The following is a 55,901-nucleotide window of genomic DNA, read 5'->3' as shown; positions in this document are numbered from 1 at the left end:
CTTTCGACTCCTCGCCACGGCCCGACGCCCCCGAGTATGCGATGAAGGTCGGCGGATGCTTGCGGCCATCGACATAGCTGGCGGGCGAAAGTGCCGCCCACTGCGAAGGGTCGGAAAAGACCCGCGCATAGGCCCGCTCCATGCCGCCGTTCTTCTCGAGCGCTGCAAGATCATAGGCCCTGGTATCGTCGAGCAGAAGGCCGGCGACACCGGGCAGCCCGCCGCGCATGCCGGTCAGCGCGATCAGATGGCAACCGGCCGAATGGCCCATGCCGACAATGCGCGTGGGGTCGCCGCCATGCCCGGCGACGTTGGCCATGACATAGGCATAGGCCTTTTCCACGTCATTGGCCTGGGTGGCGACATCGGCCTCGGGCAACATGCGATAGTCGATCGAGACGAAGCAGAAGCCGTTGGCGAGCAGGAAGGCCGGCTTGGCGCCCACCTGGCTGCGCTTGCCGAACTCCCAAGCCCCGCCATGGACGAAGAAGACCACGGGCAACCCGCTTGCGCCATCGGGCGCATAGATGTCGAGCTTGGCCGGTCCGTAGTCGAAGGTTTTGGGAGATGGTGAGGATTGGCGCGCAAACGTCGTGGCCGGCAAAAAAGCCGCCATCGAAGCCAGAAGCAGGGTTCGCCGATCGACCATCATCTTCTCCTGACCGCCCGGCGCAAAATGCACAGGGACGCCGCGAAGTTCCAGTGAAAGATCGGTAACGTGCCGGGACGTTCCCTGGTGTTGAGGTTAAGGTCCAGCCGAGGTGCCGTCATCCTGCATTGATAAATCGATTGTGATACGGGCCGGATTTACAGATCGTTGTGGATATGAATCGATAGGGACTGTAAGTCCGACGACTTGCCTGCCCACAAAGTCCAAGGCGCGCCGGCAAGAAAGCTCCAAAGCTATAAATGACAACGACGATCGTCCATGCTGGCTTTCACAAGACCGGAACCACATCGATCCAGGAGTTCCTGACAGCTCGTCGCGAGTGGCTGGCGGCACAGAACGTTTTCTATGAACCCGATGGCACAGGGAGCCTGACTGGGCATCACCGGCTGGCGTGCTGGCTCAGCACGCATCGTATATCTCCCGGCCCAAACGACCTTTTTACCCCCGAGCGCGAACGTTATTCGAGCATGCTCCAAGCTCGTTCCCTAAAGGCAGAGAATTTCAGTTATCCATTTTCAACCACAAACCCCATCCGTCTGATTTCTTCTGAGATCTTCAATACTTTCGACCTGGCCGAACTTATCAAGATGAAATCCTTTCTTGGCTCGATCGACCGATTCATACTCTACGTCCGCAACGGCATCGGTTTTATATATTCCTGTTGGGCGTCGAAAGTTCGCTGGGGGCATATCGGCTCGTTCGACGCGTTTCTCAAAGAAACTCTGGGCTTCGCACCGAACACACCGCTGAGCGGCGCCCTTCAGTTTGTCGATGTCCTCAGCAATCTGTTCGGGCCAGAGCGCATCTCGATTCGAAATTTCAATACCGCTCTGCAACACAAGCGTGGAATTGTCGGTGACTTTGTTGAAGGTGAATTGGGTCTGGCGGCACCAGCCAAAGTGGACAAAGAGCGCATATCGAACAGGACGATCTCCTGGATTGCAACAGAGGTGCAAAGAGCGCTGAACCTGTGGAACAAGGACAAGGGCTTTGATGCCGCCGCTGCAGCGCGCGGCAGACTCAACGAGGCGCTCCACAGCCCCGACGGAGAAGCCCTCATGGATGAATTCAGGCAAAAGCTCGAAACGAGAACGAAACTGATCACCATAAGGGACATGCATCCGACCAAGATTGGAATGGACGGCATCGCCTTTCGCGGCAGTGCATCGTTTCGCGGCGCTTGCGAATGGCACTTTCCTTTCGACGAGCCCGCATCATTTGTTCCGACGCACCATCTCGTCGAGGTGCTGGCCGCTCTGCCGGGATTCAAACGCCTGGCGCAAACCGACCCGCTCTAATGCATATCGCCCAAAAGCGGCCTCGGTGAGGGGCAACGACATGCCCAAAACAAGGACCTAAAGTCCGTCGCAGGAATGCGTTCAAAACGCGACGCTTTAGGCGTCGCCCGCCGGCCTGATCCTCAACCTGGCAATGCGGTTCTTGTCCCGCTTCATGACGATGAAGCGCTTGCCGTGGAAGGTGAAAGCCTGCTTCTCCTCGGGGATTGACTGCGCCTCGTGGATGACGAGGCCGGCAATCGTCGTCGCTTCCTCGTCCGGCAGGTTCCAGTCGAGCGCTCGGTTCAGGTCGCGGATCGGTACATTGCCGTCGACGACGACGGAGCCGTCGGCCTCCTGCTTGACGCCCTGGATGTCGACATCGTGCTCGTCGGCGATCTCGCCGACGATCTCCTCGATGATGTCCTCCAGCGTCACCAGCCCTTCGACCTCGCCATATTCGTCGACGACGACGGCGAAATGTGACTTACGGCGCAGGAAGGCGTTGAGCTGTTCCTGCAAGGTCGTGGTGTCGGGCACGAACCAGGGTTTTGAGGCGATCTTCATCACGTCGATCTTGGAAAAGTCGTTACCGACTTCGTTCAGTGCGCGCAGCAGATCCTTGGCATGCAGCACGCCGACAATGTTGTCGAGCGAGCCCTTCCACAGCGGCATGCGGGTGTGCGGGCTCTGCAGGATCTCGCGCACCACCGCTTCCGGTGCATTATCGGCATTGACCGAGCGCATATTGGTGCGGTGGACCATGATATCGGAGACTTCGAGCTCTTCGAGATCGAACAGGCCGCCGATGCGGTCGCGGTCCTCGCGCACCACCTGGCCGTCGCGGCGGAAATCGTCGACCGCGCCGCGCAGTTCGTCCTGGCTCGAGCGCTGCGGCTCGATGCGCGACAGCTCATAGCCGAACATGGCAAGCAGGCGCGTGCGCACGGCAACGACCAGCAGGATGAGGATGGCGAGAACGGCGACGACGATCCAGCCATTATCCATTTCAGCCGGCTTTCCGGCTGGCTGGATGGTTTTCCCTCAGGAACGACAGCACTTCGGAAGCCGGAACGTCCTTGGCGATAAAAGCCTGGCCGATCCCGCGCGTCAGGATGAAGGTCAGCGCGCCGCGCGACACCTTCTTGTCCTGGGTGATGAAGGAAAGCAGTGCCTCGGCATCCGGCAATTCACCCGGAATATCGGACATCCGCCACGGCAGGCCGACGGCGCGCAGATGCGTTTCGACGCGTGCCGCGTCGTCGGGACTTGCCAGATTGAGCCGCGAGGAGAAGCGATGCGCCAGCGCCATGCCGATCGCGACCCCCTCCCCATGGACGAGCCGGGCACCGTCATACTGCGTGGCCGCTTCGAGTGCGTGGCCGAATGTGTGGCCGAGATTGAGCAGTGCCCGGTCGCCGGTCTCGAACTCGTCGCGCGCGACGACATCGGCCTTGGCGCGACAGGCTTCCGCAATCGCCTGCGCCCGCTCCGGCCCGCCGGCGAACACCTTCTGCCAGTTCACTTCCAGCCAGGCGAAAAGTTCCGGCCGGTCGATCAGCCCGTATTTGGCGAGTTCGGCGTAGCCGGCGCGGAATTCGCGGATCGGCAGCGTGTCGAGCACTCCGGTGTCGGCCAGCACCAGCCTGGGCTGCAGGAAGACGCCGACAAGGTTCTTGCCGCGCGGGCTGTTGATGCCGGTCTTGCCGCCGACCGAGGAATCGACCTGCGCCAGCAGCGAGGTCGGGACCTGCACAAAATTCATGCCGCGCCGCACGATGCCGGCGGCAAAACCGGTGAGATCGCCGATGACGCCGCCGCCCAGCGCGACGACGACGTCGCCACGCTCCAGCCTTGCGGCCAGAATCCCATCAACCACCTCTTCGAGATGGGCAAAGCTCTTGGTCTTCTCGCCCGGCGGCATCGTGATGACGGTGGGCTGGATGCCACCCTTCTCGAGCCCTGCCTTCAGCGTATCGAGATGCGCGGCGGCGACATTCTCGTCGGTAACGACAGCCGCGCGCGTACCCGGTAGCCGGCGTGAAATCTCCTCGCCGGCGCGCGACAAAAGGCCGGAGCCGATCAATATGTCGTAGGCCCGGTCGCCAAGGCCGACTTCGACGGTGACTGGCTGGTCCACGCTCACGATTCGATCTCGCCCGTCGCTGCAATTTCATCGATGCCGAAATGCCGGCACAGCGCGTCCAGCACCTCGGCGGCGATAACCTCCTTGCGGTCGTCGCGGGTCGGCACGGTGACATCTGATGTCGCGTAGACCGGATAGCGCTCGCCCATCAGCCGCTCCAGCACGGCGCGGGGATCGGCGCTTTTCAACAGCGGCCGGTTCTGCTTCTTCGAAACCCGGTCCATCAGAAGATCGAGTTCCGCCTTTAGCCACACCGAGACGCCATGCGCGGCGATGGCTTCGCGCGTCTGCGCGTTCATGAAGGCGCCGCCGCCGGTCGAAAGCACCTGCGGGCCATTTTCAAGCACGCGCAGGATGACACGCTGCTCCAGGGCCCTGAACTCGGTCTCCCCATAGCGCTCGAACAGCTCCGGCACGGTCATGCGCGAGACGCTTTCGATCTCCTGGTCGCTGTCGATGAAGGGCAGCGAAAGCATCGTCGCCACCTTGCGGCCGATCGCCGTCTTGCCGGCGCCCATCAGGCCGACAAACACGATGGACCGGCTGCCCAGCCGGCCAAGCAGCGCGGCGAGGCTCTCGCCTGGAGGATTTGCCTGGTGCGCGTTCATCAGCTGTTTCTTGGGCCCTCTTTGCCGGCGTATCGACATGAAAAGCCGGTTTGCGTCAAGCGTTGCCGAGCACAGGCAAGCCTATATCGGGCGGAGGATGCCTGCATCAGAAGTTGCTGACAGGCCTCCGCTTCTTCCTTGAATTGGCCGGATAGGCGTCCCATAAGGGCACAGGGTTTGGAAACGCAGAACAGGAAGACGGGCGAAAATTGATGCCGACACTGTTTCGCTTTGTCGTGATCCTCGCGATTCTGGCCGGCATTGCCTATGGTACGATGTTCGCGTTGGTGATGTTCGTCGAGCCCAAAAAAGCCGAGATGAGCGTGCGCATCCCGCCGGAAAAGCTGAATCCCAAGAAAAACTGACCCCGAAGAAAACTGATCCCCGAGGATGAACAGCGCCGCCCGCATCGAGGCCTTCCTGGAAATGATGAGCGCCGAGCGCGGCGCCGCCGAAAACACGCTGTCCTCCTACCGACGTGACCTCGAAGACGCTTCGAGCGGGATCGATGGCGGGCTTGCCGGTGCAGCCGCCGCCGATATCCGTGCCTATCTCGATGACATCGCAGCTCGCGGCTTCGCGCCGACCTCGCAGGCGCGCAAACTGTCGGCGATCCGCCAGTTCTTCAAATTCCTCTACGCCGAGGGCCTGCGCACCGATGACCCGACCGGCACACTGGACAGCCCGAAAAAAGGCCGTCCGCTGCCCAAGACGATGAGCGAGGCCGAAACCGGCCGGCTGATCGACCGCGCCGCGGTGGAAGCCGGCGACGCCGGGCTCGGCTACAGTGACAGGCTGGCCGCGCTACGCCTGCACGCGTTGGTCGAGGTGCTCTACGCCACCGGCCTGCGCGTTTCCGAGCTGGTCGGCCTGCCTGTGACGGTTGCGCAGCGCGACGACCGTTTCTTTATGGTGCGCGGCAAGGGTGACAAGGAACGCATGGTGCCGCTCTCGGCCAAGGCGCGGGTGGCGATGCGCGCCTGGCTTGCCGCCCGGGCCGGAGTGCCCGCTTTCGCCGACAGCCCGTTCCTGTTTCCGGCGGCGTCCGACAGCGGCTATCTCTCGCGCCAGGTCTTTGCCCGCGACCTGAAAGGGCTGGCGGCGCGGGCCGGCATCGCCTCGGCCAAGATATCGCCGCATGTGCTGCGCCATGCTTTCGCCAGCCATCTCCTGCAGAACGGCGCCGATCTCAGGGCGGTGCAGCAGTTGCTCGGCCATGCCGACATATCGACGACACAGATTTACACCCATGTGCTGGAGGAGCGGCTGGTGCGGCTGGTCAACGATCATCATCCGCTTGCCGACTAGGCCTCATATCGCTATGTGAGGACGACATTTCACCGCCGGGAGCCTTGGTTTCAAGGGTTCCGCAGTCCTTGCCTTCCGACGTATCGGTCCGCCCAAGCATGTATAACTATCTCGATTTCGAAAAGCCGGTGCAGGATCTCGAGCTCAAGATACTCGAGCTCAAGAAGCTTGCCGAGAATGGCGAAGCGGTCGATGTCGCCGATGAGATCACCCGGCTGGAGAAGCGTTCGCGCGACGCGCTGCGCGATCTCTACAAGGCGCTGACGCCCTGGCAGAAGGTGCAGGTTGCCCGCCATTCCGACAGGCCGCACTGCGTCGACTACATCAAGGGCCTGTTCAGCGACTTCACGCCGCTCGCCGGCGACCGCAATTTCGGCGAGGACCAGGCGATCGTCGGCGGTTTTGCCCGTTTCCGCGGCGAACCTGTCGCGATCATCGGCCAGGAAAAGGGCTCGGACACGACCAGCCGCCTGAGGCACAATTTTGGTTCGGTGCGTCCGGAAGGATACCGCAAGGCGGTGCGGCTGATGGAACTGGCCGACCGCTTCAAGATCCCGCTGTTGACGCTGGTCGACACAGCAGGCGCCTATCCCGGCGTCGGCGCCGAGGAGCGTGGCCAGGCCGAAGCCATCGCCCGCTCGACCTCGGCCTGCCTTGCACTAAAAGTGCCGTCGATCTCGGTGGTCATCGGCGAAGGCGGTTCGGGCGGCGCCATCGCGATCGCCACCGCCAACCGCGTCTACATGCTCGAACACGCCATTTATTCGGTGATTTCGCCGGAAGGGGCGGCCTCGATCCTGTGGCGCGACACCACGCGCTCCAAGGACGCGGCGACCAACATGAAGATCACCGCGCAGGATCTTCTGGAACTGAAGATCATCGACGCCATCATCCCCGAGCCGATAGGCGGCGCCCAGCGCGCGCCCGAAACGGTGATTGCCGCGACCGGCGACCTCATTGCCAGGACGATGAAGGAATTTGCCGGCGCCAACACCGATTTCCGCGAACAGCGCCGCGAGAAATATCTGGCGATGGGCCGCAGTCTCTGACGGCATCTGCCGGCGGACAAGGCCATCGGAAGCCCCGCGCGCGCGGCAATGTGGCGGCAATGTGCAATTTCGCCACAAAAATGCCGCCGGATTCGGGTCAATGAAATTGCCGTGAGAGGTTGGTCGAAGCTTGCGGTAAGGAATTTTCAAGGTTAACGGGCTTACGGTCCGTCGGTGTTCAGCATACGGGCTCGGCAGTTCGCAGCCATTGGCCCGAGGGAAAAGACATAGCCGTATCCATGTTTGCCAAGCTCGCCCGCACCGGAGTCCTCGCCGCCTCGATAGCCATCGCCGGCTGCAATGATTCGTCGATGAAGGACTTTGCCCCGGAAGCCAACAAGCCGCTGCCGGACAAGATCCTTGCCGACATGAGGGCCAAGGGCATGGTGCGCACCTCCTCGGTGATGGCGCGCATCTTCAAGGAAGAGGGCAAGCTCGAGATCTGGAAAGCCAAGACCAACGGCCGCTACGACATGGTGGCGAGCTACGACATCTGCAAATGGTCGGGCAAGCTCGGCCCCAAATACACCGAAGGCGACCGCCAGGCGCCTGAAGGGTTCTACACGGTCCGCCCGTCGCAGATGAATCCGCGCTCCAACTACCATCTGTCCTTCAACATCGGCTTTCCCAACGCCTATGACCGCGCCAATGGGCGCACCGGCCAAAACCTGATGGTGCATGGCGCCTGTTCGTCCTCGGGCTGCTATTCGATGACCGACGCGCAGATCGAGCAGATCTATGCCTTCGGCCGCGACGCTTTCCAGGGCGGCCAGACCGAGTTCCAGGTCCAGGCCTTCCCATTCCGTATGACCGCCGCCAACATGGCGCGCTACCGCAACGACCCGAACTACGAGTTCTGGAAGATGCTGAAGGTCGGCTACGACAATTTCGAGGTCACCAAGGTGCCGCCGAAGGTCGATGTCTGCGAGAAGCGCTACGTCTTCAACCAGGTCGCCGCCGATGGCCAGACATTCGATCCGACCGGACCATGCCCGGCAACCACGCAGCCGGATTCGCTGAAGAGCGCCTACAACGCTTATCAGAGCACCTATGACGCGGCCTTCAACAGCGCGCTCAAGGCAAGCGTGCCTCCGCCGAAGCCGACCATCGCCGGCATCAAGGAAGCTAGCATCGTCTCCGACTGGTCGAAGCGCCGGGCGCGCGGCGAGCGCGTGCCGATCGATCCGCCTTCGCTCAACAATGACGGCACGGTGAGCGAAACGGCGCGCATGGGCCGCATCGATTCGCCCGCCGGCCGCAAGATGGCGGCACTGGACGCCGAGAAAGCCGCCAAGCAGAAGGCCGAGGAGCAGAGGCTGGCCGCGATAGAGGCCGCCAAGCAGGCCAAGGAGGCCGCAAAGGCGCAGGCGCTGGCCGAAAAGGAAGCGGCCAAGGCGCAAGCCGTGGCGGCAAAGGAAGCGGCAAAGGCCGCCAAGGAAGCCCCGGTCGCCACCGCCACCATAGCCGCCCCGACGGAGGCCGCGCCGGAAGCCGAAACGCAGGCAGCGAGCGCCGATGAAAGCCGGGTGACCAAGCTGAAGAACAAGCTGCTCGGCATGTTCGGCGGCTGAGCCTGGTCTTGGCCGAGGATACCGCTGTCTACGACCTGAAAGGGCTGAACTGCCCGCTTCCCGTGCTCAAGGCGAAGAAACGCCTCGCGGGAATGCAGCCGGGCAGCCGGCTCTGGCTCGAGACCACCGATCCGCTCGCCGTCATCGATATTCCCGCCTTTTGCTCGGATGCCGGCCACCAGGTGATTGAAACAGCGGCGGTATCAGGCGGCCATCGGTTCCTGGTCGAGCGCGGCGAGACCGTCTGAATTTCGATGCAAAACGCTATCTTCCGGCGATCGCCAGCGGATTGTTTTCCAGTGCCGCGCGGTCGGGTGTGTCGATCGACGGCCGGTTGGTGAAGGCGGCGAACAGCCTGCGCACATAGTCTTCCGGCATGTCGAGCGTGATCAGCACCAGCCGCGTGCCGCGCTGGCCGTCCGGCCACGCCGGCAGCCTCGCCGGCGGATGCAGGATCTTCTGCACGCCGTGGATGACCAGCGGACGTGACGGATCTTCGCTGAGTTCGATCACGCCCTTCATGCGCAGCAGCTTCTCGCCATGCGTCGAACGCAACAGGTCGAGGAACATTTCTATCGCTGAAAACGGCACCGGACCGTCATGGACGAGCGAATAGGAGCGCACGCGCCAATCGTGGCTATGGCCATGATCATGACTGTGATCGTGGTCATGCCCGTGGGCATGATCGTCATGGTGATGGTCGTGAGCCGCTTCCTCGCCCAGCCAGCGGCGTACATCGGCGGATTTGGTGGCGGGATTGTAGAGGCCGCAATCAAACAGCGGCGCCACGCCGGTTGTTGAATTGCCGGCATCAAGCAGTTCGGCGCCCGGATTGATCTGCCGCAGGCGCGCCCGCAGCGTGTCGAGATCGCCGGCATCGGTCACCAGGTCGACCTTGCTCAGCACGATGCGATCGGCGACGGCGACCTGCTTGACCGCCTCGACATGGGCGTCGAGCGTGGCATTGCCATTGACCGCGTCGACCAGCGTGATGACGCCGTCGAGCCGGAAAGCCTGGACGAGCGCCGGATGCGCCATGATCGACTGCAGCACCGGCGCCGGGTCGGCCAGCCCCGTGGTCTCGACGATGACGCGGGCAAGACGGGCGATACGGCCGGTCTGCAGCCGGTCGACCAAATCGGCCAGCGTGTCGACCAGTTCGCCGCGCACGGTGCAGCACAGGCAGCCGTCGGAAAGCTGGATGATGCCGTCGGAGGCCTGCTCGACCAGCAAATGGTCGATCGCCACCTCGCCATACTCGTTGATGATGACCGCCGTGTCGGCCAGCGCCGGATCCTTCAGCAGCCGGTTGAGCAGCGTCGTCTTGCCGGCGCCGAGGAAGCCGGTCAGCACCGAGACGGGGATCGGAAACCCATTCATCGGGATCTGTCTCTTTGTTTGAGCATGATCTTTTCCGAAAACCGGATTCCAAGTTTCGCTGACGCGGACCTTCGGTTCGGGATCATGCTCTAGTTCGCGACCTTGACCGGCTGGTCGCCCTGTGCGGCGGAACCAGCAACGGCCGGACCGCCGCCGGTCGGCACCGGCCGATCGGGCCGCCAGCTCGGGATCGGCACGTCGGCATATTCCTGGCCGCCCTGGTCGAGCATCGCCTTCGGCGCCGGACCGGTGGCGCCGCCGAGGCCGACGGCAACCAGCGTCGGCACATGGTCGAGCTTTTCCTGATAGGGCGATTTCGGCGCGTCCTTGGCGGCAACCGCGGGCGGCGCCTCGGACTGCTCCTCCGACGTCTTCTTCTTCTTGCAGACCTCGTCTTGCATGTCGTTGGGCGATACCGTGTCGCCATAGGGCGCCAGCGTCGCGACGGTGGCCGAACCGGCCGTGGGCGTGTCAAACCCCTGGTCGAGCAGTTTTGCCGCGGTCTCGGCACGACTGACCGCCGACTTCTCGCCAAGCACGACCGCGACAAGCGTGCGGCCGTTGCGCGTCGCCGAACCGATCATGTTGAAGCCGGAAGGGCAGACGAAGCCCGTCTTCATGCCATCGGCGCCGGGGTAACGGCCGATCAGGAGATTGTAGTTCGGAATGGCCTTCTTGCCAACCGCAAGGCCTTCGATCGAGAACCACGGCGCATATTGCGGGAACTCGCGGCGGATCGCCATCACCAGGACCGAAAGGTCGCGCGCCGTCGTGTACTGGTCTGGCGAGTAGAGGCCGTTCGGATTGACGAAATGGGTGCCGTTCATGCCGAGCCGAGCCGCTTCGGCATTCATCCTTTCGGCGAAGGCGGCCTGCGAGCCGCCGACATTCTCGCCGACAGCCATGGCGATGTCATTGGCCGATTTGACCAGCATCATCTTCAGCGCATTGTCGAGCCGCATCACCGAGCCCGGCTTGAAACCCATCTTGCTTGGCGGCTCACCGGCGGAGTGCTTGGTCACCTTGATCGGTGAATCGAGCTGGACCTCGCCGGCCGCGATCGCCCGGAAGGTCACATAGGCGGTCATCAGCTTGCTGAGCGAGGCCGGATACCAGCGTTTGAAGGCATCCTGGTGCTGCAGGATCTGGCCGTTCTTCAAATCGAAGACAACCACCGGATTGGCCAGCGCCGGCCCGGCCAGGACCGACAGCATGATTGCGCCAGCCGAGAATAGTTTGAGGAAATGCCTGTGCCGCATGATCTAATCCGAAATCGCCTCTTGCCCTGATTGCCCCTGGCTCCGTAAGATTTCGTTACGCGACCGCCAGCACAATGAGTCCGACCCTCAAAAACGGACCGCATCGGTGCGGTGCTATTTACCCTATGTGACGCCAACATGGCAAAGTGCCTGACAATCACAATTCCAAAACCCCGCGCACAATTGCAAAACCCCGGGTACAATTGCAAAACACAGGCTGAAGCCGGCTGCACCAACAACGAATGGAACCATCATGCCAATCCTGAACCGCGCCGCTGAAATGCAGGACGAAGTCGCCGGCTGGCGCAGGCATCTGCACCAGACGCCGGAGCTGAACTTCGATGTCTTCAAGACGGCGGCTTTCGTCACCGAGAAGCTAAAGGAGTTCGGTTGCGATGATGTGGTCACCGGCCTCGGCAAGACCGGCGTCGTCGGCGTCATCCGCGGCCGCCAGGGCGAAGGCGCCACCATCGGCCTGCGCGCCGACATGGATGCGCTGCCGCTCAATGAAATCACTGGCAAGCCCTACGCCTCGACCGTTCCCGGCAAGATGCATGCCTGCGGCCACGACGGTCACACCGCGATGCTTTTGGGTGCCGCCAAATACCTTGCCGAGACGCGCAATTTCGCCGGCTCCGTGGCGGTGATCTTCCAGCCGGCGGAGGAAGGCGGCGGCGGCGGCAACGAGATGGTCAAGGACGGCATGATGGAGCGCTTCGACATCTCCAAAGTGTTCGGCATGCACAACATGCCGGGCTTGCCCGTCGGCCAGTTCGCCATCCGTCCGGGCCCGATCATGGCGGCGACGGCCGAATTCACCATCACCGTGAAAGGCAGGGGCGGTCACGCCGCGATGCCGCACGGCACGATTGATCCGATCGTCATCACCAGCCAGCTGGTCGGCGCGCTGCAGACGATCGCCTCGCGCAGCACCGATCCGGTCGAGGCCGTGGTGGTGTCGGTGACCAAGTTCCATGCCGGCGACGCCTACAACATCATCCCGGAATCGGCCGAGATCGCCGGCACCGTTCGCACCTTGCGCAAGGAGATCGCCAAGAAATCCGAAGAGCGCATCCGCACCATCTGCGACGGCCTGGCGACCGCCTTCGGCGCCAGGATCGAGGTCGACTACCAGGCAAATTACCCCGTGACCTTCAATCACGCCGAAGAGACGATGTTTGCTAGCGATATCGCCGCCAATGTCGCCGGAGACGCCCAGGTCCACCGCGGCATCCAGCCGGTGATGGGCGGCGAGGATTTCTCCTACATGCTGGAAGCCCGCCCCGGCGCCTTCATCTTCATCGGCAATGGCGACACTGCCGGTCTTCACAACCCGGCCTATGATTTCAACGACGAGGCCATCCCGCACGGCATGAGCTACTGGGTGAAGCTGGCGGAAACCGCCCTGGCCGCCTGAAGCTCATTGCCAGAAGGTCGGCCGATTGCATGCGGCCGGCCTCTTGGCGAAACGGTCCGAAGCGGCTATGTGTCGGGCCGCGTGGTCCCGTAGCTCAGTAGGATAGAGCGGCAGATTCCTAATCTGTAGGTCACAGGTTCGATTCCTGTCGGGATCACCATGCATTTTCAAGCGCTTGGCGAAGAAGCATTGTACCTCTTTGCGCAATCAGGTCCGTTGAAGAGGACGAAGACATCACGCCCTCATGCGCACCCTTGAAAAACGTCGGGCCGCGAAGGTGAGCGGGAAACCTCGCTTGCATTGGCATTTCGGCATTCGTCTGCTGCATTGGCTGACCGTGGCGGCGCTCGCGGCGCAAATCGCCATTGCCTTCGGGCCGATGCGGGGGCCGGGCATGACGATGATGAACTGGCTGCCGCTTCACATGTCGATCGGCGTGACGATCCTGACCATCGTCGTCCTCAGGCTTTGCTGGCGCAGCTTCACGCAGGCCCCCGTCAGGCCAACCTCACGATTCCTGGGCTTTGCGACGGCTTTCTTCCACGTGCTTCTCTATGTCACGATCCTCGCCGTCCTGATAACGGGATGGCTAGGCTATCGGCCAATGCCTTTCATGCCCCCTGCACGGCTTTTCGGAACCTTGCCCGTGCCGCTGGCGCCCTCCGTAGGGGCGCTGTCGGCAAGGGGTTTCGCCTTCGTGCATCAGAAGCTGGTCTGGATAATGCTTGGACTTATCGGCGTTCACGTCCTGGCTGCCATGGTGCATTTGGGGCTGTTGCGCGATGGCGTCATGCGAAGCATGGTCTTCGGCCGGCCGGAAACGGCCTCACGCGAATAAGCATGCCGCTCGCGGTCGACAATGCGGACGATGACTCACGCCGTCGCCCACAACCCTCCCGCGACGATCACCGCATAGCGTGCAGCCTTGCCGGTCGCGACAAGAGCGACGAACACGCCGAGATTCACGCGTGCAGCGCCCGCGGCAAGGGTGAGAGCATCTCCCACGACCGGCAGCCAGGTAAACAACAGTGTCCATTCGCCAAAGCGCCGGAACGTTCGGCATGCCTGCTCATAGCGATCCGTGGCGACTGGAAACCAGCGCCTGTTGTGCAGCCCGTCGATGCCACGCCCCAGAACCCAGTTCACCACGAGCCGAGCGTGTTGCCGATCGTCGCCACCACAAGGAGCAGCCAAGGGTCACCGCGACCCGAGACGATCAGGCCGGCGAGCACCACCTCCGACGAAACCGGCAGGACGGTTGCGGCGAGGAAGGCGCTGAGGAACATTGCGCCATAGAGCGCCGCCACGCCGGACTATGCCTGCACGTCGACGACGCCCATCATGCCGAGCTGCTCATGCTCGAGGATGTGGCAGTGATACATCCTCGGCCCCGGCCGGTCCTGCCGCAGCAGCAGCCGCACCGTCTCTCCGCGCGCGACATTGACGGTGTCTTTCCAGGCGCGATAGGCCGGCTTTGACATGGTGCCGCCGCGTTCGTGCTCGACCACCTGGAACTGCGTCCCATGCACATGGAATGGATGATCCATGTCCGCCTCGTTGACGATCTCCCAGAGTTCGACCTGACCAGCCTTGGCGACGACGTCGATGCGCTGCATGTCGAAGGCGGCGCCATTGATCAGAAAGCCCATCTCCATGCCGCCGGCGTTCATGGCCATGGTTTCGGTGAAGACAAAGCGGCGGCTGACCGCCGGAGCGCCGAGTTGCGCGATCGGCCGCAGCCTGTCGGGCAGTGGCGGGACAGGCCCGGTCGGCGTCTCCGAGACATTGACCGTCAGCAGCGTCAGCCCGGCATCGGCAGGGCGCCCGGGACCCATCCAGCCGCGGTCATAGTCCAGCGTGGCAAGCGCGGCCGCGCCGGGCTTGTCGAAAGACACGACCAGTTCAAGCCGTTCCGCCGGGCTGAGCAGGATGTCGCCGGCAGCCACCGGGGCCTCCAGCAGACCGCCATCCGTTCCGATGATCGTCATCGCCGCGCCGTCGAAGGAAAGCCGCAGAAAGCGCGCGTTGGTCGCATTGTAGAGCCGGAAGCGCCGTTTCGCGCCAAAGGGCACCGCCAGTGTGGGATTCTTCTGCCCGTTGACCAACACATGGTCGCCGACGCGCCCGTTCATCAGGTCCGTCATCGTGTTGTCGGGCAAGGTGCCATCGGCCGCAAGGCGCAGGTCGGTGAAAACCAGCACGGTATCGCCATAGGCGGCCGGGATCGGATCGGCCTTCGGCTTGACCACGAACACGCCGGCAAGGCCGCGATAGACCTGCTCGGCGGTCTTGCCGTGCGGATGCGGGTGATACCAATAAGAGCCGGCGCTGCCTTCCGGCAGATCGAAACTGTAGGTGCGATCGGTGCCGGTGGCGACCTGGTCCATCGGATTGCCGTCCTGATCGGCCGGCACCGGCATGCCGTGCCAGTGGATGGTGCTTGCCTCGTTCGCGATCCGGTTGGCGAAGGTGATCTCGACGCGGTCGCCCTCCACGGCCTCGATCAGAGGCCCGGGGCTGGTGCCGTTGTAAGCGAGGATCGGCGTGTCCAGTCCTTCGGCAAAACGCGCCGTGGCGGACCCGGCCGTCAGCGTCGCCTTGAACAGACCCGGCCTGCCGGCTTCGTTCGCCAGCAGGGGCAATTCGCGCAACGCCTCGCCCTCGGGCAGAACCACCGTGCCTTGCGGCGCGGTGCCCATGTCATGGCCCGCGTGACCGCCCATATTCATGCCCGGCATGTCGTCCATCTTCATCTGCGCAGCGGCACGCTCGCCCACAAAAATCGTCGCAAGACCTGCTGCCAGAAAACCTCGCCGATGCATCTGTCGTTTCCTCGACCAGTCGTTGAACACCAAGGGCGACCCTAAGAGACTGCCGATGCCTGGCCAGGTCAATGCGGCGTTTGGGCCGCCTGATCGGCTCGGCGCCCTTAGTTCCTTGACATCGGGTATTTATCCGAAATTATGTAGGAAAGAAGGGATCGCAAGCATGACGGGAATCGCGCTTTCGGGCGTATCGAAGCACTTTGGCTCAGTCGAAGTGATCCGCGACGTGAGCCTGGACATCGAGCCGGGAGAACTGGTCGTGTTTCTCGGTCCGTCCGGTTCCGGCAAGACGACGCTGCTGCGCATGATCGCCGGCCTCGAAAGCATAGACCAGGGCACGCTGACGATCGACGGAGTGCGCTCGGAGAACCTTGCGCCGGGCAGGCGCAACGTTGCGATGGTCTTCCAGAACTACGCGCTTTACCCGCATATGACAGTCGCGGAGAACATGGCCTTCGGGCTGAGGAACATCCGGGTCGCGCCGGATGTCATACGCCAACGCATCGCCGAGGCTGCGCGTATCCTGGAGATCGAAGCGCTGCTCCAGCGGCGGCCGTCGCAGCTCTCCGGCGGGCAGCGCCAGCGCGTCGCCATCGGGCGAGCGATCGTCAAGGAGCCCAAGGCATTCCTGTTCGACGAGCCACTCTCCAATCTGGACGCAGCACTTCGAGCCCGTACACGCGTCGAGCTTGCCGAACTGCATCAGCGTTTGAAGTCGACGATGATCTACGTCACCCACGACCAGGTGGAAGCGATGACGCTCGCCGACCGTATTGTGATCCTCAACAATTGCCGGATAGAGCAGATGGGCAGACCCGTCGATGTCTATGCGCGTCCGGCGTCGCGATTCGTCGCGACCTTCGTCGGGTCACCCGCGATGAACATTCTGCCCGTTACGGTTTCGGGCTCGGGTGACAGGCTCAATGCGCGCTTGACCGACGGATCGCTGGTCGAACTTCCCGGCGCGCCGGTCAACAGGGATTGGCGCGAACTCGGCGTGCGGCCGGAATCGCTGACGGTCGTCGCGGAGGGCAATGAAACATCCGCCACGGCCACCGTTGTCGAGCGCCTTGGCGAGCGAACGCTCGTCTACGCACGGCTCGCGGATGGGACGCAGGTTACGGCACAGGATCGCGGGCTTTCGAGCGTCAAACCGGGCGACGCCGTTCGGCTGAAGTTCGACACCACGGCCCTGCATCTCTTCGCCGCGGACGGATCGGCCTGGCACGCGGGCGCTGACGGGGCCTGAACCTGCCCAGCGGCGATCGTGCCCTCCGGCATTGCGGTGCACTTGCCGGCGCTTTAGCCCTTGATACCTGCCGAGAGCGTTATCGCTTCGGTTACCCGGCGCTGGAAGCAGAGGTAGGCCAGTGCCACCGGCAGGCCGGCCAGTACGGCTGCCGACAGCTGGCGCGCGTAGTAGACACCGAAGGCGTCGTTGACCTGCGTGATGCCGACGGTGATCGTCATCATCTCGGTGCGGGTCACCGAGAGGAACGGCCACAAGAACGCGTTCCACGTCCAGATGAAGCAGACGATCGACAGCGCCGTCGTTACCCCCCAGTTCATCGGCATGTAGATCTTGAAGAGGATCCCGAATTCAGACGCATTGTCCATGACCGCGGCCTCGCGGAAATCCTTCGGGACCTGATCGAAGAACTGCTTGTACACGATGATGATGACGGGGTGGATAAGCTGCGGCAACATGATCCCGGCCCAGCTGTTGAGCAGGCCAAGGTTGGCGACCAGCACGAAATGATTGATGATCAATGCCGAAGTCGGAACCATGAAGGAGGCGAGGATCAGCCACCACAGCGCGATGCGCCCCGGGAACCGCAACTGCGAGATCGCGTAGCCGCACAGCATCGAGATGAAGATGGTGATGACCGTTACGCCGACCGCGACCGCCACCGAATTAACGTACCAGGCGCCGATCTGTGTGGTGGTCACGGCGCTAATGTAGTTCTCCAGCGTCGGCGTCTCGGGCCAGAGTTCGATGTAAGGCCGGACGACCTCGTCGTCCGGTTTGAGCGATGAGATCACCCCCCAATAGAGCGGGAATGCCCATAGGATGGCCCAGACGAGCGTCAGCGCCGTGATAATCCCGCCCCAGAAATTCCAGCGTTGCGCAGCCATGGCGTTCATCGGCGCCGCCTTTCGGCGAACCGGAGCAGTTGGAATTGCAGGACCGAGACGACCACCACAAGCACGAAGAGGGTAACGGCGACAGCCGCCGCCCTGCCTCCCTGGTTCTGCTGGAAGGCCTTTTGGAAGATGTAATAGACGAGGACCATATTGTCGTTCGGCCGGCCGCCGAACGAGAACAGATAGACCTGGTCGAAGATCTTGAGCTGCAGGATGAGCTGGATGGTCAACACCAGCGAGGTAACCGGCCATAGCAGTGGCCAGGTGATACGCCGGAACGTGGTCCATCGCGTCGAGTTGTCGAGTGCGGCGGCTTCGTAGATCTCGACTGGTATGGACCTCAGTCCGGCGAGGAAGAGGAGGATCGAGAAGCCCGCGGTCCACCAGATCGTCACCCCGGCAACCGCCGGCAAGAACCAGACGCGCGACTTGAAGACCGGTACGCGCGGGATTCCCAGCCAGTCCAGCACATGCATCGCGATCCCGAACTGGAAATTCAGCGTCCAGTCCCAGATCAGATAGACGACCGACACCGGCAAAATGTAGGGCAGGAAAAACAGCGCCAGCACGATCGACTGGAACCGGCCCTTGAGGCGCGACACGCCAAGCGCGATCAAAAGGGCGATGAGCGTCCCGGGGACGACCGTCATCAGCACGAAGTAAGCGGTGTTCCAGACCGCGCGCCGGAACATCGGGTCGTTGTCGAGCCGCAGATAGTTGTCGAGGCCAACCCACCGACCCGCGCCGATCAGCGGCGCATCGGTGAAGGAGATGCGGAACATCTGGACCGTCGGATAGACGAACGCCAGCAGGTAGATCGCCAGGAAGGGAGCGACCAGCACCAGCGCGACAAGACGTTCAGTGCGGGAGTTGCGAAGCATGGCTCTTCCTCGAACACGGCTGGGGCGGCCCTGGGCGGGCGGTCCCAGCCTTTGAGCCCTACATGCTGTTCAGCTCTTCCTTGATGGATTTCACCGCCTCGCCTGGGTCCATCTCGCCGTTGAGGGTCGGCACGAAATAATTGGACATGATGTCGAAGATCGGCCCGGCGACACCGGCCTTGGTCGACTTCGGATCGAAGATCATGTTGGCCGTCAGCGTCGAGTAGGTCGCATTGGGCTGCATTGCCTTGTATTCGGCCGACTCGGTGACTGGCTTGTATGCCGGGATGTGGCCTGCCGTGGCCCAGAACAGCGAGTGCTTGTCGATCCATGAGATCACCTCGAGAACGGCGGCACGCTTTTCCGGGCTGAGCTCCTTGCCCTTGTTCTTCGGGATTGCGAACGAATGGCTGTCCGCATAGGTGCACGGTTTGTCGAAGATCACCGGGATCTCGACGGCGCCCCAGTCGAACAGCTTGCCTTGCTTGGCGAGGTCGGTCATCGTGGGAACTTCCCAGACGCCGTTGATCATCATAGCGGCCTTGCCCGAGGTGAACAGGGCGACGGTTGCGGGATAGTCCGTATAGGTCGACTGCAGCCCGGTCTTCGTCCACCCTTGCAGAACCGCCAACGCGTTCGCCAGCTTCTTGCCGTTGTCGCCGGCGAGGAATTCGTTGCCCGTCAGAAGCTCGCCGCCTTGCTGGCACACCAGCGAATAGATGGTGCGGTACATGAAGTTGCCGTCGGCGGTGACGCTGCCCAGCGGGAACTCGACGCCGGCATCCTTCAACTTCTGCAGTGTCGCGGTGAATTCCTCCTTGTTTTTCATACCCACGGGACGGCCGTCGTCGCCGAGCACGCCTGCCTTCTTCAGGAGGACGCGATTGTAGTACAGGACGATCGGATGGGTATCGAGCGGCACTGCGTATTGCTTGCCGTCGACCGTCACGGCGCCCATCGTCGTCTGGGCGAAGTCCGAGGCCGAGAGGCCCATCTTGCTCATGTCGTCGGCGGTGATTTCTTCGAGAATGTCCTGGCTCACCGCCAGGGGGATACGGCTGGCATGATAGGTCATGACGTCTGGCGCCTCACCGACCGCGGCGGAGGTCTGCACCTTCGAGTAGAAGGGCGTGCCCCACTCCAGCGTCGTGGCGTCGATCTTGATCTTGCCGGTGTGGGCGGCGTTGAAGTCGGCGATCATCTGCTTCATGCGCACACCGTCGCCGCCGCCGAGGAAATCCCACCACATGACGGTTTCTTCGGCCTGGGCCGCGACGGCCCAGATTCCTCCGGCCGCAACCACCGCTATGGCCATCATCCTGCGAAAGTTCATCTCAGCTTCCTCCCGAGTACGGCGGTTAGATCCGCCTTGAACGTTTCAATGCTACACCAAACCGATCCGCCTGCAACGGATTTTACGATATGTATCCGATATCAGGATATTAACTCAAAGCGTCACACGCACCATCGAGTAGGAGTGCGGCGGCAAGTTCAGCGTCATTCCCTTGCTGTTGAGCGTTGCCCCGTTGCCTTTGACCGGTGCTACGTTGTCCGGCGCGTCCTTGGTGTTGCAGGCCTCAAGATCGTCATGACGGATGATCGTGTGCTCGATGGACTTGGCGGCGAACCGCTCGAGGGCGATTTCGGCCTCTATCGTCTCGGACCCATGCCGATTGATTGCGAAGAAGGTCAGCGTGCCGGCGTTCGAATTGTGCACGCCTGCAATGTCGAGCCACGGCACCTTGTCGGCTACGGCCGCGTCATAGGTAGGCACCTCGACCGCGAGTTGCAGCGCGGTGCCGCGGCCGTACCTGGAGGCCAGCATAAAAGGCCAGTAGATCGTTTGCCGCCAGGCGCTGCCGCCGGGGTCGGTCATGATCGGCGCGATTACGTTCACCAGCTGCGCAATGCAGGCGATGCGAACAACATCCGACCGGCGGATGAAGGTGTTGAGGATGCAGCCGACCTGCAGCACGTCCTCGAAATTGTAGATGTCTTCCAAAAGCCTGGGCGCTTCCGGCCAGTCCCAGCCGCGCATGCGCTCGGCGTCCTGCTTGCGCTGATGGTACCAGACGTTCCACTCGTCGAAGGAGATCTTCACGTCCCGCTTCGAGCGGGTCTTGGCCTTCACGTAGTCGATGATGCCCGCGACGGTGCCGATGTAGCGGTCGAGCTTGGCCGGAAGAGCGAGATATTCGGCCGTATTCTTCTCGTAATTCTCGAAATACATGTGGAGAGAGATGTAGTCGACCTGCTCGTAGGTCGCTTCCAGCACGGTCGCTTCCCACTGGGGATAGGTCGGCATATTGGAATGCGACGAGCCGCAGACGACCAGTTCCACCGTCGGGTCGAGGCCGCGCAACGCCTTGGCGGTCTCGTTGGCGAGATGCCCGTATTCGCTCGCCGACTTGTGGCCGACCTGCCAGGGGCCGTCCATTTCATTGCCGAGACACCAGAGGCGGCAGTTCCAGGGTTGCGCGCGTCCGTTCTTGGCCCTGAGATCTGACCAGTAGCTGCCGCCCGGGTGATTGACGTATTCGACGAAGGCCCGCGCCTCGTCGAGGCCGCGGGAGCCGAGATTGACGGCAAGCATCATCTCGGTGCCGGCTTTTTCGGCCCAGTCGGCGAATTCGTGGATGCCAACCAGGTTCGGCTCCGTGGTGCGCCATGCAAGATCGAGCCGCCGCGGGCGGTTCTCCTTTGGGCCTATGCCATCTTCCCAATTGTAGGCGGACACGAAGTTGCCACCGGGGTAGCGGCAGATCGGCGTGTCGAGCGCACGTACCAGCTCGATCACGTCCTTGCGCATTCCCTGTGCGTCCGCTTGCGGATGTCCGGGCTCGTAGATGCCCGTGTAGACCGCCCGACCAAGATGCTCGAGAAACGAGCCATAGAGACGCTTGTCGATATCTGCGACGGTATAGGCCGCGTTCGCCGTGACTCTGGCCTTCATGATCCCTCCCACTGCGGATTATCAATCCGACTTTCCGATCTATATCCGGATCGTGGGTCAGTTAAGGGCGGAGTTGGTTCGGCCGTCAAGGGCCAAATATGCTCTCAAGCCTTCAGCAGGCGCAGAACGATGTCGTTGCTGTAATTGCCGAAGCCGCTGCCGAAGATGTTTATGCCGCCTGGGTGACGCGCATCTTCCTTCACACCGATACGTATCCGGATCGAGCGGTGCCGTTCGAGCTCCAGATCAGCCAGCGAGCATTTGGAAACCTTGTCGTTGTTGCGATAGGTGCCGTTGTTGGTGACGCGCCAGTGTGCGAGGTCGCCATACTGCGATCCGGCCAGCTTCCACCAGCCGGGCGTATGCTTGCCGCGCTTGTCGCCATAGTCGGCCGGCGCCGTCCAGGTATCGATCTCGTGTCCGTTGATCGCGACCGTGATGTCCGATGGCCAGTCCTTCGATGTGCCCGGCACCTCGGACGAAAGCTCCATCGCCAGCTCCAGCCCGCCGACTTTGGCATTGGCAAGCGTCGCATTGTTGGGAAACTGGTATTCGACGAAGCCGCGCGTGAACCACAGCAGCCCGGCCCGCATACGGTCAGGATCGAGGAAGGTATCGGGCACATCGAGAAGTCCGATGACGCCGTCCGTTGAACACAGGCCGCAGGGAGCGGAAACTTCGCATCTTGTGTAGAGACCAAGCGGCATCGCCACTTCTATGACGCCGAGATCCTGCGCCGGGGTGCGGTCCTTGAAGACGACAACCAGCTCCGAGAAGGTCGAATAACAGACCTTCTGGCTTCCCTTGCGCGCCTTCTGTGATTTCGTCTCGATCAGACCGACATCGACAAGAACCTGGATGTTTGCCGAAATTGTCGATTGCGGAAGACCCAGTTCTTCGGCCACCTGATTGACGTTTTTCGGCCCCTTGCGGTGCAGCAGGTCGAGAATCCGGACCCGAACCTCGCTCGCGAGGCTCTTCAACAGGTCGAGCCGCTCAAGCGGATCGACGACCATGATTTCATTCGACATATGGCCCCGCACTGGTCGCACGGGGTTATGTATCAGCAGATCAGATACAAATAAAGACGGTGGCGTTGCGAATTGAACCGCGTGGTCCGCGCCACTTGCAGGTCGGCGCATTGCCGACCTGCCTGCTCCTGCTGTCGAGACGGCTGGTTCAGGCCACCCGGACGACGAAATGCTTGGTAACCGGCTCGACGATCTTCCAGGTTCCCTTGAAATCGGCTTCCACCACGAAAGCGTCGCCCGGGCCGACTTCGACAGGTGTGCCGCCGTCGGGCGTGATGATGATGCGGCCGGCGATCATGTGCACGAATTCATAGTCGGTGTAGGTCGCATGATAGGTGCCGGGCGACGCCCGCCACGTGCCCGACATCACCTTGCCGTCTTCCGTCGTGTGCTGGACGGCGGTTTGCATGGTCGGGTGGCCCTCGACCACGACCCAGCCAGGCAGGTCGCCGGCTTCCGCGTGTTCGATCGCGCCGAATTTGAGGATCGTCTTATTGGTCATGCCGGGTTTCCTTCTGCTTCATGTATCGCAGCGGTCGGATAGCCGATGCATGGGACGGCGGCAATGCATGCGCGACGACAACGAGCGGCGTTTACGCGCCTGGGCGTCTTGGGAAATCCGCGACCGCCCTACGGCTTGTGACGGGCAGAGACCAGTTCCGCCTTGCGCCGCGCCGTCTCGAGCCCAAGGCCGATGAAGGCGCGCGCGTGCTTGGCGAGCGCCATATTGTCGGCCCACAGATTGCGCCAGATGGCGGTCTTCTTCGACAGGTTCTCGTCGACGATCTCCGAGGAGAAGGATTCGAAGCTGAGATCGTCAGCATAGCCGATGGCCGTCAGCGCATCGAAAATCGCCGCGAAGTCGATATTGCCGGTGCCGAGGAAACCCCGATGGCTCTCGCCGATATGGACATAGCCGATCTTGCCCGCGGCGTGGCGGATGGCCAGCCCGACATCGGCCTCCTCGATGTTCATGTGGAACGTGTCGAGGTGCAGGAAGATGTTGTCCGAGCCGGTATCCTCGATGAAGGCGAGACCTTGCGCGGCGGTGTTGAGCAGATTGCTTTCGAAGCGGTTGACGATTTCGAGATTGAGCGTGACGCCGGCCGCCTTCGCCGTCTCGGCGACTTTCGCCAGCGCAGCAGTGCTGCGGTTCCATTGATCGCGCGTCGGCGCTTCGATCTGCAGGCCATGGCCGGCCGACAGGATGCCGGCGACCTTGCGGCCGCCAAGATCGCGCGTCAGCGCGATGGTCTGGTTGAGGATCTCGACGCCGCGCGCGGCGACCGCCTTGTCGGCGCTCGATATGTCGCCGTCACCAGGCAATCCGATGCTGATCGCCATGCCGAGGCCGAGATCGGCGATGCGTTTGGCAAGCCCGCCAATGTCGACATCGGCCGGGTCGAGATAGGAGAATTCGATCAGGTCGAAGCCGGCCTCCCTGGTGTTGGCCAGCGTGCGTTCAAGCTCGCTCTGTGCCGAGCTTGCCGACCAGACGAAAGAATGGATTCCGATGCGCGCCATGGTCGTCTCCGGTTTGCGGCGATGAAGAGAGGCGCGGCCGGACAAATCCGGCCGCGCCTGTTGGAGTGATCAGCGGGCCGCGGTCCAGCCCTTGTAGTCCTTCAGGTTTTCGGCGGTGATCAGCTTGGGATCGAGCAGCACGGTGGCCTCGGCCGGCTTCTTGCCGGCAAGCAGCTCGGCCGCCATCGTCAGCGACTGGCCGGCCATCACATAGGGATCCTGCGAGGCCGAGGCCTTGATCATCGAGGTGCCGGAAGAGAGCTCCTTTTCGATATCGGGCGCGCCGTCGACCGCGGTGAAGATGAACTCGGAGCGGTTGAGCTGCTTGGCGGCAAGCTGGGCGCCGATCGCCGTCGGGTCGTTGATGGCGAACACCGCGTCGATCTTGTCGAAGCGGGTGAGCAGCGACTGGAACACTTTCAGGCCGCCGTCGCGCGAACCTTCGGCGTTCTGGTCGTCGGACAGGATCTTGATATCGGCATGCTGCGAAAGCACGTTCTTGCAGCCCTTGACCCGCTCCAGGATCGACGAGGATGCCGGGCCGTTGAGGATGACGTAGTCGCCCTTGCCGCCGGTATGATCGACCAGATACTGGCAGGCCTCCTCGCCGGCCTTGACGTTGTTGGTCATCACGGTGACGTCGGCGCCCGGCGCCGAGACGTCGAAGGCGGCGACGATGATGCCGGCGGCCTGTGCCTTCTTCACCGCCGGCGCGATCGCCTTGGCGTCGACCGCGTTGAGCATGATCACGTCGACGCCCGCGGCGATGAAGGAATCGACCTGCGAGACCTGCTTGTTGAGGTCATAGTCGGCCGATACCGACGTCACCTCGACCTTCGGATTGATCTTCTTGGCCGCGTCCTCGATGCCTTTGATGGTGGCGACGAAGAAGGGGTTGCCGAGCAGGCCGACCGAGATGCCGACCTTGTTGAGGTCCTTGGCCGATGCCGGCGCGATGGCGACGGCCGCGAACGCGGCGCCGCAGAGCAGTTTGGCGATGGTCTTCATTACGCTTACTTCCTCCTGATGCCCCGCGCCTCTCACGGTGCGTTACACAAGCCGGTCTTTGATGCCGGCGACTCGGTCACTCACGTTCTCGCCCCTGCCTGGAGCCGGTAGCGGTCGAGGGCGACCGCCACGATGATGACCAATCCCTTGATGATGTACTGCCAGATGTCCGAGACACCGGCCAAGATGAGCCCGTTGGAGAGCACCGCGATGATCAGGCCGCCGATCAGCGTGCCCCAGATCGAGCCGACGCCGCCGACGAAGCTGGTGCCGCCGAGGATGACGGCGGCGATGGCGTCGAGCTCGTAGGACTGGCCGAGCTGCAGGCCGTTGGCGGCATAAAGCCTTGCCGCCGACATGGCGCCGCCGAGGCCGGCGAGCAGGCCCGACACGCCATAGACGAACAGCAGCACCAGCGGCACCTTGATGCCGGTCAGCCGCGCTGCCTCGGCATTGCCGCCGACGGCATAGATCCAGGTGCCGAGCACGGTGCGCTTGAGCACCAGCCAGGACAGCACCACGACCGACAGCGCGATGACGACCAGCCAGGGGATGCCGAACAGCGAGCCATTGCCGATGAAGTCGAACGGCAGGTCCGAATTGAACACCGTCGTGTCCTGCCCGAGCAGGCGGGCGATGCCGCGCACGGCCGTCAGCGAACCCAGCGTGACGATGAAGGGCGGCAGCCTGATATAGGCGACGAGCAGCCCGTTCACGAGCCCAAAGCCGAGGCCGACGAGGATGGCCGCCGGCACGCCGAGCAGGCCCCAGTCCGGCACCAAGGACACCAGCACCGCCACCATTGCCGACGCGGCAAGGATGGAGCCGACCGACAGGTCGATGCCGCCGGTCAGGATGACGAAGGTCATGCCGGCCGCGAGCACGATGTTGATCGACGATTGCTGCGTGACGATGAGCAGATTGGTCTCGGTGAGGAAACGCGGATTGATGAACTGGAAGCCCGCCGCCAGCAGCACCAGCACCGGCAGCATGCCGAGCGCCGCGAAGGCCGTGCGCAGCCGCCGGCTCCTGACCGCCGCCTGATCCACGCTCGTCGTCGTTCTGTCGGTCATTCCTGGGCCGCTCCCGTCGCAAGTTCCATGATTGCCTCCTGACGCAGCGGCTCGCCTCCGGATGTCGTCACCTCGCCTGCTATGGCGCCGTCGCGCATCACCAGCACGCGGTCGGCGACGCCGATCACCTCGGGCAATTCGCTGGAGATCATCAGGATGGCGATGCCCCGGTTGGCGAGGTTGTCGATCAGCCGGTAGATTTCCGACTTGGCGCCGACATCGACGCCGCGCGTCGGCTCGTCGAGGATGACGACTTTCGGCTCGGTCTCCAGCAGCCGGGCGAGCAGCACCTTCTGCTGGTTGCCGCCCGACAGCGAGCCGGCATTGGCCTGCGCCGAGCGGGTGCGGATCGACAGGTCCGCAATGGCTTTCGCCGCGCGCCTTTCGGCGGCGCTGAAGTCGCGCAATCCGCCGGTCAGCGCGTCCCTGGCCAGCACGCCCATGCTGATGTTGTCGGAAATCGACATGTCGAGGAACAGGCCGAGTTCCTTGCGGTCCTCGGTGAGGTAGGCGATGCCGGCGTCGAGCGCTTCGCGCGGCGAGCCAATGGAGATCGGTTTGCCGTCGAGTTCCAGCGTGCCGGCGCTGCGCTTGTCGGCGCCGAAGATCAGCCGGGCGAGTTCGGTGCGGCCGGAGCCGACAAGACCTGCCAGAGCCAGAACCTCGCCTTTGTGCAGGTCGAACGAGCAGTTCTTCAACAGGCGCCCGTCGGACATGCCGCGCACCGAGAGTGCGATGGCGCGCTTCGCGTCCGGAGGGCGATGATCCTTCTTGTAGAAGGCGGAGAGATCGCGGCCGACCATCATCGAGACCAGCCGCGAAGCGTTGAGGTCGGCGCGCTCCAGCGTGCCGACATAGCCGCTGTCGCGCAGCACGCTGACGCGGTCGGCGAGCTGGTAGACCTCTTCCATGCGATGGCTGATGTAGATGATGGCGATGCCTTGCGCCTTCAGCGTCGCGATCACTTCGAAGAGGCTGTCGGTCTCGCGCGACGTCAGCGACGTGGTCGGCTCGTCCATGACGATGATGCGCGCATTGGTCGACAGGGCACGGGCGATCTCGACCAGCTGGCGCTCGCCGAGCGACAGGCTGGAGACCAGCGCACGCGCCGAGAAGGAGACGCCAAGCCGGGCGATGATTTCGTTCGCCCGCCGGTTGCATTGATCGCGGTCGACAATGCCGAAGCGCCGCGGCTCGTTGCCGAGGAAGATGTTCTGCGCCACCGTCAGATTGGGCGCCAGCGACAGTTCCTGATAGATCACCGCGATACCGGCGGCGCGCGCCTTGATCGGATCGCCGGTCGCGGCGGGCACACCGTCGATCAGGATCTCGCCGCCGGCATCCGGCCGATAGGCGCCCGACAGCACCTTCATCAGCGTCGACTTGCCGGCGCCGTTTTCGCCCATCAGCGCATGCAGCTCGCCGGCATGGACGGTGAGCGAAACATCCTGCAAGGCGCGGATCGCACCGAATGTCTTGGAGATGTGACGCATCTCCAGCACAGGATGGCTGCTTGCCTGTTCCTGCGCCGTCGCGCTCATCGTGCACCACCCGCGGCCTTGATGGCGGCGGCCTGCCCGCCGACGTGATCGCGCCAGGCGTCGCGATAGCCGGTTAAGCCTCCGAAGCGCGTCGCATGCACCGGCTCCGGCGCCTCGGCGGCGAAGTCGCGCCCGACGCTCTCGAAGGCAAGCGCCGCCGCGCCCGTGGCGCTGCCCTCCAGCGTGGCGCCCTGCAGGAAGGCCTGGCCGGGACGCAGCTCAGCCAACAGCCCGGCAAGCAGTCCACCAGCGTTCAGCCCGCCATCGACGATGACGGTGTTTTGCGAATGGATGAGGTCGAGGCAGAGATCGACCATCAGCGCCACATAGAGCAGAGCCGCCGCGGCGCGTTCTGCGGCATCGGGCGTGCGCCCGACCAGCCGGCCGGGACGGTCCGGCATCGGCCCGCCCGGCGCGAAGCTCGGCAGCGCCATGATGCCGGCGTCGATCGCTTGCAGGACCGCACCATGCTGGATCGCGCCTTGCCAGCCGCCGCTGATGGCGGCGAATTCACGTCCGCCCATGAAGCGGATGGTCGGCACCGGGCCGCCGTCGACATCGACATTGACCAGCATGTCGCGGTCACGGTCGAGCACGTCCAGCGGGCAGTCGGGATTGAGCACGACGACCCAGGTGCCGGTCGACACCACGGTCAGCGGGCCAAGCTCCTGGCGGCGATAGGCATGGAGCGCCGCATTCGAGTCGTGGACGCCATTGTGGATGGCGATCGGCTGTGCCGCTCCGCCAAGGCGCCGTTCGCCGATGACCGAGCCGGCGCGCGCGAAGCCCGGCATCTGGCCGCGCCACCCCTCGGCATCGACCAACGATGAAAAGTCCTGGCTGCGCGGCGCCCACAAATGCGAATGACAGCCGAGGTAGGATACTTCCGAGACCGCTCGGCCACCGAGGCGCCAGCTCCAGTATTGGGGGTAGCCGAGAATCGACTTCGCCGCAGCGAACGCGTCGGGATCGACCTCCTGCAGCCACAGCATGTGTCGGCCGTAGTTGAAGCCGAGCGGCAGGCGGGGCGAGAACGTCTCGGCAAAATCCGGGATGCGACGATCGATCCGGGCAGCGATTTCGGCCGGCGGCTCCTGCTCGTAGTCGAGGATCGGATGCGTCAGCGCCGCGTCGTCCACGAGAGCGAAGGTGCAGCCATGGCCCGACACCATCACCCCTTGCACGCCATGGTTTTCGACCGCGTCCGTGACAGCACCGAGCGCCCAGTCGTGGAGGGTGGCCTCGTCGAGCACGCTGAAGCCGTCCTGGCGCGTCCATTTCGGCTGGGTCCGGCGCTCGTCGAGGATGCGTCCGTCCTGGCCGAAGACGAACAGCTTCGAATTGGTCTTGCCGAAATCGAGCACCGCCACTTTCACGGCACGGCTCCCGAGGTGGACGCGATCCGCAACATGACTCCGGCATCCTCCAGCATGCGCGCATCGGCATCCGACAGGCCGTCATCGGTGATCAGCGTGCCGATGCGCGATAGCGGCAGCGCGACATTGCGCGCGTGGATCGACAGTTTGCGGCTGTCGGCCAGCACCACGATCTGGTCGGCGCAGAGGCTGAGATCGACAATGGAGCGCACCAGCAACGGATGCGATTCCAGCACGCCTTCCTGGTTGAGGCCTTGCGCGCCGAGAAAGAATTTCGAGGCGTAGAAGGGCGTTGCCTGAGTCAGCGAATGGATGATGCCGGGTTCGCGATGCAGCTCGCCGCCGGCAACCGTCAGGCTGCAATGGCCATGGTCGCTGAGATAGGCCGCGAGCGGCATCGAATTGGTGTAGAGGCGAATGTTGCGCTCGGCGAGCTTGACGCCGAGATGGAAGCAGGTCGAGCCGCCATGTACGATGACCGCGTCGCCGTCGCGCACCATGGTCGCCGCGATGGCCGCGATCTGCCGCTTGGCCTCGACCGCGAGGTCACGGTTCTCGTCATAGGGCCGGGCATAGGCGACGCCCGCATGCGATGCGCCGTCGAGCGCCGAGATGCCGCCATAGACCTTGCGCGCCTCGCCGGCCTCGTCGATCCGGTCTATGTCGCGCCTGACCGTCGCCGCCGAAACGCCAAGCCGCTCCTGCAGCTCGCGCACCGAGGCGAACGGGCGGTCCCGCAGCAATTCGACGATCTGACGCTGGCGGCCGGAGTCGCTCAACTCTTTCCTCCCAAGTGCCATTTTCCATGGCAATTGGTGCAACTTACTCAACAATAGTCAGATTGCAAGCTGGTTTTGATGATAGTAGATCACTGTTGACGTAAGTCGCTCGCATCTGCGATATCAGCGCCAACACCGGCCCCAGCGGCGGGATCACGGGCAAGCGTTGAAGGAAAGGCGCCATGGCAACCCAAGCTGACTCGCAGGAACTGGCGGCCTTGCGGGCGCTTTCGGCCAGCATCGGGCTCAACCCGCATATGACCCAGGCGGCAGGCGGCAATACCTCGCTCAAGGCCGGCGACACGCTGTGGATCAAGGCCTCCGGCACCTGGCTGAAGGATGCGCTCAGCGACGACATCATGGTGCCGGTGGCAATGGCGCCGCTGCTCGAGGCGGTCGAAGAGCGCGATCCCGCCGCCGACAAGCCGCAGGCCTTCGCCATCGAGGAACTCAACACGCGCGGCCTGCGCCCGTCGATCGAAACCACGGTGCACGCCTTGATGCCGCAACGCGTGGTTTTGCATGTCCACTGCGTCGACACGATTTCGCTTGCGGTGCAGGCCGATGGCGAGACCGAGGTCGCCAGGCGGCTCGGCGGCATCGAATGGGCCTATGTGCCCTATTGCCGGCCGGGCCTGCCGCTCGCCCGTGGCATTTCCGAGAAACTGCGGCCTGGTGTCGATGTCCTGATCCTTGGCAATCATGGGCTGGTCGTCGCCGCCGAAACCGTCGCCGAGGCGCAGAGGCTGCTCCATCGCGTCCGCGCGCTGTTGGCACGGCCGGCGCGTGCGACTGCAGCGCCCGACGTCAGGGCTCTGACAGCGCTTGCGGCAGACAGCGTCTACCGATTGCCGGCGGATCTGGAAGCTCATGCGGTCGCGCTCGATCCGCAAAGCCGCCGCATGGCGGAGGCCGGCAGCCTCTATCCGGATCATGTCATCTTCCTCGGCCAGGGCTCGATCGTAGCGAGGTCGGGCGAGAATGCGGCGGGGGTCGCCGCGCGCCTCGGCACGGCACCCATGGCGATCCTGTTCCCCGGCGCCGGCGTGCTGATGCGCCGCGACGCCAGCGCCGGCGCCGACGCCATGCAGCGCTGCCTCGCCGACGTGGCCGCGCGCGTCGATGTCGCGGCGCGGTTGAATTATCTCACCGCTGCCGAGAACGACGAACTGGTCAATTGGGACGCCGAGCAGTATCGCCAGAAGCTCAATGCCACAGGCGGCTAACAAAGGACTGAAGACATGATGCCCCTTGTCATCGGCATCGACATCGGCACGTCGGGCGCGCGCGCCGTCGCCATGCGCCCGGATTTCTCCATTGCCGGCCAGTCCGCCGTTCGGCTCGACAGATTCGGCCAAAATCCCCGCGACCCCTCGGCATGGTGGCAAGCGGTCCAGGCGGCTCTGACGGAACTGCTTTCGGGCATCGACCGCGCTGCTGTCCGCACTATCGCTGTCGACGGCACGTCGGGCACGCTGCTGCCGGTCGACGCCGTCGGGCGGCCGCTGACTGAGCCGCTGATGTACAACGACAAGGTCGACGACGCCGACATCCTGGCAGCCGTCGCCCGCGAGGCGCCGGACGCGAGCGCCGCGCACGGCGCGACTTCCGGCCTCGCCAAGGCGTTACTGTTCCAGCATCTGCCCGGCATCGCGGCCGTGCTGCACCAGGCCGACTGGATCGCCGCAAACTTCTCCGGCCGCTTCGACGTCAGCGACGAGAACAATGCACTGAAGACAGGCTATGACGTCGAGGCGCGCCGCTGGCCGGACTGGATCGCGGCCACCGGCATGCGCGTGGACTTGCTGCCTCATGTCGTCGAGCCGGGTGCCGTCACCGGCACGCTCACCGCGGCCGCCGCGGAACTGTTTGGACTGCCGCGCGATGTGGTCGTGCTCGCCGGCACCACGGATGGCTGTGCCTCGTTCCTGGCGACGGGCGCCACGACGGCTGGCGACGGCGTCACGGCGCTGGGATCTTCGCTCACCATCAAGATCCTCTCCGACCGGCCGATCTCGGCGCCGCGCTTCGGCATCTACAGCCATCGCCTCGGCGACACCTGGCTGGCCGGCGGCGCGTCGAATTCCGGCGGCAAGGTGCTGGCGCAGTATTTTCCGCTGGCGCGGATCATCGAACTCAGCGCGGCAATCGACCCCACGACGCAAACCGGGCTCGACTATTATCCGCTCGGCGCATCGGGCGAGCGCTTTCCGATCGCCGATCCCACCTTGCCGCCGCGTCTTTCGCCGCGACCAGCTGATGATGCTGACTATCTCAAAGCGATGTTCGAAGGCATGGCCGCGATCGAGGCGCTCGGCTACCGCAGGCTGGCCGAGCTCGGCGCGCCGGCGCTGACCTCTGTCAGGAGCGTCGGCGGCGGCGCCGCAAATCCGGCCTGGACTGATATCCGGCGGCGCAAGCTCGGCGTCGATTTCCTGCCGACACTTTCCGATGAGGCGGCCGCCGGCACGGCGCGGCTGGCGCTGAAGGGCGCAAACAAGGCAGGACTGGCATGAGTGCAAAGAAGATCGAACGCCTCGACGGTATCGGGCCGCTGGCCGAGCGCTACCAGGTGTTCCTGCTCGACCAGTTCGGCGTGCTGCATGACGGCCAGGCTCCTTATCCAGGCGCGGTAAAGGCATTGTTGGCGCTGAAGCGCGCCGGCAAGACGGTGGTGCTGATCTCCAATTCCGGCAAGCGCGCCAAGCCCAATGAGGACCGCCTGCTGAAACTCGGCTTCGCCGCCGGCAGTTGGGATCATTTTGTCTCCTCCGGCGAGGTGGCGTGGCGATCCTTCAACGACATGGCGGCGTCGGGAAAGCTGCGTCCGGGGACAAAATGCCTGCTGATCAGCCGCGACAACGACCGCACGGCGATCGAGGGCCTGCCCTTTGTGCTGACCGAGGCCGGTGAGGACGCCGAACTGGTGCTGATCTCCGCCAGCGAAGGCGACCGCCACGACCTCGACCATTACCGCCAACTGCTCGCCCCGGCGGCAGCGCGAAAGGTGCCGTGCTTCTGCACCAACCCGGACAGGATCATGCTGACGGCGGCAGGGCCGCGCTTCGGCGCCGGCGAGATCGCCGATCTCTACGAAAGCCTGGGCGGCAGCGTCACCCGCATCGGCAAACCCTATCGCGCGATCTTCGCTGCGGCCCTGGCGCTGGCCGGTGAGCCTGAGCGCGGCAGCGTCGTCTGCGTCGGCGACAGCGTCGAGCACGACATTGCTGGCGGCAAAGGTGTCGGCGTCGCCACGGCTCTGGTGCTCGGCGGCATATTGGCGGACACACCGGATCTCGCCGCCGTCTTCGACGAGCAGCAGGCCTGGCCCGATTACATCACGGCATCCTTCAGCTTGGGCTGACCGCCTCGAGCATGCGCTTGGCGCTTTCCTCGTCGGTGATCAGGATCGTCGGCGCGATCAGGTTCATCGCACCGAGCAGCGCCTCGGTCTTCTCCTCGCCGCCGGAGGTGAGGATGCGGATTGGCGCCGCGCGCAGACGGTCGACTTCCACCGACATCACGTGGCTGTTGACGGGATGGTCGACCAGGTCGCCATTGCGGTCGAAGAAATGGAACAGAAGGTCGCCGACGGCGCCACGCTCGAGCAGGGCCTCGCGGTCCGCTTCCCTGAGAAAGCCGCCGCGGGAGAAGGTGGTGGCCGAGGCGATGCCGCCGACGCTCAGCAGAACCGCATCGAGCACGTTGGCCATTTCAAAGACCTCCTGCAGGCCGCAGCGCTCGACCAGCGCGATCTTGGTCTCGACACTATCGACGACGGCCGGCGTCGGGATCAGATAGCCGTCGCCCTGGAATATCTGGGCGAAGCGCCAGGCGAACTCGGCCGGGTTGTAGCGCCGCACGACGCCGACACCACCCAGCAGCGAAATGACCTTGAAATCGGTGAGCGACTTGGCGCTGATGAAGGGCAGGCTGGAGAACAGCGTCCGGCCCCAGCCGACGCCGACGCGCATACCGGATTTCATCGTGTCGGACAGGAAAGCCCCGGTCTTGGCGCTGATTGCCGGGATCGGATCGGCATTCGGCGCGGTGAGCGGGGCGACCAGCGCCTGCTGCAGGCCGAAGGTCCGCTCCAGCGCGCGCTCCAGCCGCACGATCTCCGACAATTCGCTCTCGATGGTGATCTTCACCTCGTTGCGCGAACGCGCCTCGGCCAGCATGCGCACGATGGTGACGCGGCCGACGCCAAGCACGTCGGCGATCTCGTTCTGCGTCATCTGCTCGACGAAATACATCCAGGCGGCGCGAATCCTGAGGCGGTCCGTCCGGCTTTCACTGGCCACCTGCTCGGTCGCCTCTGCTCCTGCCCGCCCTTCTTCCGTCTGTCGTCGCCTGGCCAATCATCCCTCCCCCGCGGCGACGGAAGAGCGCGCCGTCGCCGATTCTGCATGCTGGTCTAGTATCGCCTATTGATCTACCAATCGATAGGAACAATGTAGAGTCGGTGGCTGGCCCCTCGCCGGCCGCCCTGCAAGACACTTTCGAGGCAGACCGCGATGCTCCGACAAATCTCCGAAGACGTCCGCGTCAATTTGAAGGACCGGTTGCGGGAGGTCCGCGACATCATCCGGCAAAGCCGCCATGACGGCACCGGCGACGCCAGCTTGTTGCGCGAAGCGACCAGCCATCTGCCGCCGTTTCCGGGCAAGGGCATCGAAGGCCTGCTCAGCCATGCCGCCAGCGCCGTCGACGAGGCGCTGTCGATCGCTGAATCCTTTGTCCCGCACGAGCGCCCGATCAAGGTGGACGGCACGACCGTGAAAGGCCTCGGCACCTATTTTCCGGCCGGAAACGAAGAGCGGCAGTTGAGCGCCGAGCGCCTGTTCCGGCGCGACATGTACTATTTGACGAAGGCGGTGCTCGCCGGGCTGAAGATCGACAATGCCCGCATCCACGAAGCCGATTTCGCCGCCGCGCATGCCACGATCCGCAAGCGCCATGGTGATCTGCTGGCCGCGTTGACCGCGCCGGGCGCGGGACTGCAGGCAATCGCGGCCACTTGCGCGGCGTTGCTGGTCGAGTTGCTCAGCCAGCGTCCGGTGCGCTTTGGCGAAGCCGCGCCGGAAACGGCCGGGGAGCGCGCGCTCGACATAAGCTGCCTGGCGCCGGTGGTTCTGGCCTGCGGCCTGGCGACAACTGGCCGCGACGGCGCGCCTGAGCCCGACATGCTGGAGATCGCGATCCTGGCTGCCGATATCCGTCACGACCGCATCGCGCAGGCCTGCGCCAAGGCAAGCCCGGTCGAGGAACTGACACCAGTCTTTGCCACCTTGCTTGCGCATTTGCCGTAAGCTCCAGCAGCGCTTCCGGAAATCTAGTCCCCGGCCGTCATGGCCGTGATCGTTTTCTTGGCGCGCTGGATCGAGGCCGGGCTCATCGAAAGCTCGGTCAGACCCATCTCGATGAAGGCCGGGATCAGATCCGGGCGTCCGGCGGCCTCGCCGCACATGCCCACCATGATGCCGGCGGCGACGCCGGCTTTGGCCGTCAGCTCGATCGCCGACATGACCGCCGGATTGGTGACGTCGTTGAGCTTGGCGACGGTCGGGTTGAGCCGGTCGGCGGCCATGATGTATTGGGTGAGGTCATTGGTGCCGATCGAGAAGAAGGCCACTTCCTTGGCCAGCGCCGGGGCGATCAGCACGGCGGCCGGGGTCTCGATCATCACGCCGAGATCGAATGTCGCATGCGGCACGCCTTCGGCTTTGAGTTCGGCGGCGCATTCATCGACCAGTGCGCGGGTGCGCGTCACTTCGGAAATATCGGACACCATCGGCAGCATCACCTTGATGTTGCCGTGCACGGCCGCCCGCAGCAGCGCCCTGAGCTGGCGTTTGAAGATATCGGGCCGGTCGAGGCACATTCGAATGCCGCGCCAGCCGAGAAAGGGGTTCTCCTCATCGGGGAACTCGATGCCGGCGATAGGCTTGTCGCCGCCGATGTCGAGCGTGCGCACGATGACCGGATAGGGCGCGAAGGCCTTGGCCAGTGCCGCATAGGTCTCGGCCTGCATGTCCTCCGAGGGGAGGTGCATATGACGCATGAACAGGAGTTCGGTGCGGAACAGGCCGACGCCCATGGCGCCCGCTTCCTGCGCCGCCTCGATCTCCTCCAGCGAGCCGATATTGGCCGCGACCTCGATCACCTTGCCGTCGGCACTTTTCGGCGTCACCATCTTGAAGACGGTCAGGCCGGCGCGCTCCTTCGCCGCCGCTTCGACACGGCCGGCATAGTCGGCCCGCGTCGCCTCGTCCGGATCGATGATCACATGGCCGGTGTTGCCGTCGAGCGCCACGTCGCGCGCGATGCGCAAGGCATTGACCTGGTCGCCGAGGCCCAGCACCGCCGGAATGCCGCGCGAGCGCGCGATGATGGCGATGTGCGAGGTGGCGCCGCCATGGCCGCAAATCACCCCGCCAATGCGCTTCAGCGGCGCCCGAGCCAGATCCCAGGCGCCGATGTCGTCGGCGATCAGAATGGCGCCTTCGGGAATGCTTTCGAGGCTGACGTCGTCCTGGCCGAGCAGCACCAGACAGATCTGCCGCCCGACGGCGTGGACATCGTCGGCCCGCGCATTGAGGTAGTGATCGTCGACCGCGCTGAAATCGGCGGCGATCGTGGAGGCTGCGGTGATGACGGCCGAGACCGCGTCGTTGCCGCCCCTGATCGCCTTTTCGGCCTCGCCGGTCAGGCTGTCGTCGGCGGCGATATCCCTGAGTGCCGCGACGATGCCGCGGTCTGCGGCCGACAGGCTGTCCTGCGCCAAGGCCCGGTCCATGCGCGCCTGGACGGCGGCGACCGCGGCACGGAACCTGTCGATCTCGCCGGCGATCTCTTCGGCCTGCAGCATGCGGCCCTGTCCGGCGATCTCGGGCGGGAAATGTGCGAAGGCCGGCCCGATCGCGACGCCCTCGCTTGCCGCGACACCGCGCAAGCCGTTCGCTTCGCCTGCTGCAGCCGGCACGGATTGGGGTGCCGATGCGGATGCCGCCTGGCCGGCATCATTGGCCGGGCGCTGCGGCTCGGCTTCGTCGTCGAGACCCGCCTTGGGGTTTTCGAGATAGCCGATCAGCGCTTCGATCGCCTCGATGGCGTCGGCGCCGTTCGCCCGCACGGTGACTTCCTGGTTTTCCTTGACCGCCAGCAGCATCAGCTTGACGGAGCTCTTGGCGCTGACCGCCTTGCCGTCCTTGACCAACTCGACATCGGATTCGAAGCCCTTCGCGAGCTTGACGAACCGTGTGGCAGGACGGGCGTGCAAACCTTCATGCACTCTGACGATGGTCGAGCGTTCCATGGCAAATACTCTGCTTTTCCTAGAGCAATTCGTCCAGAAACGACGAATTGCTCTAACTCTTTGTTCTAACGCAATTCCGGGCGGAAGACCGTTTCACACTTTTCCTGGAATTGCTCTGGAGCCGAAACCAGATGGGTCGCGGCGCGAATGCTTCACGCGGCGATGGTGATGATCGCGTCCGTCTTCAGGGCGGCCACGAGCGCCTGGGCATCGACCTGCGATGCGCAGATCTCGCCGGGCCTTTCGGCCTCGGTGGCGCCATTGAACGAGATGACGACATGGCCCATCTCGAGCACCTTGCTCCATGCGCTGGAGCCGACGGCGGTTATGACGGCGGAAACCGGACCAAGGGTGATCGACGCGCCCTTTTGCGGCGCGCCGTCGCTGGGTCCAAGCTCCGTCTTGTGAAGCACCGAAACCTCGGCAAGCTCCGGCGGCGAGCCATCCGCAAACAGGATGACCACGCCCCCTTCGGCAAGATCCGCCACTTCGGGCCCGATGGAAGTGACCCGTGTTCTCAGCAGAACCGACATGTGGCGAACCTCATTCTCTTATTTCCTTAGAACACGATCAGGCTGACGACCCATGCGATCAGCACGGATACGGGGCCCATGATCTGGCGGCTGATGAGCACCGCCGGCACGCCGATTTCGATCGTCTTCGGCTTGGCCTCACCGAGCGCCAGGCCGACGGGGACGAAGTCGCAGCCCACCTGGGTATTGTAGGCAAACAGCGCCGGGAGAGCCATCGCCGGCGAAATCGTGCCGTTGGCGATCTGCGGGCCGATGATGGCCACGCCGATGACCTGCGCGATGACGGCGCCCGGCCCCAGGATGGGCGACAGGAATGGCAGGCCGCAAATGGCCGAGATGATCAGCAGGCCGACAATGTTGTTGGCCAGCGGCCCCATCGGCTGGGCGAGCACATCACCGATGCCGGTGTAGAGGATCAGGCCGATGAGCATGGTCACGAAGGCCATGAACGGCAGCACGTTGCGCACCACCTGGTCGATCGTGCGGCGGCCGGAATTGAAGAAGATGCCGACCACCCGGCCCATGACGCGGCCGATCGAGCTGATCAGGCCGATCAGCCCGCCTTCGCTCGGCAGCGGCTGTGGCGCCGCGGCAGCAGTGTTATTGCTTGAACTCATCGATGCTGCTCCCCCCGCAGTGGTGACCGCCTCGGACCCGTCCGCCATTGTGACGTTGGCCGGCTTCACGCCCGAAACGTAGATGTCCTCCGTGATGAACTGGGCGAGCGGCCCAGCCTGGCCGACCGGCGTCAGATTGACGGTCGGGATGCGCTTGCGCGGATAGACGCCGCAGCGTGCGGTGCCGCCGCAATCGACGACGACCACCGCCATCTCGCCTTCGATTGGCGGCGCCTTGAAGCCATCGACGGCCGTGGCGCCGGTCATGTCGGCGATGAGTTGGGCGACGGGATGGATGCCGCCGCCGGTGACGGAGACGACCTTGTCGCGCTGCGCGGTCGGCTCAATGACGAGCGGGCCACCCCAGCCTGTGTTGCCCCGCGAGATCTTTACGGCTTTGAATGTCCTGTCCATGATGTCCTCCCCGCCCTTACAGCTCGACGCCCTGGCGGCGTGCCATGATGGTGGTGATGCGCTCGGTCAGCATGCCCTTGAGCAGGATGACGACGAGGCCGACAATGGCGTACCAGATCGCCACCTTGACGTGGTAACCGGCGACGACAACGCCCTTCTTCTCGAGCTCGAGCAGAGCTACGAGAATGCCGCCCCAGACGAAATATTCGCCCGGATTGATGTGCGGGAACAGGCCAAGCGGCGGATGCACGTAGGACACGGCCGCGTCATAGAAGGCCGGCTTGTGCTTTTCTTCCAGGAACGATCCGAACGTGTAGGCCATCGGATTGGTGAGGAAGAACACCGCAAGCAGCGGCAGCAGCGTATAGCGGGTCAAGGCAATCCTGCCGGCGCCGCGCGCCAGGCCATGCACGCGCTCTTCGCCGACCAGTTCGGTGACGGCGTAGAAGGCGGTCATCAGCACCACCAGCGTCGGAATGATGCCGGTGACGAAGCCGGCGAACACTTCGCCGCCCTTCTGGAAGATGCCGATGAAGTACTTGCCGATGGCGGTCAGCCAGCCGAGCTGCTCTTCCTGCTGGACTTCCTTCAGCTTTTCCTTGAACTGATCGACGGTTATGGGTCCGCTGTCTGCTTGCGCAAGGACAACGAGATGGTCGGAAGCATGCTCGACGGCGAGCTTGCCATGCAATGCGGCATCCGAGACCATGGCACCTGCGACATGCAGATTGTGCACGGCCATGTCGGCATGCTGCGCCAACAACGAAAATACAGACATTTCTCCTCCTTATGCCGCCCGCCGGTTATCCCAGTCGGTGCGCGGCGTTCTCTAAGCCCTAGCTATGTTCAAGCCGGCCAGGCCCGGCTTCTTCCCCGGCTCCGACCGTGCTTTGTCGATCTGTTCGATCGCCCGCTTCACGGCCTCGGCCACACCGGGTTCCCCCTCCCCCATGATCGCAGGGTTGGACCGGACTCGATCGAGGGGAACGCCCTCGAATTCTTCATGTCTTTTGAACTTGGTGAAGACGGACCGGCCGCTCATCACCATCAGGCGGCGCACGATCAGGTCGGGCGTTACCACGACGAGCGCGATGGTGCCCTTGGCCAGCCGGCCGCGAAAATTGCCGGCTCCGACGAAGCCATCCTTGTACTGGTCGGTGACGCCCCGGAAGACATCCGAATAGTGCCGCATCTGCAGCCAGACGCCGAGCGACTGCAGCGCCCACACAATAACCAGCAGAAGCAGTCCCCACTGCCAAATCGCCATTCGGTTCTCCTCCCGAAGCCTATGTTGAGCCGCACCTTGGACCGGCGCACGACAACAGCAAAGTGAGAACATTTGTTTCCGCGAATGTCAATATGTATGATATTGGCCTCCGCCACGCCATCCACAGGGCCGCCTGCCGATTTCGGCGGCGGCATGGCTGTGCTAGCCTGTCGTCAAACGGGATGCATGAAATGGAACTGCCCTTCAGGGATGAACTGGCCCTTATGCCCGACCTGCGCCACCGCTTGCGGCAGCTGCGCTGGTTTCGCGCCACTTTCCGCGGCAGCGCCAAGGTGGTCTCGGACACGTTCGGCGTGCGTTTCGAGATCGACGAGGCAAAGCTGACCCGAGCTTTTCTCGACTGGGTCGAGATCATGGAAGCGCAGAAGCGCTTCGCCGCGATCGACCGCGCCGACTTCATCGTCTTTGCCGCCGGCCTCGTGCTGCGCGAGCTGATCAAACAGGCGCCGGCCAGGGAAATCTCCGGCCTCGCGCAACTCATCGAAACGGATCACAATGCCGGCACGCTGGAAATCATCCGCTTCTGGCCGGAAGGTTTTCTCTACACCAATTACTGCGTCTCGGTGATTTCGGCGATCTATGAGCAGGAGTTCGGCAAGGCGCCCAGCATCGACAAATGCGCCGACGATCTGCGCACCTGGTGGTCCTATCGCGAAAACGTCACCGAGATGCCGGCCTATGCGGTGGCGTTCCTCGACCGCTTCCTGGGTGCGGAGCCGAACTGGATCACGCCGGACCGCGCTCAGTCCCGGCAAGCCATGCAACGGGCGCTCGGATCCGGCCGCGCAAGCGATGCGCTGCGCCAGCTTTGACTGCCCCGCCGTTTCAGCCCCAGAACGCGCTCAAGACATCGCACTATTGAACATTTGACTTTTTGCCGATAGCGATGTGCGGAATTTGACGTGAGGAGACAAGCGCGTGCCGCGACCAAGGCCTATCATTTTCGATTGCGACGGTGTTCTCGTCGACAGCGAGCCGCTGGCCGCCAGGGCCTACGAACGCGTCTATGAAAGGCACGGCATGCCCGGCGTCCATGGCGGCATTATCGCCCAATGCGTCGGCATGAAGCAGTCCGACATCATCGCCAGGATCAGGGAATTGACCGGCCATCAGTTTCCCGCTGCCGCCGACGGCGACATCTGGTCCGAGACCAAGATCCTGTTCACTGAGGAATTGAAGCCGACGCCAGGAATCGCGGCGTTTCTGGAAACGATCGAGGGCGACCGCTGCGTCGCCTCGTCATCCTCCATCGAGCGCATCAACCACAGCCTGGCCGTCACTGGGCTGGCGCAGTTCTTCGGCGAGGCGATCTACAGCTCCTCCATGGTCAAGAACGGCAAGCCGGCGCCCGACATCTTCCTGTTCGCCGCCGCCAGGATGGGCGCCGATCCGGCCGACTGCATCGTCATCGAGGATTCGCCCTTCGGCATCCAGGGCGCGGTTGCCGCCGGCATGAAGGCGATCGGCTACACCGGCGGCGGCCACACCTATGCCGACCACGCCGCGCGGCTGACGGCGGCCGGTGCCGATTTCGTCTGCGCGGACTGGCAAGAAATTAGCCGGCAATTGTCCGGGCTCGGCGTGCCGGCCTGATCTAGAGAAATTCCAGAAAAGCGCGAGCGGTTTTCCGTCCGGAATTGCGTCAAAACAAAGAGTTAGAGAAGTTCGCCGTTTCCATGAAGCGGTGAAACGCACTAGTAGGGACTGGGTAGTCTAAGACCGGCCCATTCGCTGGGCGGGATTAGTGCCCCCACGCGGAAGTTGAAGGATAGGACCCTCGTCGCATCGGTGTCGACCTCGCACCGAAAGCCCAGATGGTACCATGTGGTTGTCGTGCTGAAAGCGACATCCGGGGCGTCTAGAATATTACCCACCTTCAACGGAATAGATGGTACCCATTTGGGAAAATAGGAAGCATCCAGCAATTCCTGCTGCAACGCGCTGGCGCAAAGTTTGGCCGCACGCTGACCGCGAGGCACCCCGCCCATCGCGGTCGTGGCCAACGCATCGCCGGTAGCGCCCTGCGAGTAGAGCCTACGAACACCCGGAAGGCCCGAGTTGTTCCGAGATGCAGACTTCGAGGCCTTTGAAGGGCTGGGCTTCGGCGCATTTGCGGGTTTGGGCTTTGGTGCCTCGGCCGTTGTGGGAAGCTCGATCTCGCCGCCGCTATCGGCAGCCAAAGGCGCTGGTGCCGCGCCCTGTTGCTTGGCGGCGTCGAGCGCCGCCTGCTTGTCTGGCTGCTGTTTGGCTGCCTGTTGTTTATCCATCTCGGCGCTTGAAGCGGCCTGCTGCTCGGAGTCTGCCGGCGTGACAGGTTGGCTGTCTGCAGGCTTCGGCACGACAGGCGGCTTCGAATCGTCATCCTTGGCCGGAGACGGCGAACTCTCCTGAGCGCTGGCCCCGTCCAGGGATTTCCTCGGGCCGGTATCCTTGTCGCCGAACTGAAAAACAGGCTTCAGGACCTCGCCTGGCGGTGGCTTCTGAGACTGCTTCTCCGGCGGAGGTTGTTTTTCAACTTTCTGCTCAGGTGGCTTTTCAACCTTCGGTTCCGGTGGCTTTGGCGCCGGCGGAACGGGTTTCGGCTTTGGCTGATCGGGCGCAGGCACGATCGCGACATTGACTGGCTGCTCCTCGCGCGGCTGTTGGGGAGGAACGGGCAGGCCATACACAAGGAGTGCCGCGGCAAGCACGTGCAGGATCAGCGATGCGGAAATACCCCACAACAGATACCGACGCCGTTCTTCTGTCTCGCCCTTCATCCTGACCGATGTGGAATGAAATAGCGGCGGCTTCAAGCATAAGCACTGGATTTGCGCATATAGCCGCTGACAGCTTGTCGATTTGGATCACCACACCCAGGGGAGCCTGGCCAAGTCGCTGTGGCGGCTCAATAAGCGGCTGCGCACGATCCGATCCAGCAAGACCTGAGATCAGCCAGTTCGCCGCCGGGATGAGTGCCAATCCGGCCGGCTGCATCGTCATCGAGGATTGGTCCGTCGGCATCCAGGGCGCGGTTGCCGAGCACACCGCTATGGCTGACGGCTGCCGGTGCCGATTTCGTCTGCGCCGACTGGCAAGAAATTAGCCGGCAATTGTCCCTGCTTGGCGTGCCGGCCTAATTCAGCGGATACTTGGTGAATCCACGGCTGGCCCATTCACCAGGCGGGACTAATGACCCCACACGGAAGTTGAAGGATAGGACCCTCGTCGCATCGGGGTCGACTTCACATCGGAAGTTTAGATTGTACCAAGTGTTTCTGGTGCTGAAGGCCGCTTGACCAGGGTTCAGAACATTGCCTTTGTCCAGCGTAATGGTTGGCACCCATTTGACCGAATAGTCGGCACTTTGCAGTTCCTGGCTCAGAACATTGCCGCAAAGGGTGGCCACACGCTGACCGCGCGGCACATTCTCCATGGAACTTGTGGCGAAGGCATTGCCGGTTGCTCCCTGCGAGTAAAGCTTTCTGACGCCCGGAAGGCCGGAATAGATTGGCGATCCTGCAACATCGTTGTTGGTGGGATTTGACCTCCCAGCGTTCCCGATCGGCGCTTTGAAGGCTCTGGCGGGTTTGAACGTCAACGTCTTGGCAGGCTTTGCCTTTCCAGCTGAGGCTGGAGGCGCTGGCTTAGCACCAGTCTCAGCCGCCGATGGCTTTGGCGTCACAACCGCTTGCTTTTCGGCGGGTTGCGGTGCGAGCTCCTGTTTGTCCGGCTGCTGTTTGTCAGCGTCCTCGGTCGCCTGCTTCTCCTCGCTTTGCGCAGGTTTGGCGTCCGGCGCGGCGGCCTCCTGCTTTTCCTCGCCTTGCGCGGGCTTTTCCTCCGGCGCAATGGTGGCCGGCTTCTCGTCAGGCTTGCTGGGCTCTGCCTTCTGCTGTGGCGTTGCGGCCGGGGCGGGCTGGGTCGGCGCGGGTGTCGGTGTTATAGGCGGCTTCGCCGCCTCATCCTTGGCCGGTGACGGCGTGTTGGGTTTAGCGCTGCTTCCGTCGAGCGATTTCTCCGGCCCGGTATCTTTCTGGCCGTACTGGAAGACGCGCTTCAGAACATGGTCGTCTGGCAGTTTCGGGGGCTCCGGAGGCGGCTTTTGTTCAGGCGGCTTTTCAGCCTTCTTTTCGGGTGTCAGCTCCGGTGGCTTTGGAGCAGGTTTGGGCTTGGGCTTCTCGGGCGGCGGCACAATCGCGACATTGACGGGTTGTTCCTGCTGTTCCGTCTGCTGCTCGGATCTCGGCACGCCAAAGAACAAGAACGCTCCGATCAAGGCATGCAGGATCAGCGATGCGGCCAAAGCCCATCGCCAATTGCGAAACCACTCTCGTATCTTGCCGTTCATTGCGCCCGATGTGGAATGAAATAGCGGCGGCTTCAAGCACAGGCATCGGATTGGCGCGGTTTAGCCGCTGACAGCTTGGTGATCGGGATGGTCGCACACAGGAAGATCAGTCCAGAATCCCGCCTACAAACCGTTCGTCCAGCCGCGTTTCGCCAAACCAGTTCAGCCTGTTGATGCTGACGTATCCGGTATCGATCGCCTCGTTCTCGTCGCCCGGCTCGCTCGCATGAGCGCGCCCGCGCGGCACGGTGATGACGGTGCGATCGCCATCGCTTTCCACGATCTCGGCCGTGCGGCCGATCTTGTCACGGCCGATGCGTGGCTGTCGGATCTCGGCCGGCAGCGCGGTCGGCAGGTTGACGCTCAACCAATGGCCTTCTGTCGCCCAGCCGGCGCGCGACTGCCACAGCGAGGCGATCAGCGCGCCAAGCCATGGATCGTCCCTATCGGTGAACTCAGGATTCTTCACGCGCGAAAAGCCGATCGCCGGGACGCCCCAGAAGGTCGCCTCCCGGGCAATGCCGAGCGTCCCGGAATAGGCGAGATCCTCGGCGACGTTGCGGCCGTCATTGACACCCGCCAATAACAGGTCCGGTTTCCTCGCGTCGGCAAACAGCCACGTCATCGCGCTGACCACGCAATCGGCCGGCGTGCCGGAGCAGGAGTACCAGTTCGGCTTGACGCGCCGCATCGTCAGCGGCCTCGCGATCGTCAGCGACGAGCCGGCGGCGGTGCGCTTGCCATCGGGCGCGACGACCCAGACATCGTCGCTCAGCCCGCCGGCGGCGTTGACGAGACGGGCAAGTCCCGGCGCTTCGATGCCGTCATCGTTGCAGATCAGGATTCTCATTCTTTGCTTCCTTGCGGCACCGTGATGCGCTGGCCGGTACGGCATTGCGTGCGCAGCGACGGGATGTGGCTTTTGAGGTCATCGAGAAGATCGGCAACGCAGGAATGGCCGAGCGCTTCAGGCCGTCCTGCCTTCTCCCATATTTCGACATTGCCCGACAGCGTTGGATGGGTGGGCATGCGCACCCAATCCGCCCGACCGGCTCTGTGCAGCAGATCGCCAGGAGAACCTGCCGGCAAATGTCCGGTGAGCAGCACGGGAAACCCGGCATCGTCGGCACGCGGCAACAGCCGCGACGACGGGCCGGCCTCGCCCATGCCGTCATCGGCCAGCAACGGCAGCGACGGCAGGGGATCGGCATCGGTCCAGTCCGCAGCACTCGCCAAGCGGGCACGCAGGTGCTCGGAAACGCCCGGCAACAAAGCCGCTGTGGCCCCGATCTGCCCCGCCAGCGACGAACGCATGCCGGCATGGATGGCGAATGGGCCCGGCAGCGCCGCGATCAATTCCAGCGACCGCCCCGACAGCGGCGTCGGCAGCAGACATCCCCGCGGATGACGCGCTACCCATTCAGAAATTTCTTGCGCCCGCGCAGCCCCCGGCACGGGATCGGCGCCGTAGGAGGCATCGAAGACCAGAAGATCGCAATGCGGGATCGTGTCCATGACAAACACATTGCTGTCCGGCACGACATCGGCGGAATAGGCGGCGCGGCTTTTGCCATCATCGACGGCGAACCAGACGCCGCCCACGACATGCCCGGATCGCCCGGTCCCGATCGTGAGATTTCCACTCTTCAGCGTATCGCCGGGTTCGAAGAGCTCGATGCGATTGGCTGGAAACGGAAAGCGCTTGAAATCCCCCGGATCGGCATAGGCGGCAAGCGTGGCCGCAGCCTCATCGCGCGTCTCGGCCGTCATGAAGATCGGGCCGGCATAGCCGCGCGACAACAGCCAACTCAGCGCACCGATATGATCCTCATGGGCGTGCGAGACGAAGAGTGCATCGATGTCGTCGACCCGACCGTCGAGCGCCGGATAATATTCCGCGCCGGAGGCGCCGACCTTGACGCCGATATCGAGCAGGATGCGGTCGCCGCCGCTGCTGACGGCGAGGCTGGTGCGGCCCTTTTCCCCAAAGCCGCCAAGCAGATCGAGCATCATCACGAGGCCGTCCCCACCGGGATCAGCCAGCCGGATCTTATGCGCAGGCGTGCCTGGGCTCCACTCTCCAGCGTAACCGGGTCTGGCTGCTCGAAATGCAAGGTGAGGTCAGGCCCCGCGGCAGGGGTGAATTCGATGCGTGCGGCGCCACCCTGGTAGATCACCCGTTTGACGAGGCCATCGAAGCCTGGCCCATGCGGTGAGACGTCAAGGTCGGCCGACCGGCAGCAGATCTTGGCACCCGCACGCGGCCGCTCGCCGGGGCGGCAGCGGACCACCAGCTCGGTTCCCAGAGCCCTGACCTTGCAATGGCCGCCGTCTTCGCCCGTCAGGACATCCGCCGGCAGCAGGATGCCTTGCGAGACAAAGGAGGCGACCATCTCATTTGCCGGCTCATGATAGAGTTCACGCGGTGTCGCCAGTTGCGCCACGCGGCCATGGTCCATCACCGCGATGCGGTCGGCCAGCGACATCGCCTCGGCCTGATCGTGGGTGATGTAGACGATGGTCGTGCCTGTGCGCTTGTGAAAGGCGGCGAACTCGTCCTCCATCGAGGCTCTCAGATGCACGTCGAGATTGGCGAGCGGCTCGTCGAACAGCACCAGCGACGGTGCGGCGACAAGACAGCGCGCCAGCGCCACGCGCTGGCGCTGACCGCCGGAAAGATTGGCCGGCCTGCGCTGGCCCAGTCCCTGCAAATTGACCAGAGCCAGCGCGTCCTCGACCTTCTGGCGCGCGACGGTCTTGTCGAGCTTCGCCACCTTCAGCGAATAGCCGATATTCTCGGCCACCGTCATGTGCGGCCACAGCGCATAGTTCTGGAAGACGATGCCGACGCGCCGCTTTTCCGGCGCGACGCTGCCGACGCTGCTCGACACGACATCGCTGCCGATGCGGATCTCTCCCGAAGTCACTTTCTCGAATCCGGCGACGAGCCTGAGCAACGTCGTCTTGCCGCAGCCGGACGGTCCAAGCACGGCCAGGAACTCGCCGTCGGCAACGTCGATCGAGACGTCCTTCACGGCTTCGAAGTTGGCGAAGCTCTTGGTCACATGGTCCAGGCTCAGTCGCGCCATGGCAGCACTCCGCTGGGAAGGTAGGGGGCAAGCAGATTGGTCACCAGCATCAGCACGAAGGTGACCGCGACCGTGATGACCGACATCGCCGCCGCGTAGTTGGAATCGCCGCCCTGTTCGAAGGAAAACATCACCACGCCGATCGTCTCGGAGCCTGACGACCACAGCAGCGCCGAGACGGTGAGTTCGCTGAGCGCCGTCATGAAGATCAGCAGACCACCGGCGATCGCTGCAGGCGCGACCAGTGGAAAGATGATGGTGCGCATGCGCGTGAACAGGCCGGCGCCCGCCACCTGCGCGGCCTCCTCCAGCGCCCGGTCGATCTGGTGATAGCCGCTAATGGTCGGCCGCAGCGCCAGCACCAGGAAGCGGGCGAGGTAGGCGTAGAGGATGATCCAGACCGTGTTGTAGAGTTGGATGCCGGTCAGTGGGATCGGCCTGAGGAAGAGCAGCAGCGAGGCGATCGCCAGCACCACGCCGGGCAAGGCATAGGGCAGTTCGACCGCCAGATTGAGCAGCCGTACCCAGCGCTGCCTGCCCCAGGCGATGAGATAGCCGACCGGCACGGCGACCACGACCGCGAAGAATGCGGCCGCGATCGACAGCCAGAAACTGTTGAAGAAGGCGCGGTTGGCGGCGTCATGCTCGAACAGCACGAAACGATAATTGTCGAGCGTCACCGTCTTGGCGGTGAGCGCGATGCCATAGCCCGGTACCAATGAGGTCAGCACCAGCCCGAACAGCGGCAGGAACAGCACCAGCACGATCAGCAGCCACATGCAGGCCTGGACAATAGGCCGCCAGCGACCGAGTTCGTAGGGTTCGGCCGGCAACGATGTCGAAGAGATACGGTAGTCGCGGCGGCGGCTCATCACCTCCTGGGCGAGAATGCCGGCCATGGCGATAACGCCGATCAGAGCCGATAGGAACGCGGTCTCGCCGAGCACGGCCGGACCACCGCCGGCCAGCTTCTGATAGATAAGGGTCGGCAGCACCAGGTAGTTGGCGGGAATGCCGAGGAAAGCCGGAATGCCGAAATTGCCGACGCAGGACACGAAGGCGAGTGCCGCGGCCGCCATGATCGACGGCGTCATCAAGGGCAGAACGATGGTGACCAGCACGGGGAACCAGCCCGCGCCGCCGGCGCGCGCGGCCTCGACCAGTTCGCGCGGCAGCTTGCGCAGGCCGGCACGCACCAGCAGGAACACCAGCGGGCCATATTGGATGCCAAGCAGCAGAATGATGCCTGACGTCGAGTAAAGCGGGTTTTTCGTGCCGAGCGGCGGTGCCGCTCCGAACAGCTTGAGGAATGGGCTTGCCGGGCCGAACAGTTGCAGCCAGGCCAGCGCCGTGACCTGCGGCGCGATCATCAGCGGCATGACGTAGCAGAGCACCAGGGCGCTGCGGCCGCGTATGTCGGTCAGCGAGACCAGCACCGCCACCAGCGTTCCCGACAGCACCGCAAGCAAGGTGCCGCCGATGCCGACGACCAGCGTATGCCATGTCGCGATCCAGGTTGCCGGGCTTCTCAGCCCGGCCGCAATGGCCACGGTCGACAGCGTGCCGCCAGGTGCCACGATCTCCTTGATGAGGCGCAGCATGGGCAGCAGCGAAAGCAGCACGATGACGACGGCCACCGCCGCCGTCAGGACCATTTCCTGGCCCCGGCTTTCCCTGACGCGTGTTGGCATGGTTGTGTTTCCTGAGGTCCGGGATGCCGTCGAAACGACATCCCGCCACGATTGCCGGCTCAGCCGCCGAACAGTTCCTGGAACTTCGCCTTGTCGGCGTCGGTCTTGGCGACGATCGCCTTGGTGTCGAACGGCATCACCTTGACCTTGACGCCTTCCGGCAGCCATTCGGGACGGCCGACCGAGGCACGCGCCGGCAGGTAGCCCATGGACAGCGCCAGCTTCTGGCCTTCATCCGACAGAATGAAGTCGACGAACTTCTTGGCGCCGTCGACATTCTTGGCGGTCTTCATGATGGCGACCGGCTCGGTCACCGCCGGCACGCCTTCGCTCGGGAACACGAACTCGACCGGCGAGCCCTTCTTCTTGGCGTTCATCGCCATGAAGTCGACGAGGATGCCATAGGGCTTCTCGCCTGATGCCACCGACTTCAGTACAGCACCGTTGCCGCGCACGCTGACGGTGTTGTTGGTCTTCAGCTTCTGGAAGAAATCCCAGCCTAAGTTGGTATCGCCGGCAAAGCCGGAAAGCAGATAGGCGGCCGCGCCCGAATAGAGCGGGCTCGGCATGACCAGGCCATCGGCATAGGCGGGCTTGGCAAGATCGGCCCAATGCTGCGGCTTTTCAGCAGCCGCGGTGTTGTAGACGATGCCGGTGGTGATCAGCTTGCTGCCGAAATAGGTCCTGTCGGCGTCATAGGCATCAGCCTCGATGCCATCGAGCTTGGCTTCGGGATAAGGCAGCAGCCGGTCGTCCTTCTTCAATAGCTCCATCGAGACCGCGTCGGCGATCAAAAGCACGTCGGGTTGCGGGCTGCCGGCGGCGAACTCGGCCGCCATCTTGGTGAGGATGTCGCTGGTTCCAGAACGATAGATGGTCACGTCGATGCCGGGCTGCGCCTTCTTGAAGGCGTCCACGGTCTTGGCCGCGTCGGCTTCCGGCTGCGATGTGTAGAGCGTCAGTGTTTCGGCGTTTGCCACGCCGGCAAACAAAATTGCCGCGAGCGCCAACTGGCTGGCCAGCAGCTTGATGAGTAGCGTCTTCATGAGACCTCCTGTCTTGTCTGTGCATGACCGGTCCGGCCCCTGGCCGGCTCCCCGTCTCTTCCTCCCTGCACGGCGCATATGACTGGTGGATGACACTGCGCGTGAAACTCACAAAATATGTTCATTTGTACATTGTCAATTACAAATGATCAGAGATGTGCAACAATCGGCTTGGCTGAAACCGGCAGCCGGTTGACATCCGGCCGGCGTTTCTCCGATGAGGACGACGCGGTCGGCCATGGCTGATGAGGGACGAGAACAGATGCCCACAGAAAAACCCACACCGGCCCGCCTGCCGATGGTGTCGTCCGATCTCAACGTCAAGACGGCCTGGCTCTACTATGTCGAGGGCTTCACGCAGGAACAGATCGCCGAGAAGCTCGATGTCTCCCGCGTGAAGGTCATGCGCACGCTGGCTGCCTGCACCGCCGAAGGCATCGTGGTCACCATGATCAACGCACCGACCGCCGGGCAGGTTGCGCTCGAGCGGGAACTGGAAAAGCGCTGGGGCCTCGACGCCGCGGTGGTCATCCCGACACCCTCGGCGCATGAGCATCTGGAAAAGGCGATCGGCCATGCCGTGGCGGCCTATCTCGGCGAGCAGATGCACGACGGCATGACGCTGGCGATCGGCGGCGGCGCGACACTGCATGCAAGCCTGGGCTTCCTCGCCCGCCAGCAGCTGAGGCGCGCCTCGGTGGTGGCGCTCGTCGGCAGCCTGCCGCATTCGCAGTGGATCAACCCGTCGATCGTCGCCGCCAAGGTCGCCGATGTCTTCGAGGTCGACTCCTACCAGATCACCGCGCCGGTGATGGTTGACGATCCCGCGCTTCGCGACCTCCTGTGGGCGCAGCCGACCCTGCAGGACGTACGCCAGCGGGCGGCGGCCGCCGACATCGCACTGCTCACCGTCGGCGACATGTCCGCGGACGCCACCATCTTTCGCCACGGGATCGTGCCGTCATCGCTGATCGCGCCATTGAAGGCGAAAGGCGCGGTCGCCAACATGCTGTGCTACTTCGTCGATGCCGCCGGCCGGCTGGTCGACCATGAGGTCAACGGGCGCGTCATGGCCATCGGTCTCGATGTGGTGAGCCAGGTGCCGAATGTCGTGCTGGCCGCCGGCGGAAAACGCAAGGTGGCGGCGATCCTGGCCGCACTCAAGGCGGTCAGCACCAATGTGCTAATCACCGACAGCGACACGGCGACTGCACTGCTGGCCAAGGGCGGTTGAGGTCCTGCCATTTGCAGGCCGACCTCACCCGAATATAGATACACCTTAGATGAGGCCGCGTTCGCGCAAATAATCCTCGACGCCGACATGGGTCATGGATTCGAATTCGGCGATCGCCTCGGCCACCCGCTTGCGCTGGGCCGCCAAAAGGGTGAACACCTGTTTCATCTCACCGGAAACGCCAAAACGGCTCCAGCGCTCGGCGATATGAGCGGGCAGGCCGATATCAGCACAGAACGCATCGAGGCTGTCATAGCCCAGGTCAGCGACAAGCTGCCTGGTCTCCTCCGCCGACATGCGCGGCTCGAAGGCATGGTCGTGCAGGCGCTGCGCCACCAGCTTGATGTCGGACGGCGAGGCACCCATGACCTTGCCGAACAAGGTTTTGACGTCAGACGGGTCGAATGCAGGCATTTTGGCCTCCCTTGGTCGCGATCCACTGGGGAAGATGGGTCAAGGGTCGGCGCCTGACAAGTCGTTTCTGTCGTAAGCCGGCGTAACGTTTGGCACCGGCTTACAACAAGAAGCTAGACCAGCATGCCCATCGGGTTCTCGATCAGCCGCTTGAAGGCGACCAGAAGTTCGGCGCCGAGCGCGCCATCGACAGCGCGATGGTCGGTCGACAAGGTCACCGACATCACGGTGGCGATTTTGATCTCGCCATTCTTGACCACCGCCCGCTCCTCGCCGGCACCGACCGCCAGGATCGTCGCATGCGGAGGATTGATGACGGCGGCGAAGTCCTTGATGCCGAACATGCCGAGGTTGGATACGGCCGTGGTGCCGCCCTGATACTCCTCCGGCTTCAGCTTGCGGCTGCGGGCGCGGCTCGCCAGATCCTTCATCTCGTTGGAGATGGTCGACAGCGTCTTTTCGTCCGCATGCCGAATGATCGGCGTGATCAGGCCACCGGGGATCGAGACGGCAACGCCGACATCGGCATGCTTGTGCTTGACCATGGCACTTTCGGTCCACGAGGCATTGGCATCCGGCACAGCCATCAAGGCCATCGCCATCGCCTTGATGACCATGTCGTTGACCGACAGCTTGTAGGCGGGAGCCTCGCCCTTGTCGGTCTTCTTCATCGGGGCGGCGGCATTGATCTGCGTGCGCAGCGCCAGCAATGCGTCGAGTTCACAGTCGAGCGTCAGATAGAAATGCGGGATGGTGGACTTGGCCTCGACCAGCCGCCGCGCAATCGTCTTGCGCATATTGTCGTGCGGGACGAGTTCGTAGGAGCCTTGCTCGAACAACTTCAGCACTTGGTCGTCCGACATCGCTTTCACTGCAGGGGCAGAAGCAGCCGGCGTTGCTGGCGCAGCGGTGGGCACGACCTCGGCTTCGGGTGCAGCCTTCGCGCCGCCGGCAACCGCCGCGTCAATGTCCGCCTTGACCACGCGGCCATAAGGGCCGGTGCCGATGATGCTGGCAAGAGCAAGACCTGCCTCACGGGCCAAACGTCGGGCAAGCGGTGTCGCGCGTATGCCCGACGGCGATTGGCCGATCTCCCCCCTTGTGGGGGAGATGCCCGGCAGGGCAGAGGGGGGCGTGACAGAATGCGACGTTGGCGGGACAGCGCCGCCCTCTGCCGGCTTCGCCGACATCTCCCCCACAAGGGGGGAAATTGGCGCCGCGTCTTGCTTGGCCGCATAGGCCTCGCCATCGGCATAAATCCACGCAACCGGCGCGCCAACGGGAATGTCGACGCCTTCCTTGCCGGTGACGTCGCGCAGCACGCCGCTGGCTGGCGCGTCGATTTCCATGGCTGCCTTGTCGGTCTCGATCTCGAACAGCACGTCGCCCTTCTTGACCCGGGCGCCTTCCTCAGCGAACCAGCGCGAGATCTGTCCGGTCGCCATGTCCATGTCGACCTTGGGAAGAATGACTTCGGTCGGCATGTCTCAGCGAACCCCTTTGACGAGGTCGCGCGCGGCGGTGATGATGTCGGGAACCTGCGGCACCGCGGCTTTTTCGAGCTCGGGATTGTAGGGGATCGGCGTCTCGGCGCCGCCCAGCCGCACGATCGGCGCATCGAGATAGTCGAACGCCTCGCTCTCGGCGATCATCGCGCTGACCTCGGCGCCGATGCCCAGCGTCTTGACCGCTTCGTAGACGCACATCAGCCGCGACGTCTTCTTGACGCTGTCGATGACGGTCTGCTTGTCCATCGGCCGGATGGTGCGGAGATCGACGACTTCGACGTCGATGCCTTCGGCTTCCAGCGTGGCGGCGGCGTCGAGCGCCTTCTGCACCATGATCGAGGTGGCGACGATGGTGAGGTCGCGGCCTTCGCGGCGGATGTCGGCCTTGCCGATCGGCACCGTGTAATAGCCTTCGGGCACCGGGCCCTTCATCTTGTAGAGCAGCTTGTGCTCGAAGATCATCACCGGATCGGGATCGGCGACCGCCGCCAAAAGCATGCCCTTGGCATCATAGGGCGTCGCCGGCTGGATGACCTTGAGCCCTGGCACGTGCCCGAGCCAGGCTTCCAGGCTCTGGCTGTGCTGGGCCGCCGCACCCGTGCCCGAGCCGGCGGGAAAGCGCATCACCACGGGAACCGAAACCTCGCCGCCCAGCATGAAGCGCATCTTGGCCGCCTGGTTGACGATCTGCTCCATGGCGAGCGTGGCGAAGTCGGAAAACTGGAATTCGAAGATCGGCCGCATGCCGGTGAGCGCCGCACCCACCGCCACGCCCGCGCCGCCCAGTTCCGAGATCGGCGTGTCGATCACCCGCTCGGTACCATAGCGCTCGACCAGATCGCCGGTCACCTGGAAGGCGCCGCCATAGACGCCAATATCCTCCCCCATCAGGAAGACGCGTTCGTCCATGTCCATGGCGATCGCCATGGCTTCCTGGATCGCCTGGGCGTAGCTCAGTTCACGCACCATCGCGTCCATCACGCCTGCTCCGTATACACGTAATTTCCGGTCTCGCTGACGTCAGGCGACGGGCTCACCTTGGCGAACTCGATGCCGTCGGCGATCTCCTGCGCCACCCCACTGCGAATGGCCTCGATGCCCTCGTCGTCGATAAAGCCGAATTCGCGCAGCTCGTTCTCGAACAGCGTGATCGGGTCGCGGTTCGACATCCAGTCCTCGATCTCTTCCTTGGTGCGATAGCGGTTGCGGTCGCTCTTGGAATGGCCGCGATGGCGGTAGGTCTTGGATTCGATCAACGTCGGCCCCTCGCCGGCGCGGGCGCGCTCGACGGCCTTGTAGGAGGCCTCGGCGACTTCCGAGAAGATGTTGCCATTGACGATGACACCGGGCATCGAATAGGCGGCGGCGCGGTCGGCGATGTTCTTGACCGCGGTGGAACGGGCGGTCGAGGTCGACATGCCGTAGCCATTGTTCTCGCAGACGAAAATGACCGGCAGCTTCCAGACCGCCGCCATGTTGAGCGCCTCGTGGAAGGCGCCTTCATTGTTGGCGCCGTCGCCGAAGAAGGAGACGACGACCTTGCCGGTCTTCATCATCTTGGAGGAGAGTGCCGCCCCGACGGCGATCGGAATGCCGCCGCCGACAATGCCGTTGGCGCCGAGGTTGCCCTTGGCGACATCGGCAATGTGCATCGAGCCGCCACGGCCCTTGCAGTAGCCCGTGGTCTTGCCGAAGAACTCGGCGAACATGCGCTTCACCTCGGCGCCTTTGGCGATGCAATGGCCATGGCCGCGATGCGTCGAGGTGATCTGGTCATCCTCGCCAAGCGGCATGCAGATGCCCATGGCGCAGGCTTCCTGGCCGATCGACAGGTGCATGGTGCCGTGGATCAGGCCGCGCATGTAGCTTTCCTCGGCGCCCTCCTCGAAGCGGCGGATGAGGTACATCTTGTAGAGCACCTGCTTGAGCTGCTCGGCGCTGTACTGACGATAGACAAAAGGCAGGTTGGCGCGACTGTCCGCGACGGCTTTGCTGGCTCCGGCCATGATCAGGCTCCCGCGGTTCCGTAGACGAGCTTGTCCTGGCGGGCGCGCAGTTCGGCGATCTTGGAGCCCGGAGCCGGGGCGGCATTGGCATAGGTGATGAGCTCGCCCTTCTTGATCGGCGCGGTGACCGAGCCGCCCTGCAGCAGGCCGCAGGGAATGGCCTTGGCGGCATGGGCTTCGGGCGCCGTCATGATCCAGGCGCGGTAGCAATATTCGCCGATCGCATCGAGCTTCTCGCCGGGCTGCATGTCCTTCTTGGCCACGGCGGCGACTTCGGCCACCGGCTTTGCCAGAGGCACCATGTCGGCCTTGCCGTAGAGCACGACGCGGGCACAGGTCAGCGGCACTTCGAGCGAGGTCAGGTGATAGGGGCGGTGGAAGGTGAAATACGGACCCTTGCCCATCTTCAAATCTTCCATGCGCTCCGAAATGCGCGGATGCGACATGTCGGCGACGACGAAGACGCCGGGCGCAACGCCCTTGCCGATCGAGTAGTCGACGACGCCGACCCTGGACAGCACGCCGCCGTCCTTTTCGGGCACCAGCACTTTCGAGAGCTCGCCGAGGGTCGCCGCCGGGCCATGCATGCCGGCCT

Annotated in this window: 55 protein-coding genes and 1 tRNA gene (2 of these 56 running past the window's edge); 17 read left to right on the top strand and 39 right to left on the bottom strand. The window is 63.8% G+C overall.

Annotated features, from left to right (window positions below; genetic code table 11):
- Window positions 1-649, bottom strand: partial view of an alpha/beta hydrolase gene (locus tag D3242_RS10905; RefSeq protein WP_064981704.1) — the 5' portion only. 152 nt of this gene lie to the left of the window's left edge; the window shows 649 of its 801 coding nt (coding positions 1-649); the start codon lies at window positions 647-649; its stop codon lies beyond the left edge, outside the window.
- A 260-nt stretch (window positions 650-909) separates the two neighbouring features.
- Between D3242_RS10905 and D3242_RS10900 the strand changes: the two genes are divergently transcribed.
- Complete coding sequence (locus D3242_RS10900; protein ID WP_147377459.1) at window positions 910-1,968, top strand: hypothetical protein; 1,059 nt, start codon at window positions 910-912, stop codon at window positions 1,966-1,968.
- A gap of 96 nt (window positions 1,969-2,064) precedes the next feature.
- On the opposite strand, the gene D3242_RS10895 is transcribed toward D3242_RS10900, so the two are convergent.
- From D3242_RS10895 to D3242_RS10885, 3 genes are read right to left on the bottom strand one after another with little or no spacing between them, the layout of a single operon-like run.
- Window positions 2,065-2,955, bottom strand: coding sequence for an HlyC/CorC family transporter (locus D3242_RS10895; RefSeq protein ID WP_064981023.1), 891 nt, complete (start codon window positions 2,953-2,955; stop codon window positions 2,065-2,067).
- A gap of 1 nt (window position 2,956) precedes the next feature.
- Window positions 2,957-4,093 (bottom strand): 3-dehydroquinate synthase, encoded by a 1,137-nt coding sequence (aroB, locus tag D3242_RS10890; RefSeq protein WP_064981024.1) that lies wholly within the window; start codon window positions 4,091-4,093, stop codon window positions 2,957-2,959.
- Window positions 4,090-4,701, bottom strand: coding sequence for a shikimate kinase (locus tag D3242_RS10885; protein ID WP_027047447.1), 612 nt, complete (start codon window positions 4,699-4,701; stop codon window positions 4,090-4,092). Before D3242_RS10885 ends, aroB begins: the two co-directional genes overlap by 4 nt.
- A gap of 212 nt (window positions 4,702-4,913) precedes the next feature.
- Between D3242_RS10885 and D3242_RS10880 the strand changes: the two genes are divergently transcribed.
- The 5 genes from D3242_RS10880 to D3242_RS10860 all read left to right on the top strand — a co-directional run bounded on the left by D3242_RS10880 (window position 4,914) and on the right by D3242_RS10860 (window position 8,877).
- Window positions 4,914-5,066 carry a hypothetical protein gene (locus tag D3242_RS10880; RefSeq protein WP_019861463.1) on the top strand — a complete coding sequence of 51 codons (153 nt, stop codon included), beginning with the start codon at window positions 4,914-4,916 and terminating at the stop codon, window positions 5,064-5,066.
- A 25-nt stretch (window positions 5,067-5,091) separates the two neighbouring features.
- Complete coding sequence (locus D3242_RS10875; protein ID WP_038649972.1) at window positions 5,092-6,009, top strand: site-specific tyrosine recombinase XerD; 918 nt, start codon at window positions 5,092-5,094, stop codon at window positions 6,007-6,009.
- A 98-nt stretch (window positions 6,010-6,107) separates the two neighbouring features.
- A complete protein-coding gene (locus D3242_RS10870; protein WP_064981025.1) occupies window positions 6,108-7,058 on the top strand; it encodes an acetyl-CoA carboxylase carboxyltransferase subunit alpha in 951 nt (316 codons plus the stop codon).
- 239 nt (window positions 7,059-7,297) lie between these two features.
- Entirely contained in the window at window positions 7,298-8,629 is a 1,332-nt protein-coding gene (locus D3242_RS10865) for a L,D-transpeptidase family protein (RefSeq protein ID WP_038649974.1), read from the top strand.
- Window positions 8,630-8,637: 8 nt separating this feature from the next.
- Window positions 8,638-8,877: a sulfurtransferase TusA family protein gene (locus D3242_RS10860; protein WP_064981027.1), complete on the top strand. Its 240-nt coding sequence runs from the start codon at window positions 8,638-8,640 to the stop codon at window positions 8,875-8,877.
- A gap of 16 nt (window positions 8,878-8,893) precedes the next feature.
- On the opposite strand, the gene D3242_RS10855 is transcribed toward D3242_RS10860, so the two are convergent.
- Window positions 8,894-10,009 (bottom strand): CobW family GTP-binding protein, encoded by a 1,116-nt coding sequence (locus D3242_RS10855; RefSeq protein WP_064981028.1) that lies wholly within the window; start codon window positions 10,007-10,009, stop codon window positions 8,894-8,896.
- An 89-nt stretch (window positions 10,010-10,098) separates the two neighbouring features.
- On the bottom strand, window positions 10,099-11,268 hold the full coding sequence (locus D3242_RS10850) for a D-alanyl-D-alanine carboxypeptidase family protein (protein WP_064981029.1): 1,170 nt from the start codon (window positions 11,266-11,268) through the stop codon (window positions 10,099-10,101).
- Window positions 11,269-11,521: 253 nt separating this feature from the next.
- Between D3242_RS10850 and D3242_RS10845 the strand changes: the two genes are divergently transcribed.
- The 3 genes from D3242_RS10845 (at window position 11,522) to D3242_RS10835 (ending at window position 13,523) form a co-directional block, all read left to right on the top strand.
- Entirely contained in the window at window positions 11,522-12,685 is a 1,164-nt protein-coding gene (locus D3242_RS10845) for a M20 aminoacylase family protein (RefSeq protein ID WP_038649981.1), read from the top strand.
- A gap of 83 nt (window positions 12,686-12,768) precedes the next feature.
- Window positions 12,769-12,845, top strand: a tRNA-Arg gene (locus D3242_RS10840).
- A gap of 135 nt (window positions 12,846-12,980) precedes the next feature.
- Window positions 12,981-13,523, top strand: a complete 543-nt coding sequence (locus D3242_RS10835) for a cytochrome b (RefSeq protein ID WP_223217851.1) — start codon at window positions 12,981-12,983, stop codon at window positions 13,521-13,523.
- Window positions 13,524-13,558: 35 nt separating this feature from the next.
- Here the strand turns inward: D3242_RS10835 and D3242_RS34460 are convergent, their stop codons facing one another.
- The 3 genes from D3242_RS34460 to D3242_RS10825 are packed head-to-tail and all read right to left on the bottom strand — an operon-like array spanning window position 13,559 to window position 15,432.
- Window positions 13,559-13,831 carry a YqaA family protein gene (locus tag D3242_RS34460; protein WP_394811831.1) on the bottom strand — a complete coding sequence of 91 codons (273 nt, stop codon included), beginning with the start codon at window positions 13,829-13,831 and terminating at the stop codon, window positions 13,559-13,561.
- Entirely contained in the window at window positions 13,828-13,992 is a 165-nt protein-coding gene (locus tag D3242_RS34455; protein WP_394811830.1) for a YqaA family protein, read from the bottom strand. The genes D3242_RS34460 and D3242_RS34455 overlap by 4 nt, the downstream gene beginning before the upstream one ends.
- Window positions 13,993-13,998: 6 nt before the next feature.
- Window positions 13,999-15,432, bottom strand: a complete 1,434-nt coding sequence (locus D3242_RS10825; RefSeq protein ID WP_245435297.1) for a multicopper oxidase family protein — start codon at window positions 15,430-15,432, stop codon at window positions 13,999-14,001.
- Between the two features lie 241 nt (window positions 15,433-15,673).
- Between D3242_RS10825 and D3242_RS10820 the strand changes: the two genes are divergently transcribed.
- Window positions 15,674-16,759, top strand: a complete 1,086-nt coding sequence (locus tag D3242_RS10820; RefSeq protein ID WP_019861494.1) for an ABC transporter ATP-binding protein — start codon at window positions 15,674-15,676, stop codon at window positions 16,757-16,759.
- Between the two features lie 53 nt (window positions 16,760-16,812).
- On the opposite strand, the gene D3242_RS10815 is transcribed toward D3242_RS10820, so the two are convergent.
- The 12 genes from D3242_RS10815 to D3242_RS10760 form a co-directional block, all read right to left on the bottom strand.
- Window positions 16,813-17,655, bottom strand: a complete 843-nt coding sequence (locus D3242_RS10815; RefSeq protein ID WP_019861495.1) for a carbohydrate ABC transporter permease — start codon at window positions 17,653-17,655, stop codon at window positions 16,813-16,815.
- Window positions 17,652-18,536: a carbohydrate ABC transporter permease gene (locus tag D3242_RS10810; protein ID WP_038649988.1), complete on the bottom strand. Its 885-nt coding sequence runs from the start codon at window positions 18,534-18,536 to the stop codon at window positions 17,652-17,654. Before D3242_RS10810 ends, D3242_RS10815 begins: the two co-directional genes overlap by 4 nt.
- 58 nt (window positions 18,537-18,594) lie before the next feature.
- The gene (locus D3242_RS10805; protein ID WP_064981032.1) at window positions 18,595-19,869 is read right to left on the bottom strand and encodes an extracellular solute-binding protein; all 1,275 of its coding nucleotides are present in this window, start codon (window positions 19,867-19,869) and stop codon (window positions 18,595-18,597) included.
- Between the two features lie 114 nt (window positions 19,870-19,983).
- The gene (arfA, locus tag D3242_RS10800) at window positions 19,984-21,489 is read right to left on the bottom strand and encodes an arabinosylfuranosidase ArfA (protein WP_064981033.1); all 1,506 of its coding nucleotides are present in this window, start codon (window positions 21,487-21,489) and stop codon (window positions 19,984-19,986) included.
- 104 nt (window positions 21,490-21,593) lie between these two features.
- Complete coding sequence (locus D3242_RS10795; protein WP_064981706.1) at window positions 21,594-22,520, bottom strand: ArsR/SmtB family transcription factor; 927 nt, start codon at window positions 22,518-22,520, stop codon at window positions 21,594-21,596.
- A gap of 148 nt (window positions 22,521-22,668) precedes the next feature.
- Entirely contained in the window at window positions 22,669-23,022 is a 354-nt protein-coding gene (locus D3242_RS10790) for a cupin domain-containing protein (protein ID WP_019861502.1), read from the bottom strand.
- Window positions 23,023-23,150: 128 nt separating this feature from the next.
- Window positions 23,151-24,044 (bottom strand): sugar phosphate isomerase/epimerase family protein, encoded by an 894-nt coding sequence (locus tag D3242_RS10785; RefSeq protein WP_064981034.1) that lies wholly within the window; start codon window positions 24,042-24,044, stop codon window positions 23,151-23,153.
- A gap of 69 nt (window positions 24,045-24,113) precedes the next feature.
- Window positions 24,114-25,052 (bottom strand): ABC transporter substrate-binding protein, encoded by a 939-nt coding sequence (locus D3242_RS10780; protein WP_027047452.1) that lies wholly within the window; start codon window positions 25,050-25,052, stop codon window positions 24,114-24,116.
- An 80-nt stretch (window positions 25,053-25,132) separates the two neighbouring features.
- Window positions 25,133-26,125, bottom strand: a complete 993-nt coding sequence (locus D3242_RS10775) for an ABC transporter permease subunit (RefSeq protein WP_019861505.1) — start codon at window positions 26,123-26,125, stop codon at window positions 25,133-25,135.
- A complete protein-coding gene (locus D3242_RS10770) occupies window positions 26,122-27,666 on the bottom strand; it encodes a sugar ABC transporter ATP-binding protein (RefSeq protein ID WP_019861506.1) in 1,545 nt (514 codons plus the stop codon). The genes D3242_RS10775 and D3242_RS10770 overlap by 4 nt, the downstream gene beginning before the upstream one ends.
- A complete protein-coding gene (locus D3242_RS10765) occupies window positions 27,663-29,042 on the bottom strand; it encodes an acetate and sugar kinases/Hsc70/actin family protein (protein WP_064981035.1) in 1,380 nt (459 codons plus the stop codon). The genes D3242_RS10770 and D3242_RS10765 overlap by 4 nt, the downstream gene beginning before the upstream one ends.
- Window positions 29,039-29,821: a DeoR/GlpR family DNA-binding transcription regulator gene (locus tag D3242_RS10760; protein ID WP_027047453.1), complete on the bottom strand. Its 783-nt coding sequence runs from the start codon at window positions 29,819-29,821 to the stop codon at window positions 29,039-29,041. The genes D3242_RS10765 and D3242_RS10760 overlap by 4 nt, the downstream gene beginning before the upstream one ends.
- Window positions 29,822-30,003: 182 nt before the next feature.
- Here D3242_RS10760 and D3242_RS10755 point away from each other — a divergent pair, with 182 nt between their 5' ends.
- From D3242_RS10755 to D3242_RS10745, 3 genes are read left to right on the top strand one after another with little or no spacing between them, the layout of a single operon-like run.
- The gene (locus D3242_RS10755) at window positions 30,004-31,047 is read left to right on the top strand and encodes a class II aldolase/adducin family protein (protein ID WP_064981036.1); all 1,044 of its coding nucleotides are present in this window, start codon (window positions 30,004-30,006) and stop codon (window positions 31,045-31,047) included.
- A 15-nt stretch (window positions 31,048-31,062) separates the two neighbouring features.
- The gene (locus tag D3242_RS10750; RefSeq protein ID WP_019861510.1) at window positions 31,063-32,337 is read left to right on the top strand and encodes an FGGY-family carbohydrate kinase; all 1,275 of its coding nucleotides are present in this window, start codon (window positions 31,063-31,065) and stop codon (window positions 32,335-32,337) included.
- Window positions 32,334-33,185 (top strand): TIGR01459 family HAD-type hydrolase, encoded by an 852-nt coding sequence (locus D3242_RS10745; RefSeq protein ID WP_019861511.1) that lies wholly within the window; start codon window positions 32,334-32,336, stop codon window positions 33,183-33,185. Before D3242_RS10750 ends, D3242_RS10745 begins: the two co-directional genes overlap by 4 nt.
- Here D3242_RS10745 and D3242_RS10740 read toward each other — a convergent pair.
- Window positions 33,172-34,182 carry a sugar-binding transcriptional regulator gene (locus D3242_RS10740; protein WP_027047454.1) on the bottom strand — a complete coding sequence of 337 codons (1,011 nt, stop codon included), beginning with the start codon at window positions 34,180-34,182 and terminating at the stop codon, window positions 33,172-33,174. The two genes, D3242_RS10745 and D3242_RS10740, sit on opposite strands and share 14 nt — an antisense overlap.
- Window positions 34,183-34,338: 156 nt before the next feature.
- Here D3242_RS10740 and D3242_RS10735 point away from each other — a divergent pair, with 156 nt between their 5' ends.
- Window positions 34,339-35,133, top strand: coding sequence for a hypothetical protein (locus D3242_RS10735; protein WP_019861513.1), 795 nt, complete (start codon window positions 34,339-34,341; stop codon window positions 35,131-35,133).
- Between the two features lie 23 nt (window positions 35,134-35,156).
- Here D3242_RS10735 and ptsP read toward each other — a convergent pair whose 3' ends face one another.
- The 5 genes from ptsP to D3242_RS10710 all read right to left on the bottom strand — a co-directional run bounded on the left by ptsP (window position 35,157) and on the right by D3242_RS10710 (window position 39,970).
- The gene (ptsP, locus tag D3242_RS10730; RefSeq protein WP_064981037.1) at window positions 35,157-37,139 is read right to left on the bottom strand and encodes a phosphoenolpyruvate--protein phosphotransferase; all 1,983 of its coding nucleotides are present in this window, start codon (window positions 37,137-37,139) and stop codon (window positions 35,157-35,159) included.
- 152 nt (window positions 37,140-37,291) lie between these two features.
- A complete protein-coding gene (locus D3242_RS10725; RefSeq protein ID WP_010911815.1) occupies window positions 37,292-37,672 on the bottom strand; it encodes a PTS glucitol/sorbitol transporter subunit IIA in 381 nt (126 codons plus the stop codon).
- Between the two features lie 26 nt (window positions 37,673-37,698).
- Entirely contained in the window at window positions 37,699-38,703 is a 1,005-nt protein-coding gene (gene srlE, locus D3242_RS10720; RefSeq protein ID WP_038650011.1) for a PTS glucitol/sorbitol transporter subunit IIB, read from the bottom strand.
- Between the two features lie 16 nt (window positions 38,704-38,719).
- Window positions 38,720-39,481 (bottom strand): PTS glucitol/sorbitol transporter subunit IIC, encoded by a 762-nt coding sequence (srlA, locus tag D3242_RS10715; RefSeq protein WP_027047456.1) that lies wholly within the window; start codon window positions 39,479-39,481, stop codon window positions 38,720-38,722.
- 51 nt (window positions 39,482-39,532) lie between these two features.
- Window positions 39,533-39,970, bottom strand: a complete 438-nt coding sequence (locus tag D3242_RS10710; RefSeq protein ID WP_027047457.1) for a transcriptional regulator GutM — start codon at window positions 39,968-39,970, stop codon at window positions 39,533-39,535.
- A gap of 191 nt (window positions 39,971-40,161) precedes the next feature.
- Between D3242_RS10710 and D3242_RS10705 the strand changes: the two genes are divergently transcribed.
- Both D3242_RS10705 and D3242_RS10700 read left to right on the top strand, forming a co-directional pair.
- Entirely contained in the window at window positions 40,162-40,803 is a 642-nt protein-coding gene (locus D3242_RS10705; RefSeq protein WP_038653435.1) for a hypothetical protein, read from the top strand.
- A 106-nt stretch (window positions 40,804-40,909) separates the two neighbouring features.
- Window positions 40,910-41,584, top strand: coding sequence for an HAD family hydrolase (locus tag D3242_RS10700; RefSeq protein WP_064981038.1), 675 nt, complete (start codon window positions 40,910-40,912; stop codon window positions 41,582-41,584).
- A gap of 101 nt (window positions 41,585-41,685) precedes the next feature.
- On the opposite strand, the gene D3242_RS10695 is transcribed toward D3242_RS10700, so the two are convergent.
- The 7 genes from D3242_RS10695 to D3242_RS10660 form a co-directional block, all read right to left on the bottom strand.
- Entirely contained in the window at window positions 41,686-42,750 is a 1,065-nt protein-coding gene (locus D3242_RS10695; RefSeq protein WP_064981039.1) for a DUF930 domain-containing protein, read from the bottom strand.
- 356 nt (window positions 42,751-43,106) lie between these two features.
- Entirely contained in the window at window positions 43,107-44,318 is a 1,212-nt protein-coding gene (locus D3242_RS10685) for a DUF930 domain-containing protein (protein WP_064981040.1), read from the bottom strand.
- A 106-nt stretch (window positions 44,319-44,424) separates the two neighbouring features.
- The gene (locus D3242_RS10680) at window positions 44,425-45,168 is read right to left on the bottom strand and encodes a 5'/3'-nucleotidase SurE (protein WP_019861523.1); all 744 of its coding nucleotides are present in this window, start codon (window positions 45,166-45,168) and stop codon (window positions 44,425-44,427) included.
- Window positions 45,165-46,331 carry an MBL fold metallo-hydrolase gene (locus D3242_RS10675; RefSeq protein WP_019861524.1) on the bottom strand — a complete coding sequence of 389 codons (1,167 nt, stop codon included), beginning with the start codon at window positions 46,329-46,331 and terminating at the stop codon, window positions 45,165-45,167. Before D3242_RS10675 ends, D3242_RS10680 begins: the two co-directional genes overlap by 4 nt.
- A complete protein-coding gene (locus D3242_RS10670) occupies window positions 46,331-47,407 on the bottom strand; it encodes an ABC transporter ATP-binding protein (RefSeq protein ID WP_064981041.1) in 1,077 nt (358 codons plus the stop codon). The genes D3242_RS10675 and D3242_RS10670 overlap by 1 nt, the downstream gene beginning before the upstream one ends.
- A complete protein-coding gene (locus D3242_RS10665) occupies window positions 47,395-49,098 on the bottom strand; it encodes an ABC transporter permease (RefSeq protein WP_064981042.1) in 1,704 nt (567 codons plus the stop codon). Before D3242_RS10665 ends, D3242_RS10670 begins: the two co-directional genes overlap by 13 nt.
- A gap of 59 nt (window positions 49,099-49,157) precedes the next feature.
- Window positions 49,158-50,144: an ABC transporter substrate-binding protein gene (locus D3242_RS10660; protein WP_064981043.1), complete on the bottom strand. Its 987-nt coding sequence runs from the start codon at window positions 50,142-50,144 to the stop codon at window positions 49,158-49,160.
- A 262-nt stretch (window positions 50,145-50,406) separates the two neighbouring features.
- Here D3242_RS10660 and D3242_RS10655 point away from each other — a divergent pair, with 262 nt between their 5' ends.
- The gene (locus D3242_RS10655) at window positions 50,407-51,378 is read left to right on the top strand and encodes a sugar-binding transcriptional regulator (RefSeq protein WP_064981044.1); all 972 of its coding nucleotides are present in this window, start codon (window positions 50,407-50,409) and stop codon (window positions 51,376-51,378) included.
- Window positions 51,379-51,423: 45 nt separating this feature from the next.
- Here the strand turns inward: D3242_RS10655 and D3242_RS10650 are convergent, their stop codons facing one another.
- The 5 genes from D3242_RS10650 to D3242_RS10630 all read right to left on the bottom strand — a co-directional run.
- Window positions 51,424-51,792, bottom strand: a complete 369-nt coding sequence (locus D3242_RS10650; RefSeq protein ID WP_064981045.1) for a hypothetical protein — start codon at window positions 51,790-51,792, stop codon at window positions 51,424-51,426.
- A 113-nt stretch (window positions 51,793-51,905) separates the two neighbouring features.
- Window positions 51,906-53,276 (bottom strand): pyruvate dehydrogenase complex dihydrolipoamide acetyltransferase, encoded by a 1,371-nt coding sequence (locus D3242_RS10645; RefSeq protein ID WP_064981046.1) that lies wholly within the window; start codon window positions 53,274-53,276, stop codon window positions 51,906-51,908.
- Window positions 53,277-53,279: 3 nt separating this feature from the next.
- Window positions 53,280-54,278, bottom strand: a complete 999-nt coding sequence (locus D3242_RS10640; protein WP_064981047.1) for an alpha-ketoacid dehydrogenase subunit beta — start codon at window positions 54,276-54,278, stop codon at window positions 53,280-53,282.
- Window positions 54,278-55,306 (bottom strand): thiamine pyrophosphate-dependent dehydrogenase E1 component subunit alpha, encoded by a 1,029-nt coding sequence (locus tag D3242_RS10635; protein ID WP_064981048.1) that lies wholly within the window; start codon window positions 55,304-55,306, stop codon window positions 54,278-54,280. The genes D3242_RS10640 and D3242_RS10635 overlap by 1 nt, the downstream gene beginning before the upstream one ends.
- Window positions 55,307-55,308: 2 nt before the next feature.
- A protein-coding gene (locus tag D3242_RS10630) for an NAD(P)H-dependent oxidoreductase (RefSeq protein ID WP_064981049.1) crosses the window boundary here: on the bottom strand, window positions 55,309-55,901 show its end. Its footprint extends 736 nt past the window's final position; only the last 593 of its 1,329 coding nucleotides appear in the window; its start codon lies beyond the right edge, outside the window; its stop codon occupies window positions 55,309-55,311.

The organism is Mesorhizobium jarvisii (assembly GCF_003601985.1).
Classification (GTDB): Bacteria; Pseudomonadota; Alphaproteobacteria; order Rhizobiales; family Rhizobiaceae; genus Mesorhizobium; species Mesorhizobium jarvisii.
This window is presented reverse-complemented; position numbering and strand designations above follow the sequence as displayed.

What these genes read in the sequence shown, in the direction of transcription:
- D3242_RS10900 (WP_147377459.1), top strand. Translation starts at nt 910, where the DNA reads ATGACAACGACGATCGTCCATGCTGGCTTTCACAAGACCGGAACCACA.
- D3242_RS10895 (WP_064981023.1), bottom strand. Translation starts at nt 2,955, where the DNA reads ATGGATAATGGCTGGATCGTCGTCGCCGTTCTCGCCATCCTCATCCTG.
- D3242_RS10885 (WP_027047447.1), bottom strand. Translation starts at nt 4,701, where the DNA reads ATGAACGCGCACCAGGCAAATCCTCCAGGCGAGAGCCTCGCCGCGCTG.
- D3242_RS10880 (WP_019861463.1), top strand. Translation starts at nt 4,914, where the DNA reads ATGCCGACACTGTTTCGCTTTGTCGTGATCCTCGCGATTCTGGCCGGC.
- D3242_RS10875 (WP_038649972.1), top strand. Translation starts at nt 5,092, where the DNA reads ATGAACAGCGCCGCCCGCATCGAGGCCTTCCTGGAAATGATGAGCGCC.
- D3242_RS10870 (WP_064981025.1), top strand. Translation starts at nt 6,108, where the DNA reads ATGTATAACTATCTCGATTTCGAAAAGCCGGTGCAGGATCTCGAGCTC.
- D3242_RS10865 (WP_038649974.1), top strand. Translation starts at nt 7,298, where the DNA reads ATGTTTGCCAAGCTCGCCCGCACCGGAGTCCTCGCCGCCTCGATAGCC.
- D3242_RS10855 (WP_064981028.1), bottom strand. Translation starts at nt 10,009, where the DNA reads ATGAATGGGTTTCCGATCCCCGTCTCGGTGCTGACCGGCTTCCTCGGC.
- D3242_RS10850 (WP_064981029.1), bottom strand. Translation starts at nt 11,268, where the DNA reads ATGCGGCACAGGCATTTCCTCAAACTATTCTCGGCTGGCGCAATCATG.
- D3242_RS10845 (WP_038649981.1), top strand. Translation starts at nt 11,522, where the DNA reads ATGCCAATCCTGAACCGCGCCGCTGAAATGCAGGACGAAGTCGCCGGC.
- D3242_RS10825 (WP_245435297.1), bottom strand. Translation starts at nt 15,432, where the DNA reads ATGGACGACATGCCGGGCATGAATATGGGCGGTCACGCGGGCCATGAC.
- D3242_RS10820 (WP_019861494.1), top strand. Translation starts at nt 15,674, where the DNA reads ATGACGGGAATCGCGCTTTCGGGCGTATCGAAGCACTTTGGCTCAGTC.
- D3242_RS10815 (WP_019861495.1), bottom strand. Translation starts at nt 17,655, where the DNA reads ATGAACGCCATGGCTGCGCAACGCTGGAATTTCTGGGGCGGGATTATC.
- D3242_RS10810 (WP_038649988.1), bottom strand. Translation starts at nt 18,536, where the DNA reads ATGCTTCGCAACTCCCGCACTGAACGTCTTGTCGCGCTGGTGCTGGTC.
- D3242_RS10805 (WP_064981032.1), bottom strand. Translation starts at nt 19,869, where the DNA reads ATGAACTTTCGCAGGATGATGGCCATAGCGGTGGTTGCGGCCGGAGGA.
- arfA (WP_064981033.1), bottom strand. Translation starts at nt 21,489, where the DNA reads ATGAAGGCCAGAGTCACGGCGAACGCGGCCTATACCGTCGCAGATATC.
- D3242_RS10795 (WP_064981706.1), bottom strand. Translation starts at nt 22,520, where the DNA reads ATGTCGAATGAAATCATGGTCGTCGATCCGCTTGAGCGGCTCGACCTG.
- D3242_RS10790 (WP_019861502.1), bottom strand. Translation starts at nt 23,022, where the DNA reads ATGACCAATAAGACGATCCTCAAATTCGGCGCGATCGAACACGCGGAA.
- D3242_RS10785 (WP_064981034.1), bottom strand. Translation starts at nt 24,044, where the DNA reads ATGGCGCGCATCGGAATCCATTCTTTCGTCTGGTCGGCAAGCTCGGCA.
- D3242_RS10780 (WP_027047452.1), bottom strand. Translation starts at nt 25,052, where the DNA reads ATGAAGACCATCGCCAAACTGCTCTGCGGCGCCGCGTTCGCGGCCGTC.
- D3242_RS10775 (WP_019861505.1), bottom strand. Translation starts at nt 26,125, where the DNA reads ATGACCGACAGAACGACGACGAGCGTGGATCAGGCGGCGGTCAGGAGC.
- D3242_RS10770 (WP_019861506.1), bottom strand. Translation starts at nt 27,666, where the DNA reads ATGAGCGCGACGGCGCAGGAACAGGCAAGCAGCCATCCTGTGCTGGAG.
- D3242_RS10755 (WP_064981036.1), top strand. Translation starts at nt 30,004, where the DNA reads ATGGCAACCCAAGCTGACTCGCAGGAACTGGCGGCCTTGCGGGCGCTT.
- D3242_RS10750 (WP_019861510.1), top strand. Translation starts at nt 31,063, where the DNA reads ATGATGCCCCTTGTCATCGGCATCGACATCGGCACGTCGGGCGCGCGC.
- D3242_RS10745 (WP_019861511.1), top strand. Translation starts at nt 32,334, where the DNA reads ATGAGTGCAAAGAAGATCGAACGCCTCGACGGTATCGGGCCGCTGGCC.
- D3242_RS10735 (WP_019861513.1), top strand. Translation starts at nt 34,339, where the DNA reads ATGCTCCGACAAATCTCCGAAGACGTCCGCGTCAATTTGAAGGACCGG.
- ptsP (WP_064981037.1), bottom strand. Translation starts at nt 37,139, where the DNA reads ATGGAACGCTCGACCATCGTCAGAGTGCATGAAGGTTTGCACGCCCGT.
- D3242_RS10725 (WP_010911815.1), bottom strand. Translation starts at nt 37,672, where the DNA reads ATGTCGGTTCTGCTGAGAACACGGGTCACTTCCATCGGGCCCGAAGTG.
- srlE (WP_038650011.1), bottom strand. Translation starts at nt 38,703, where the DNA reads ATGGACAGGACATTCAAAGCCGTAAAGATCTCGCGGGGCAACACAGGC.
- srlA (WP_027047456.1), bottom strand. Translation starts at nt 39,481, where the DNA reads ATGTCTGTATTTTCGTTGTTGGCGCAGCATGCCGACATGGCCGTGCAC.
- D3242_RS10710 (WP_027047457.1), bottom strand. Translation starts at nt 39,970, where the DNA reads ATGGCGATTTGGCAGTGGGGACTGCTTCTGCTGGTTATTGTGTGGGCG.
- D3242_RS10705 (WP_038653435.1), top strand. Translation starts at nt 40,162, where the DNA reads ATGGAACTGCCCTTCAGGGATGAACTGGCCCTTATGCCCGACCTGCGC.
- D3242_RS10695 (WP_064981039.1), bottom strand. Translation starts at nt 42,750, where the DNA reads ATGAAGGGCGAGACAGAAGAACGGCGTCGGTATCTGTTGTGGGGTATT.
- D3242_RS10685 (WP_064981040.1), bottom strand. Translation starts at nt 44,318, where the DNA reads ATGAACGGCAAGATACGAGAGTGGTTTCGCAATTGGCGATGGGCTTTG.
- D3242_RS10680 (WP_019861523.1), bottom strand. Translation starts at nt 45,168, where the DNA reads ATGAGAATCCTGATCTGCAACGATGACGGCATCGAAGCGCCGGGACTT.
- D3242_RS10675 (WP_019861524.1), bottom strand. Translation starts at nt 46,331, where the DNA reads ATGATGCTCGATCTGCTTGGCGGCTTTGGGGAAAAGGGCCGCACCAGC.
- D3242_RS10670 (WP_064981041.1), bottom strand. Translation starts at nt 47,407, where the DNA reads ATGGCGCGACTGAGCCTGGACCATGTGACCAAGAGCTTCGCCAACTTC.
- D3242_RS10665 (WP_064981042.1), bottom strand. Translation starts at nt 49,098, where the DNA reads ATGCCAACACGCGTCAGGGAAAGCCGGGGCCAGGAAATGGTCCTGACG.
- D3242_RS10660 (WP_064981043.1), bottom strand. Translation starts at nt 50,144, where the DNA reads ATGAAGACGCTACTCATCAAGCTGCTGGCCAGCCAGTTGGCGCTCGCG.
- D3242_RS10655 (WP_064981044.1), top strand. Translation starts at nt 50,407, where the DNA reads ATGCCCACAGAAAAACCCACACCGGCCCGCCTGCCGATGGTGTCGTCC.
- D3242_RS10650 (WP_064981045.1), bottom strand. Translation starts at nt 51,792, where the DNA reads ATGCCTGCATTCGACCCGTCTGACGTCAAAACCTTGTTCGGCAAGGTC.
- D3242_RS10645 (WP_064981046.1), bottom strand. Translation starts at nt 53,276, where the DNA reads ATGCCGACCGAAGTCATTCTTCCCAAGGTCGACATGGACATGGCGACC.
- D3242_RS10640 (WP_064981047.1), bottom strand. Translation starts at nt 54,278, where the DNA reads ATGGACGCGATGGTGCGTGAACTGAGCTACGCCCAGGCGATCCAGGAA.
- D3242_RS10635 (WP_064981048.1), bottom strand. Translation starts at nt 55,306, where the DNA reads ATGGCCGGAGCCAGCAAAGCCGTCGCGGACAGTCGCGCCAACCTGCCT.